Source organism: Chitinivibrio alkaliphilus ACht1 (assembly GCF_000474745.1).
In the GTDB taxonomy this organism is placed as follows: Bacteria; Fibrobacterota; Chitinivibrionia; order Chitinivibrionales; family Chitinivibrionaceae; genus Chitinivibrio; species Chitinivibrio alkaliphilus.
In genome coordinates, this window is the sequence record NZ_ASJR01000018.1 from 1 (window position 1) to 44,583 (window position 44,583).

44 protein-coding genes and 1 pseudogene are annotated in these 44,583 nt (G+C 46.7%); 22 read left to right on the forward strand and 23 right to left on the reverse strand.

The genetic code is table 11. The features are described 5' to 3' along the window. A partial coding sequence (locus tag CALK_RS08920) for an InlB B-repeat-containing protein (protein ID WP_034637627.1) occupies positions 1-759 on the forward strand: 759 nt, incomplete at its 5' end. Next, positions 669-1,178: a formylglycine-generating enzyme family protein gene (locus tag CALK_RS08925; RefSeq protein WP_162146726.1), complete on the forward strand. Its 510-nt coding sequence runs from the start codon at positions 669-671 to the stop codon at positions 1,176-1,178. The genes CALK_RS08920 and CALK_RS08925, both read left to right, overlap by 91 nt. 249 nt (positions 1,179-1,427) lie before the next feature. Here the strand turns inward: CALK_RS08925 and CALK_RS08930 are convergent, their stop codons facing one another. The 6 genes from CALK_RS08930 to CALK_RS08955 form a co-directional block, all read right to left on the reverse strand. After that, positions 1,428-2,405, reverse strand: a complete 978-nt coding sequence (locus tag CALK_RS08930) for a tRNA dihydrouridine synthase (RefSeq protein ID WP_052569231.1) — start codon at positions 2,403-2,405, stop codon at positions 1,428-1,430. 97 nt (positions 2,406-2,502) lie between these two features. Beyond that, the gene (locus tag CALK_RS08935) at positions 2,503-2,937 is read right to left on the reverse strand and encodes a hypothetical protein (protein ID WP_022637360.1); all 435 of its coding nucleotides are present in this window, start codon (positions 2,935-2,937) and stop codon (positions 2,503-2,505) included. 359 nt (positions 2,938-3,296) lie between these two features. Beyond that, complete coding sequence (locus CALK_RS08940) at positions 3,297-3,731, reverse strand: hypothetical protein (protein WP_022637361.1); 435 nt, start codon at positions 3,729-3,731, stop codon at positions 3,297-3,299. A 213-nt stretch (positions 3,732-3,944) separates the two neighbouring features. After that, positions 3,945-4,571 carry a ribonuclease HII gene (locus tag CALK_RS08945; protein ID WP_022637362.1) on the reverse strand — a complete coding sequence of 209 codons (627 nt, stop codon included), beginning with the start codon at positions 4,569-4,571 and terminating at the stop codon, positions 3,945-3,947. Beyond that, a complete protein-coding gene (gene purN / locus CALK_RS08950) occupies positions 4,564-5,181 on the reverse strand; it encodes a phosphoribosylglycinamide formyltransferase (protein WP_022637363.1) in 618 nt (205 codons plus the stop codon). Before purN ends, CALK_RS08945 begins: the two co-directional genes overlap by 8 nt. Continuing rightward, entirely contained in the window at positions 5,178-6,353 is a 1,176-nt protein-coding gene (locus CALK_RS08955; protein WP_022637364.1) for a glycosyltransferase family 2 protein, read from the reverse strand. The genes purN and CALK_RS08955 overlap by 4 nt, the downstream gene beginning before the upstream one ends. A gap of 158 nt (positions 6,354-6,511) precedes the next feature. On the opposite strand from CALK_RS08955, the gene CALK_RS08960 reads away from it, so the two are divergent. Together CALK_RS08960 and uvrC are read left to right on the forward strand one after the other, a co-directional pair. Then, positions 6,512-6,793: an HU family DNA-binding protein gene (locus CALK_RS08960; protein WP_022637365.1), complete on the forward strand. Its 282-nt coding sequence runs from the start codon at positions 6,512-6,514 to the stop codon at positions 6,791-6,793. Positions 6,794-6,853: 60 nt separating this feature from the next. Continuing rightward, entirely contained in the window at positions 6,854-8,650 is a 1,797-nt protein-coding gene (uvrC, locus tag CALK_RS08965) for an excinuclease ABC subunit UvrC (RefSeq protein WP_022637366.1), read from the forward strand. On the opposite strand, the gene CALK_RS08970 is transcribed toward uvrC, so the two are convergent. The 3 genes from CALK_RS08970 to CALK_RS08980 are packed head-to-tail and all read right to left on the reverse strand — an operon-like array spanning position 8,626 to position 14,153. Beyond that, entirely contained in the window at positions 8,626-10,161 is a 1,536-nt protein-coding gene (locus tag CALK_RS08970; RefSeq protein ID WP_022637367.1) for a B12-binding domain-containing radical SAM protein, read from the reverse strand. The two genes, uvrC and CALK_RS08970, sit on opposite strands and share 25 nt — an antisense overlap. Before the next feature lie 34 nt (positions 10,162-10,195). Continuing rightward, positions 10,196-12,541: an ATP-binding protein gene (locus tag CALK_RS08975; RefSeq protein ID WP_022637368.1), complete on the reverse strand. Its 2,346-nt coding sequence runs from the start codon at positions 12,539-12,541 to the stop codon at positions 10,196-10,198. A gap of 55 nt (positions 12,542-12,596) precedes the next feature. Beyond that, positions 12,597-14,153, reverse strand: a complete 1,557-nt coding sequence (locus tag CALK_RS08980; protein ID WP_155851843.1) for a CehA/McbA family metallohydrolase domain-containing protein — start codon at positions 14,151-14,153, stop codon at positions 12,597-12,599. 73 nt (positions 14,154-14,226) lie between these two features. Here CALK_RS08980 and queA point away from each other — a divergent pair, with 73 nt between their 5' ends. Then, positions 14,227-15,243: a tRNA preQ1(34) S-adenosylmethionine ribosyltransferase-isomerase QueA gene (queA, locus tag CALK_RS08985; protein WP_022637370.1), complete on the forward strand. Its 1,017-nt coding sequence runs from the start codon at positions 14,227-14,229 to the stop codon at positions 15,241-15,243. Positions 15,244-15,368: 125 nt separating this feature from the next. Beyond that, positions 15,369-15,995: a hypothetical protein gene (locus CALK_RS08990; RefSeq protein WP_022637371.1), complete on the forward strand. Its 627-nt coding sequence runs from the start codon at positions 15,369-15,371 to the stop codon at positions 15,993-15,995. A gap of 58 nt (positions 15,996-16,053) precedes the next feature. Here CALK_RS08990 and metE read toward each other — a convergent pair whose 3' ends face one another. Both metE and CALK_RS09000 read right to left on the reverse strand, forming a co-directional pair. After that, a complete protein-coding gene (gene metE, locus CALK_RS08995) occupies positions 16,054-18,171 on the reverse strand; it encodes a 5-methyltetrahydropteroyltriglutamate--homocysteine S-methyltransferase (protein ID WP_022637372.1) in 2,118 nt (705 codons plus the stop codon). A 95-nt stretch (positions 18,172-18,266) separates the two neighbouring features. Further along, positions 18,267-18,671, reverse strand: coding sequence for a bacteriohemerythrin (locus CALK_RS09000; RefSeq protein WP_022637373.1), 405 nt, complete (start codon positions 18,669-18,671; stop codon positions 18,267-18,269). 359 nt (positions 18,672-19,030) lie between these two features. Here CALK_RS09000 and rbr point away from each other — a divergent pair, with 359 nt between their 5' ends. Beyond that, complete coding sequence (gene rbr, locus CALK_RS09005; protein ID WP_022637374.1) at positions 19,031-19,606, forward strand: rubrerythrin; 576 nt, start codon at positions 19,031-19,033, stop codon at positions 19,604-19,606. Between the two features lie 24 nt (positions 19,607-19,630). Then, positions 19,631-19,792 carry a rubredoxin gene (rd, locus tag CALK_RS12595; RefSeq protein WP_022637375.1) on the forward strand — a complete coding sequence of 54 codons (162 nt, stop codon included), beginning with the start codon at positions 19,631-19,633 and terminating at the stop codon, positions 19,790-19,792. 145 nt (positions 19,793-19,937) lie between these two features. Here the strand turns inward: rd and rsgA are convergent, their stop codons facing one another. The 11 genes from rsgA to CALK_RS09060 all read right to left on the reverse strand — a co-directional run bounded on the left by rsgA (position 19,938) and on the right by CALK_RS09060 (position 28,262). Continuing rightward, complete coding sequence (rsgA, locus tag CALK_RS09010; RefSeq protein WP_022637376.1) at positions 19,938-20,852, reverse strand: ribosome small subunit-dependent GTPase A; 915 nt, start codon at positions 20,850-20,852, stop codon at positions 19,938-19,940. A gap of 1 nt (position 20,853) precedes the next feature. Next, a complete protein-coding gene (locus CALK_RS09015; RefSeq protein ID WP_022637377.1) occupies positions 20,854-21,465 on the reverse strand; it encodes a hypothetical protein in 612 nt (203 codons plus the stop codon). A 90-nt stretch (positions 21,466-21,555) separates the two neighbouring features. Beyond that, positions 21,556-22,818 (reverse strand): hypothetical protein, encoded by a 1,263-nt coding sequence (locus tag CALK_RS09020; protein WP_022637378.1) that lies wholly within the window; start codon positions 22,816-22,818, stop codon positions 21,556-21,558. Continuing rightward, positions 22,818-23,156: a hypothetical protein gene (locus CALK_RS09025; protein WP_022637379.1), complete on the reverse strand. Its 339-nt coding sequence runs from the start codon at positions 23,154-23,156 to the stop codon at positions 22,818-22,820. The genes CALK_RS09020 and CALK_RS09025 overlap by 1 nt, the downstream gene beginning before the upstream one ends. 68 nt (positions 23,157-23,224) lie before the next feature. Further along, positions 23,225-23,560, reverse strand: a complete 336-nt coding sequence (locus CALK_RS09030; protein ID WP_022637380.1) for a hypothetical protein — start codon at positions 23,558-23,560, stop codon at positions 23,225-23,227. Between the two features lie 10 nt (positions 23,561-23,570). Continuing rightward, complete coding sequence (locus CALK_RS09035; RefSeq protein WP_022637381.1) at positions 23,571-24,353, reverse strand: MlaE family ABC transporter permease; 783 nt, start codon at positions 24,351-24,353, stop codon at positions 23,571-23,573. Between the two features lie 87 nt (positions 24,354-24,440). Then, on the reverse strand, positions 24,441-24,905 hold the full coding sequence (locus tag CALK_RS09040) for a YpsA SLOG family protein (protein WP_022637382.1): 465 nt from the start codon (positions 24,903-24,905) through the stop codon (positions 24,441-24,443). Between the two features lie 87 nt (positions 24,906-24,992). Then, positions 24,993-25,556 carry a dTDP-4-dehydrorhamnose 3,5-epimerase gene (rfbC, locus tag CALK_RS09045; protein ID WP_022637383.1) on the reverse strand — a complete coding sequence of 188 codons (564 nt, stop codon included), beginning with the start codon at positions 25,554-25,556 and terminating at the stop codon, positions 24,993-24,995. Then, positions 25,543-26,544 (reverse strand): dTDP-glucose 4,6-dehydratase, encoded by a 1,002-nt coding sequence (locus tag CALK_RS09050; RefSeq protein ID WP_162146727.1) that lies wholly within the window; start codon positions 26,542-26,544, stop codon positions 25,543-25,545. Before CALK_RS09050 ends, rfbC begins: the two co-directional genes overlap by 14 nt. Position 26,545: 1 nt before the next feature. Further along, positions 26,546-27,766 (reverse strand): pyridoxal phosphate-dependent aminotransferase, encoded by a 1,221-nt coding sequence (locus CALK_RS09055; protein WP_022637385.1) that lies wholly within the window; start codon positions 27,764-27,766, stop codon positions 26,546-26,548. Positions 27,767-27,833: 67 nt separating this feature from the next. Continuing rightward, positions 27,834-28,262, reverse strand: coding sequence for a hypothetical protein (locus CALK_RS09060; RefSeq protein WP_022637386.1), 429 nt, complete (start codon positions 28,260-28,262; stop codon positions 27,834-27,836). Positions 28,263-28,369: 107 nt separating this feature from the next. Between CALK_RS09060 and thiE the strand changes: the two genes are divergently transcribed. From thiE to epsC, 7 genes are all read left to right on the forward strand, one after another. Then, positions 28,370-29,008: a thiamine phosphate synthase gene (thiE, locus tag CALK_RS09065; protein WP_022637387.1), complete on the forward strand. Its 639-nt coding sequence runs from the start codon at positions 28,370-28,372 to the stop codon at positions 29,006-29,008. A 7-nt stretch (positions 29,009-29,015) separates the two neighbouring features. Further along, positions 29,016-32,567 carry an ATP-binding protein gene (locus CALK_RS09070; RefSeq protein WP_022637388.1) on the forward strand — a complete coding sequence of 1,184 codons (3,552 nt, stop codon included), beginning with the start codon at positions 29,016-29,018 and terminating at the stop codon, positions 32,565-32,567. 76 nt (positions 32,568-32,643) lie between these two features. Next, the gene (gene accD, locus CALK_RS09075; RefSeq protein ID WP_022637389.1) at positions 32,644-33,468 is read left to right on the forward strand and encodes an acetyl-CoA carboxylase, carboxyltransferase subunit beta; all 825 of its coding nucleotides are present in this window, start codon (positions 32,644-32,646) and stop codon (positions 33,466-33,468) included. Positions 33,469-33,480: 12 nt separating this feature from the next. Continuing rightward, complete coding sequence (locus CALK_RS09080; protein WP_022637390.1) at positions 33,481-34,434, forward strand: acetyl-CoA carboxylase carboxyltransferase subunit alpha; 954 nt, start codon at positions 33,481-33,483, stop codon at positions 34,432-34,434. A gap of 11 nt (positions 34,435-34,445) precedes the next feature. Then, positions 34,446-36,404, forward strand: a complete 1,959-nt coding sequence (gene accB, locus CALK_RS09085; protein WP_022637391.1) for an acetyl-CoA carboxylase biotin carboxyl carrier protein — start codon at positions 34,446-34,448, stop codon at positions 36,402-36,404. Between the two features lie 62 nt (positions 36,405-36,466). Further along, positions 36,467-36,784 carry a thioredoxin gene (trxA, locus tag CALK_RS09090; protein WP_022637392.1) on the forward strand — a complete coding sequence of 106 codons (318 nt, stop codon included), beginning with the start codon at positions 36,467-36,469 and terminating at the stop codon, positions 36,782-36,784. A gap of 14 nt (positions 36,785-36,798) precedes the next feature. Beyond that, complete coding sequence (epsC, locus tag CALK_RS09095) at positions 36,799-37,716, forward strand: serine O-acetyltransferase EpsC (protein WP_022637393.1); 918 nt, start codon at positions 36,799-36,801, stop codon at positions 37,714-37,716. On the opposite strand, the gene dnaA is transcribed toward epsC, so the two are convergent. After that, positions 37,713-39,101 carry a chromosomal replication initiator protein DnaA gene (gene dnaA, locus CALK_RS09100; protein ID WP_022637394.1) on the reverse strand — a complete coding sequence of 463 codons (1,389 nt, stop codon included), beginning with the start codon at positions 39,099-39,101 and terminating at the stop codon, positions 37,713-37,715. The genes epsC and dnaA overlap by 4 nt on opposite strands. A gap of 153 nt (positions 39,102-39,254) precedes the next feature. Here dnaA and rpmH point away from each other — a divergent pair, with 153 nt between their 5' ends. From rpmH to CALK_RS09120, 7 genes and pseudogenes are all read left to right on the forward strand, one after another. Continuing rightward, complete coding sequence (gene rpmH / locus CALK_RS12600) at positions 39,255-39,392, forward strand: 50S ribosomal protein L34 (RefSeq protein ID WP_022637399.1); 138 nt, start codon at positions 39,255-39,257, stop codon at positions 39,390-39,392. Between the two features lie 34 nt (positions 39,393-39,426). Further along, positions 39,427-39,729: pseudogene (locus CALK_RS12315) on the forward strand (ribonuclease P protein component); the annotation flags it as partial. Further along, a complete protein-coding gene (gene yidD / locus CALK_RS09105) occupies positions 39,713-39,964 on the forward strand; it encodes a membrane protein insertion efficiency factor YidD (protein ID WP_022637396.1) in 252 nt (83 codons plus the stop codon). The pseudogene CALK_RS12315 and the gene yidD, both read left to right, overlap by 17 nt. Continuing rightward, a complete protein-coding gene (gene yidC / locus CALK_RS09110) occupies positions 39,957-41,678 on the forward strand; it encodes a membrane protein insertase YidC (RefSeq protein WP_022637397.1) in 1,722 nt (573 codons plus the stop codon). Before yidD ends, yidC begins: the two co-directional genes overlap by 8 nt. 127 nt (positions 41,679-41,805) lie before the next feature. Continuing rightward, the gene (locus tag CALK_RS09115) at positions 41,806-43,029 is read left to right on the forward strand and encodes an LL-diaminopimelate aminotransferase (RefSeq protein ID WP_022637398.1); all 1,224 of its coding nucleotides are present in this window, start codon (positions 41,806-41,808) and stop codon (positions 43,027-43,029) included. Positions 43,030-43,167: 138 nt separating this feature from the next. Continuing rightward, positions 43,168-43,308, forward strand: a complete 141-nt coding sequence (locus tag CALK_RS12910; RefSeq protein ID WP_155851844.1) for a hypothetical protein — start codon at positions 43,168-43,170, stop codon at positions 43,306-43,308. 145 nt (positions 43,309-43,453) lie between these two features. Next, on the forward strand, positions 43,454-44,583 hold a 1,130-nt coding region (locus tag CALK_RS09120), incomplete at its 3' end, for a phospholipase D-like domain-containing protein (RefSeq protein ID WP_034637635.1).

Below are 44,583 nucleotides of genomic sequence, written 5' to 3' on the forward strand. Positions count from 1 at the left end.
CCTGATAGTATGCCGTCAGAGGATTTGACCCTTACCGCTCAGTGGACGGTAAATCAATATTCCCTTACCCTCACCGCAGAAAACGGGAGAATTATAGCCGATCGCGAAGGACCTGAATATGAACACGGTACAAATGTGACCCTGACCGCAGAGCCGGAAGAGGGGTATGAGTTTGTGGAATGGAAAGTAGATGATGAATATGATACTGTATACCCTCTCACAATTACCATCACAGATGACATGGCAATAGAAGCGTTTTTTTCTAAAAAGACATATTCCCTTACCCTCAATGCAGAAAACGGGACCATCACCGCCGATCCTGATCAGGAAAAGTATGAACACGGTACAGATGTGATCCTGACTGCTGAGGGGTATCAGTTTGTGAAATGGAGTGGCGATACTTCGGGCAGTGACAATCCCCTTACCATTACAGTGAAAAGAGATATGGAGATTACAGCGTTGATATATAAAGAGATTACTCCTGAAATGATATCCATCTCCGGCGGTACATTTATGTATCAGGATAGTATATCAAAAATTGTGGGAGAATTTCAGATATCAAAATATCCCATCACACAGGCTGAATACCTTGATGTTATGGGCGCAAATCCATCTGAATTTACAGGCATAAAAACCGTCCCGTGGAACGAGTTACCTGGTTTGATGCGGTGCTCTATTGCAATGCCCTTTCAAGAAATGATGGCCTGGATACGGTGTATAGCTACAGCAGTATCGTTGGCCCTCCCGGAAGTGGAGTGACAAATCTTAAAGATCTTGAAATAGACCATACTGCAAACGGGTATTATCTCCCAACCAGTGTTCAGTGGGAATATGCCGTGCGTGGTGGAACGACCGACACCTGGTTCTGGGGTAATGACTCCACCGATGCAGATGCCTATGCCTGGTACTGGGATAACAGCGATATCGTGGACGGTCGTACAACCCATCCCGTAGGTCAAAAAAAGTCCAATGAATTTGGGCTCTATGATATGGCGGGGAATGTGTGGGAGTGGTGTGAGGCTGGCTCGAGGCAGAGCCTACGGATCATTCGGGGCGGTAGCTTTGACTTCAGTGTCGGAAACATGAAGTCTTCCTACCTCAACGAGGTCCTCCCAGTTAGTTGCAAAAACCGTTTCGGTTTTCGCGTTGTTAAGGGTGGCCGCCCTGAATCCCAGTGAAAACATTGGTCTTAGGGATTATTTTCCGGGCGAGTAAGGTTTTCGGAGATGGTGGCAGTGTGGGTGGAGTGAGTGAACCTTGATTGGAAGGATTATTTTGATTTCCTGATTACTATATTCAAGGTAATCAAGCGAATCATGGACCAAAACAAGGGAGTCACATGAAACACGAAAAGCTCACATACAACATAATCGGTGCATCCATGAAGGTTCACACGCATTTGGATACCGGTTTTCAGGAAGTTGTCTTTACCCCAACCACGCAGGATCAAAGGTCTCATCGGGGGGCGTAAAGGTATAGGCTGAAAAAAGAGCATCCACGCGCATGCGGTACGATTGTATATCCTGAGATTTCAGAATTTTCTTTATCCCGGACCGTCCATGGGGAAAGCTCCATTGCAGGTATGTCCATATCTCCTTCATTCGTCCCAGTACGGGGCGTGGGCCGTATAGTAGTTCCTCATAGGCCGTGCAGAGATGAGACAAAAAGGCGTGGAGCTGCTCCTGCGCATCGGGGGGCAGACAAGCCCCCGTAATTTGTGCCGGCAGAAAGGGATTTGTCAAAAGCCCTCGACCGATCATTATTCCCACTGGTGGGGGCGTGGCAGCACCTATGTTTTCTGCTTGTTTTGGGGAGAAAATATCACCATTATACACAACGGGAATGGAGGTGTTTTTTGCTAGGTCATGGACGACATCCCGCCGGGCATGGCCCGAATACATCTGTGTCCCCGTGCGTCCGTGAATGATAAGCTCCCGACAGCCGTATTTTTCAAAAAGAGGAAGCAGGTCTTTGGTTTCACCGGGGCTACTCCAGCCGGTTCGTGTTTTTACGGTGTAGGATATATCCTGCTGAGAAAGGAAGTGCAGCACCGGTTCAATTATTTCCGGGTGGGTGATAAGACCGCTTCCCTTTTTCTTTTTGGTCACCGTGGGAAAGGGACAGCCCAGATTCCAGTTCAGCTCTGTGTATCCTTCTCGGCATATCTCCTTGATAAAAACGGGAAATGCTTCGGGGGTGTTTGCAAGAATCTGGGGGGTGAGAGGATAGGCGTCACAATTATTTTCCCGCAAAATATCCGCAAAGACACTCCGTCTTATTTTACGATCTGTTCCCGGTGCTATAAAGGGGGACATTGCCGCATCTATTCCGTGGAAATAGTGCCGGTATATTTTTCGAAAGGTGTGGGTTGTTATACCCCGTAGAGGGGCCATGATACACTTCACAAAATCCTCTTTTTGTATGTAATATACAATGGTGAATGGATGATATAAAAAAAGGAAGCCTGGTATGCTTCCTTTTATGACAACTCCGAAAAATATTTCATTGTCGATGAAGCAGAATCGACTCTTTATCCGTTCCGGTTTTCAACGCTTTTTCAAATGATCTTTCAATGTTAACAGGGCGGGTGAGTTCAGCTTGCTGATCTGCAATATGAAGAGCCGTGACAGTGTTGTCATATCCATCTATGATTACCTTGTTAAAGGTATAGGTCCGTCCTTCCGTACGAGCAACCTTCGACTGCTCAATCCACCCTTCAATTCCCTGATGTTCTATAAAATAGTACCGTCCTTGGCTTTTTCGTACCAAAAGTCGATCGCTCTCATCAACTTGTTCAAGGGATCTTTCATTTCGCTCACGGACACTATTCTCATAGACCCCAGTACGTTGTATGGGACGAACGTAGAACAGTTCTGATGCAGAGGAAACTGTCACAATAATAAGCAGTCCCAAAATAACTTGTATGGAATTTTTCATATTCACACCTTTTTAAATGGATATAGTATTAGTATACACAGATGGATACGGTTTGCTCTGTATATTTTGTAATCAGCCCATGATATGAGTTCCCTCTTCGTGTTTCATGGAGTGTTGAATCTCTTGTAACAAGATGATATGTAGATTACTATACGAATTGTTGCCGTAGCGTTGGAATGAAGACCTTGGGATGGTCAGGAAAAGAGTGGTAGTACCTGCTTTTTTCCGCGGAGGGTAAGAACGGGGTGCGTCGGGTGTTTTTGGAAGTAAGTTGGTTCTATCGGACACGGAGCGGAAATAAGGCAAGCAAAAAAGAAAGCACATCGTGCTTTCTTTTTTGCTAGGATTGGAACCGTGTTTTAGTATCTTTGCCGCAAGACAGACTCTTTGTCAGTACCCTTTTTCAAAGCTTCTTCGAAGGATCTGTCAATGTCAACGGGGCTGGTTAAGTCTGCCCGTTGATCTGCAATATGCAAGGCCGTCGGGTTGTCCATGTACCCCTGCACGGTAATATTATCAAAGGTAAAGGCGCGACCCTCAGTACGGGCGACATTTGATTGCTCAACCCATCCTTCAATTCCTTGATATTCTACAAAGTAGTACCGTCCTTGGGTTTGCCGCACGAGGAGTCGATCGCTTTCATCAACCTGCTCAAGGGCTCTCTCGTTTACTTCACGCACTCTGTTTTCATAAATCCCGGTACTCCGCACGGGGCGTACATAAAAAACTTGCGATGCAGAAAGGGCAGTTGCTACAATGAGCATACCTGCAATGATTTTTATGGAGATACGCATACTCACACTCCTTATTTGAATGGGTATCATCTATAATATAATAGATATTACGGTTTTTGCCATGAATTTATTTCACCGTGTCTATTTCCTGAAGTAATGGATATGAGCAGCATAGGGGAATAGTGCTTTGATATTTTTTTGCTGGAAAAGTTCCATGGATATCTCTTTTGACGTGCACAGAGAAAATACTTCTGGATATAGAGGGCAGCCTTGTTATAGAAACGAGAGCTGTTGAGGATTTTTTTTGGGGATATCCATGGCGAAACTTTTGCGGTGAATCTGTACGGGGCCATACTGTCTCAAGAGCTCCTTATGACGTCGAGTGGGGTATCCCTTATGCGATGCAAATTCATATTGGGGCCATCGAGTATGGTATCCCCGCATAATTCTGTCTCGAATGACCTTGGCAACGATGGATGCTGCTGCAATACAGGCACTCCTGTCATCTCCCTTTACGAGCGGGTGTTGTTGTTCTGCACAGAGATCTGGTATGGGATGGATTCCATCGATAAGTACAATCTTGGGAGTCGGTGTTATTTTTGAAACAGCGCGCGCCATGGCTTGTAAAGATGCTTGCAGAATATTGATACGATCTATTTCAGCGGCACATACCGTTGCTATTCCAAAGGCGGTGGCTCGGGAACAGATTTGCGTGAACAAGACTTCACGTTTTTTTTCACGTAGCTTTTTTGAATCTCTCAGCTCATCTATGGGATCGTTCATATTCAGTTGCACAGCCGCAGCTACCACCGGCCCGGCAAGAGGGCCACGTCCTGCCTCGTCGGTACCAATGGGGGCTCCTCCGTGTTCATATGCGGCATCAAATTCGTATCTATTCATGGCGGTATACCCGTCCATTTTCTACCACAAGTTGCTCTTGAGCTACATCTTCAACGGCCTTCCAATATATGGCATGCTCCTTTGCGAGCACTCGTTGAGCCAAGCTCTGCACTGTATCCGTGTCTTCCACGAAAACAGGTTCTTGTCGTATTATGGGGCCTTCGTCGTAGTCGGAGGTGACAAAATGTATGGTGATGCCTGTAATCTTTACCCCGCGGGAAATAACCGCTTCATGAATTCTGCCTCCGTACATACCTTTGCCCCCAAATGAGGGCAGGAGCGAAGGATGTATGTTAAGGATACGCTGGGGATATGCTGCTATTACAGGCTCAGGAATGCGTTTCATGTAGCCGGCAAGGACAATGCACTCTATGCCGGTGTTTTCTAATTCCCGTAGTAAAGCGTGGGCGTAGGCTTCGGGGGTTGAATAATGGGATGGTGCTATGTGCAAGGTGGGAATCGCCTGATTTCGGGCAATCTCCATGGCACCGCATTGGCTGTTGTTTGACACAAGGAGTCTGGGAGTATAGGTGAGGTCTCTCCGCAGTTTTTCGGTTATGAGTGCGGCGAAATTAGATCCACCGCCAGAGGCAAACACAGCAATATTCATGAGGAAGCACCTTTCACGTCGGTTATTTTTTGTACAGTCCCTTTGCTATCCATCTGGTAGGCATAGCCACTCCAGCGAATGGTGTTAGAGGTACAGCTGTATAAGAGTGCCCACGTTACAGAAAAAAATGAGATTGGAGCGGTGGCAATAAAAAACCACGGGGAGCCTGATTTTCCGAGCGTAAAGAAGGGGAGTGCCACGATCATGGGGCCACCTGTAAGAAGCAGGGCAACTATGCCGGCCCAGCCATGGAATAGGTGGGGAGCAATAAGGAGGGTAGATACAGAGAGAATGATGCTCGCCTGATGGATCACTGCCATGGCAATAGCGCCGTACCAATCTCGTCGTTGATAGAATTTAAGATATTGCACTTGACGGATATACCAGGAAATACTTTTGGTATATGATCGTATTGTCTTGTCAGTTTCCGTCAGACAGGAGTAGGCAAGCACGCTTTTGCGCTTATGGCGACGTATGTGTTGGGACAAACTGAGATCATCAACACCGGTATGTGACCAAAGATCGTCTACTCCAAGCTCGTCGTAGTCCTGGCGGGAGATAGCTGTTGATCCTCCCCAGAGTCCTCCATTCCATAGGCGGGAGCTGAGAGAAAAGGCAATGAAAATACAGTAGTTCTGAAATGCATGGGCGCTGCTTCCCAAGGTGTTGGTCCGTGAGTACAGCCATCGAAATCCTGTAACAGCAGTTACGTCAGTAGTTGAGAGCGGGGCAATCATCGATTCTAACCAATGGGGAGATGGTTGGATATCAGCGTCAGCAAAGAGAAGTATATCCACGTCTTTTGCATGGGCAACACCTGCGCGGAGGTTATGATTCTTCTGACAGGATGTTTTTGTTCTTCCTGCCACAATCAAAGTTCCCTTTTGCGTGGTTGCACAGACCGTTCTTATTACTTCTGCTGCAGGATCATGGGCATCTTCTACTACAAAAAGAAGGGTGTAGTTAGGGTGGGAAAGATGGCAAAAGGCAGAGAGGTTTCTTTCTAAATCTTCGCTGAATCCTTTGCAGGGAATAATGACCGCACACGATGGGAGCGGGGTTTGTACAGGTGGGGCTGTGTAGTTTTTTTGAAATAGACGAGTAGAGAGAGCTGCCAGAAGCAGCAGTATATATATAAGGAAGAGAAGCAGGGCTGATATGGTGTAGATCATTCAATACCTTTCATGGGAGAGAGGGTAAAAATAAATTCAGCAGTTTTCTACAGGGTGTGAGAAAAAAATAAAAAACACTTTGTTCTTGCTATTTCATCCTATCCCTTTCTATATTGAAACTACGAGAAACTTTCAAGGATTTTTTTGGAGGAAGTTGTATGAACAAAACTCAGTTTATTGATGCCGTTGCAGATGATTGCGGTATTGCAAAGCGTGACGTTGAGAAGGTGATAAAATCATTCATGGATACGATCCAGGATACCCTTGCTAAAGATTCCAGCGAATCAATTCAGTTTATTGGTTTCGGAAGCTTTACTGTGGCAGAGCGAAAAGCACGCAAAGGGTTTAATCCTCAAACAAAAGAGGAAATTGAAATTCCTGCTTCAAAAACGGTTAAATTCAAACCGGGTGCGGCGCTCAAAGATGCTGTAAACAGCTAAGCCTTGCACTCCTAACTTTTGAGAGCGGCTTACCTTATGAAAAGGTAAGCTGTTTTTGTTATGATAGATTACGAATCATGTAAGCCAGACCTACCCCGTCTTCCCGGAGCGTATCTTTTTACACAAGGGGAGACAATTCTCTACATTGGTAAAGCCAATAGTATCGCTCAACGGGTGGCGTCATATTTTTCTGGTCGGCAGGAGCGACGGCATATTCCGGTGATGCTGCGTCGGGCAGATTCCATACGTTGGATTGTTACGGAAAACGAAACGGAGGCCTTGGTTCTTGAAGCGAACCTGGTAAAAAAACATTGTCCTCCCTATAATATTGAACTCAAAGATGATAAGCATTTTCCCTATATTAAAATAACCACGTATGAGCCCTTTCCCCGTATTTGTATTGTGCGATCTGTTACCAAAGATGGTGCAGTCTATTTTGGTCCCTTTACAGAGGTAACAAAATTACGACGTATTGTTTCATTGTTGCGTAAGAGCCTTCGTATCCGCACATGCAGGAGGACCATTTCGTATCATGATAATCAGCGCCCATGTCTGAATTATAGCATGGGCATATGTAGTGGGCCGTGTAACTCACATATTTCCCATGAAGAATATGCCAAGAGCATTGATCTGGTGCAGAGTTTTTTCTCTGGACGGCGGCGCGAAGTTATTGCCCGGTTAACGTCTCAGATGAAGGAGTGTTCGGAACGGCGGGACTATGAGAAAGCAGCGCTCTTACGTGATCGTCTGCAAGATATTCGGTCTCTCACACTTCGACAAGGGGTTGATTTAAAAAATCCCTCCCTCCATTGTGATGTCTTTGCCTCTTATGTTGGGGCCACCCATTCTGCTTTGACGGTGATGATGATCCGTGAAGGGGTGATTATTAACCAAAATAATCATATCTATGGGCGTGACCGATGGGACGGGGCTGATCTTGCCATGATTGTGTTAGATTATTATCAACGAAGTATGAGTCGTATTCCCGACGAAGTGCTTCTTGCTCCTGAATTTGAGCAAGATCTCCATGCCCTATCCCAGTGGGTAGAGACATATCAGGGCGGAGTGACGGTAAAACTTCCGCGACGGGGAGAGAAGTATCGCTTGGTACAGCGCTGTGCCAAGGCGGCTCGATTATATTTAAGCCAAAAGTATCTGAATGAGTATCCCGCCATTCACGAGGAGCTTGCCCATGTATGTCAACTTCCACGTACCCCTAAACGCATTGAAGCCTTCGATATTTCGAATTTAGGGAGCAGTTTTGCCGTGGCGGGTATGGTTCATTTTTTCAATGGAGAACCTGATAAACAGTATTATCGGCGGTATAAAATTAAGAGTATCTCCGGTCAAAATGATTTTGCCATGATGATGGAAGTGGTACATCGGCGCATGGCACGGCTGGCCAAGGCTCCCGCCGATGAGGTTCGACCTGATCTCTTCTTGATTGATGGAGGAAAGGGACAGTTACACTCTGCCATGGAGGCCCTTCGTGATGTTCCCGATCCCCCGATGATCATCTCTCTTGCAAAGAAAGAGGAGATTATTCATTCCCCCTATGCAGACAAGCCCATTGCCCTTTCCGACGGACATCCCGTACGACGTCTTGTTGAACGTATTCGTGATGAGGTGCATCGTTTTGCCATCACCTATCACCGTAAGTTGCGTGGTCGCAATGTGGGGCGGTCTTTGTTGGAAGAAGTGCGTGGTATTGGCCCCCAAAAGGCGCGTCTTTTATTGCGACAGTATCAATCCGTACAGCGTATCGCTGCCTGTTCCCCGGAAGAGTTGGCACAACAGCCGGGAATTACAGAAGCAAATGCCCGAGATATTCTTCAGGAGTTACGGGAATTTTTGTAAACCCCTGCAGGCACACCTCGTTTTCGCGCCCAGCGACGGATCTTCCAGGCGACGAAGGGAGATCCCATACGCATGGCTCCGCGTATGGTCTGGCGTATAGCCCACGGGGATGCATGACTGTAGAGATCCCAAATGACAGGGAGCCATCGTAAGTTATGCAGCCAGCATTTCTCAAGCAGCTCATAGTGGGATGGGGTGAGCTTATCCAGGGTCAGCGAGGTTGTTCCGGCAAGCTTCGATGTTTCCATTGAGGTGAATAAGAGAGGGACAATAATACTTCCATAGGGGGCTATTTTTTCAATAAGGTCAATGGTTGCCCGGATATCCTCTTCTTCTTCTCCGGGAAGACCGAGGATAAGAGTTGCGCTGGCAAATATAGAATGTTCATGAAGGATTTTCATTCCCTGCACAACAACCTCCGGCCACTCCTTGGGTGCATAGGGATAGACCTTCCCTTTCATATGTGTGCCGATAAGGCGGGGGCTTCCTGTTTCTATGCCAACTTGAAAATATCCCCCTGGGTGCTCTCGGGTACCCCACTTGAGGGCTTTCTGTATACCCGTAATAGTCTCTGGAGATTGTACCACTGACGAAAGAGAGGCGTGGCTCGCCCCACTCCAGGAGACCCCGGGAACCTTCATAATATTTTCAAAGAGGGAGACCACGGCAGGGCCATTTACCTTCAAGCCATCAGAGTTGTAGAGGAGTATATCCTCTCCGTGAAGCAGAACACCCGTATTCTCGCGAAGATTTACCTGGGTTTCTCGAAGGATTGACTCCATGGGGCGGGAGCGGACTCGCCGCACCGTGGGTACACAAAAATCACAACTGCGAGCGCACCCGCGGGTTACTTCAACTAACCCGGTGATTGCAGGATGTACAATATCTGGAATATCTTCATTCGGAACATATTCTCCTGCAACTACAGGCGGGGGTGACTGCGATGGTACGGAACGCAGGGATGCGACAAGATTCACCACGGAGTGTTCTCCTTCTCCCGTAATTACCGTATCAATACCCAGACGCTTTTGTTCTTCTGGGTAGACAGAGAACTGCCACGCCCCAGGACCTCCAAGGATAACTTTCGGCCTCTGTTTTTGTATACTCTTGGCGGTAAGAAGATGACGCAGTTTTTGTGCCATTCGTCCCTCTCCGCCCCAGAGTTCCGTAAAGGTGCTTGTGGCAGGTCCCATCCCTAAGGGATCATTGGAACTTACCAGAAGAACCTCTGTTTCCTTAGAAACAACCCTATTAATATGGGCCGGGTGAGCAACAATAATTTCCTCAGCGGGTATACCGGCTCGAATAAGGGCTGCTTCAATTTTACGGATGCCGTAGGGGGCACAAACGAGCCGTCCCTTTCTGTGTCGTGCTGAAGGACAAAAGAGGGGGTAGTAGAGTAGGTCAGGCAGCACCCCCGTTGGTAGACAGGCACTGAAGCCCAAAAAAAGAAGACCGTGGTATTCGCTTGCCATGGTTCTGTCACAGGTGATAACAATCGGATATCCCATAGGAAATGCCCTCCCGTTTTTATAGAAAGATATACTATGAAAGGGGGGGCTGCTGAGTTATGTCATGATTCAGCCATTTTTCCAGTATTTTTTCTATGCGGGAGATTGTTACCGGCTTGGGAAGGTAGTCATTCATCCCCAGGGAGTAGTACCGTGCCTCATCTCCCGAAAGAATATTAGCTGTTAAGGCAATAATAATAATATTCCTGTTTTGGGAGATTTCTGGAGAGTGACGGATCTTTTTCGTAAGCTCTATGCCGTCAATTCTCGGCATTTGAATATCGGCAAAAAGGATATGGTAATACTTTTCCTGTAGGTATTCAAGGGCTTCTTGTCCGTCCTTAGCGATGGTAATGGAGATACCGAGACTTTGAAAAATTTTGTCTATTACAATACTGTTTACGGGGTTGTCTTCTGCAACGAGTATAGACAGGTGGGAAAAGGGTGATTTCTTTTTCTCCGTGCGTGCCTTTTTTTGCGGAGCATACGGGAGATTCTCATCTATATGTTGCGACAGAGCATCTAGGAGACGCCGTCTGCTTACGGGAAAGGGGATGAACTCCCGTGCAGAGTATTTCTCTGAATCATAGGTGATAATACTACTCATGGGGCCAATTGCAAGGGGAATAAATTGTCTTTCTTCTTGTAACGATTCTATTTCCTCTTGTTGGGTTTCTACGGATGTTGGGGTATACAACAGCACGTGCGGTCTTGTTGTATGAGAAACCTGTATATAAATATCTTCGAAAGAGTGAAGGTTTCTACAAATAATTCCTGCATTTCGCAGGATGTACGATACTTCCCGTTTCTGCGCGTATGAGTCTATGGAGAGAAGCGCAATGGGCGTGCGCGAACCAAAGTCTCTTTTGGGCGGTGGTGCGACGGCTTTTACCGGAAGGGTGACACGGAATCGTGTTCCCTTTCCTTTACGGCTTCGCAGAGAAATCTCTCCATGAAGCAAGGAAATAATTCGTTTGGTAATGGCCAGCCCCAGGCCAGTACCACCGTATAGTCGTGTGGTTGACGTGTCTTCTTGAGTAAAGGCTGTGAAAATACGCTCTTTCTGTTGTGGGCTAATACCAATACCCGTATCACCTACAATAAAGACAAGGTTCTTTTCCTGTGGATACACGGAAAGCCATATTTTGCCCGAATGGGTGAATTTTAGAGCATTTCCCAAGAGGTTTATGAGGATCTGTTTGAGTTTTGTTGAATCTGTTTCTATGTACTCCGGAACCGCACGGTGAAGGTGGTATCCCATGGTAATACCTTTTTCTTCAGCACGTAAGGTAAAGAGATGTATGATTGAATCAAGAAGGGTGTCAAGGCAGACGCGCTGTATTTCTACTGTTGCTTTATCTGCTTCTATTTTTGTAAAATTGAGAATATTGTTGACAAGATCAAGGAGGGTCTGCCCGCTCTGTTTAATAATCGATATATACTCACCTTGACTTGGCTTGGTAGAACTCTGGCGAAGGAGAAAATCTGCAATACCAATGATGCCGTTTAAGGGGGTTCTAATATCGTGGGTCATATTTGCAAGGAATATGGACTTTGCTCGGTTTGCCTGCTCTGCTTCATCCTTGGCTTGACGGTAGGCACGGGTTTTTTGCTGTACCTCAAAGTCAAGATTTTGATTCATACGGTAAAAGCGATTTTTTAAGATGATGTGGTCATAGGTATATTTGTTGGTAATAGCAAGGATAATAAAGAGATATGATACTTCGAGAAGATATACTCCCGGAATAATATGGGCTGCCACCAGCAGATCGTTGACTGCAATTAAGCAAAAGAGGTAGAAGCTGCTGATAATGATTCGCTCATGAATGGTACGGTTGTGTTTAAAAAGTTGTTGAAGTTTCACTAAGGAGAGCAGAATTGTCAATAGAACGAACACATAAAAGAGGGTAACCGGGAGGGTGCTACTGTATTCAATAAAGGAGGTACCGAAGAACGAGTGCTCCACGGCGGTACGAATATCAAACAGCATGGTCTCTGTACCGGTTGCTACATAGCGGATGGCATCGTATGAAATATAGAGCAAAAATAGAAAATAGATGAGGGAGAATCGTTTTAAAATCTCCTGTCTATCCGAGGGAAGCCAGTTGCGAATGTACTGCACCAAAAAAATAGCAATAAGAGATATGCCGATATGGTTGAGGTGCATAAAGAAAATGGAGTGCTCCTCTGTTTGTCCCAGGTGGTAGAGGCCGGCACAGGATAATTGATAGAAAGAGACAGACAGGGACAGAAGAGAAATTGCTAAGCTATGTTTGTCTTTTACATCATAAAAGTAGAACAGAAGATGATATATGGCTACAAAGGCTGTGATTCCCGCAAGGATAAGTATGAGAAGAGTATATGGGGAAATTGAAATCATAGAAAAACCGTTTTTTTATTTCTATTGTACGATATCTTTTCGTAATTGGCAAGAACTATTTGAGATACACCGGGCTGGTAGCAGCCATGGTTTCAGCTCCTGCGGCACCTTTTTCGGTGTAAAGTTCTACCCGTATATAGAAGGAATCTTCCAGGAGCGCCGGGGGAATGAGGTGGGTTGCCGTATAAGTCTGTTTGTGGAGGGGGATACGGTGAGAAATTTCTTTGCGGGTTGTTTTATCTCCGCAAAACAGTCGAAGAGATTGGAGCGGACCAAACTCTTGAGAACTTTCTGCCACGATGGAGAGAGAAGACGGTGTGACAGGGGTTTTGCTGATACAGGGAATACCAGTACGGTGGATGGCAAGGTACGGCCCAGTGGTGACAAAGGTCTTTCCTGCACGAATTGCTGCACACATGTTTTGTGGATTATGCTCATATATGCCGGTTCGTGCAGATCCAAAATAGCGTGAATGATCTTCACCAACCCACAAAAAGGGCACACGAAGCATGCGGTACCGATTAAAATCACCGTGGGCGTCATTGCCTGCGATGACGGGGAGTTTTTTACCTTTCAGTAAGAGTCGGATCCAGAGTTTTCGTGCTCGCACCCATGATATGTCGGGGGGGCCATTGAGAAGTTGATAGGCATGAATATGCGGGGAGGAAAAGTCCTTCATTGTCCATGTCCCTCGGCGAAGAAACAGACGTTGCATATAGGGAACCGGTGCTCCGGGGTGTGCTGCATACAGCACGGCCGCATTGCCGTACTTCTTGAGTATTTGGGAAAGCGTAGGCTCTGCTTTTGCAGAATACCCCTTGCGTGCTCCATCACCACTTCCGGGAATAAAGGGTGTTGTACCAAGCACACCCAGATGCACTACGCCGCCCCGTTTTTTACGGGCAGAGACTTCTTCCGAAATAAAGAGCTTTCTGTATATTTTGCGTTGTTGTTGTTGATCCTTCCAATTGGACAGGGATGAATCCCGTAGGAGATAATTATCACGGTGACAAGCCAGGTCATAGGAGTGATCTACCACGGCGGCGGTAGAAAGCCCCGAAAGCTCGACGGCTCGATTGATACACCAGAGGGGAGCACCAAATTCAACGTGGCTACGTGAATGGACGGAGTGGCAGTGCAGGTCTGCGTACAGTGCCGGGCCGGGATAGGGTGCTTCTGCACCGTATGCCAGAAGGGGGGCTTTCCCCGTAGTACGGAAATTATCAACACTACAGGAGGCGTTTTTCCCCGTATTTGTATAGTGCAGGGTGGGGTATATCCGTAGGGTTTCTCCCCGGGGAGCTTCTGTATACAGGGTGAAGCGATACAGGGCTGTTTTTTCACTGCATAGATGGGGTATTTCATAGGAGGAGACGGGGGAAAACCGAATCTCTTCTTCATGGTTTTTTCTGCATATATGAACCGTAACTTCTCTGAGGGTAATCGGGAAACGGTCTGTATCGTTAATAATTAAAAAAAGTTCAACCGGTTTGTTTGGGGCAATACGTCGAGGCATATCAAAGAGTATTTCCGGCTCCCGTCGAAATAGAAGGGAGGGGCTCACACCTTTAAACCGGAAATGTATCTCTGGATAGAGTAGTAAAAACTGCATAATCGTGCTTTTTTTTAATGAGTCCACTGAGGGAAATATATTTTCCATAAAATACGTAATACTGAGGTGTTCTATGTTGAAAACAAGCGATTTTGACTATATCCTTCCCTCAACGCTTATTGCTACGCGGCCCTTGGAGGATCGTGCCTCGGCGCGTATGATGGTGTTGCCTCGAAGGAACAAGGAACAGATACATGCAACCTTTGCAGATCTTCCTCGATTTTTGCGTAAGGGGGATCGCCTTGTGTTTAACGATACCCGTGTTATTCCCGGTCGTGTTTTTGCTCATCGAAGCACCGGTGCTTCTGTGGAGATACTCTTTACAGAGCCCTGCGACAGCCATACCTGGAAAGCCCTTGTGCGGCCGGGCCGAAAGATGCGTGTAGGCGATGAGGTTTTGCTCGGTAATGCTCAGATTACTGTGCAGGAAATTCTGCCCGATGGGCTTCGTGTATTGAGAGCAACTCAGCCGATTAAGGAGCTAATGGATGTCCATGGAGAGATGCCTATTCCTCCCTACATGGAGCGTCATGCCGATGAAAAGGATAAACAGACCTATCAAACCGTATATGCAAAAAATGCGGGAGCTGTGGCCGCTCCCACGGCGGGACTCCATTTTACTACAGAGCTTCTTCAAGAACTCACCGATGCAGGCGTTGACAGTACTTATATCACGTTGCACGTGGGGGTGGGCACCTTTCGTCCCGTGAGTGAAGAAAACCCTCTCGATCATCCCATGCATTCAGAGTATTTCCATATTTCTCCCGAAGCAGTTGAGGAGATTGAGGAAACACGGCGTGCAGGGGGGCGTATTATTGCCGTGGGAACCACCGTTGTTCGTGCCTTGGAAGCAGCCTCACAGGGAGGGAGCTTAGAGAGCGGGGAGCGCTCCACCAACTTAATGATTATGCCCGGATATACCTATCAAATCGTGGATGGGTTGATTACCAACTTTCATTTACCCCGTTCTACCCTCCTCATGTTGGTATCTGCGTTTTATTCCCGGGAGGCTCTTCTTTCTGCCTATGAAGAAGCAATCCGCCATTCCTACCGATTTTATAGTTATGGTGATGGGATGTTGCTAATTTAACAATCCATATTGACAATCTCTTTGGGAAAAGGTATGTTACGAGGGATCTACTTTTTCTATATTCTATTTCGAGTTCGGGGTTTCCGGGCTCGTTGTTTTTATATTGGATATTCTCTGGAGGATATATGATTACGGGACAGCTGCATAAAACAGTTGGCAGTGTACGTTGGCAGGATTATCGCTGTAATGATACAGGGGTTGTAGTATATTATGAAAGTGACAAAGACTCAGAACTTCCCATACGAAAAGTATCGGTAAAAAATCCTACCGATGCTGTGTTTGATCCCAATTACGAAACACGAACGTACGGATTTTACGGGTGCGACAGCTCTTCACTGAGAAATAGCTTTGTAAAACAGCGCATGGGATATGTATTTTTTATGACCCGCTATAAGGGTACAATTCAGAAACTGAGTAATAAGCTCATGATTACCGGGTATTATAAAATTGGACAAAATTATGAGGTCCAGAATTTACATTTACGCTGTTTGGAAAAATACACCTGCTTTAATGGAAAACAGTGCCAGGCCCTGCTAGCAAAAGAGGCGGTTTTCCTTTCTCCTGAAGAGGCGTATCAGCTAACAGCTGCGTCTTTAAAGTCCTTGGGGTATGAAAAGAAGGTTACCCGTATGACCAAAATAGAACTGTCTCAAGAGCAAGTAAAAAAGGTGCTGAAAAAATTTGAAGGGAAGCATAATTGTATTACCGAATATAGTGATACTACGCAGGAGCTTCTCCAGGAAGTGTATTAACCTTTTCTTTTCCAAGACAATAGGGGGGGCGTGCATACGCCCCCCCTCTGTTATGGGGTTATCTCTGGTGGGAGTTCTGGGCGTCCTTGCGGCACCGATCTGCCAAAGCTGTCAGCCGTTGGAGGGGGAGTTTAATCTCTTCCTGTTTCCGTGTTTTTAGACCGCAATCAGGGTTTATCCAAATTTGTTCTACGGGAATATTCTCCTCTATGGCCGTAAGATTTTTCTCGAGAGCTTCTGCTTCTGGGGCTTCCTTGGAGTGGATATCCCACAAGCCGATACCAACTTCCCGTGTATAACCATAGGCGCGGAAGGCGTCAAGGATTTGAAAACCTGCACGAGTGGCTTCAACACTGATAACATCAGCATCGAGCGCATCTATCCACGGCATAATACCCACAAAGTCAGAGTAACACATATGCGTATGGATCTGAATCGTATCGGATACATCTGTTGCTCGTCGAAAGGCTTCCGTTGCCCAGAGATAATAAGCCTCTTCCTTTTCTTTGCGAAGCGGGGCTCCTTCTTTAAAGGCTGGTTCATCCACTTGGACAATTTGTATCCCCGCCTTTTTATAATCCTCAATCTCATCCTTAAGGGCTTGTCCAATCTCCATGGCTGCCGTTGCAGAGGAAATATGGGGAGACACAAAACTCCATGCAAGGATTGTTGCCGGTCCGGTGAGCATTCCCTTTACGGGTTTTTCCGTACAGCCTTGAGCATAGGATACTTCCGCAACGGTCATGGGGGCGTTGTTTTTCCGCTGTATTTTTCCCGCAATAAGGGGAGGGCGGTATCCGCGACTCCCGTAGGAAATAATCCATCCCTGTTTTGTTTGGAGAATACCCTCCATGTTTTCTGCAAAAAACTCAACCATGTCACTTCGTTCAAACTCTCCGTGAACCAGCACATCAAGCCCGATCTCTTCTTGAAACTGAATTGTATTCTCAATTTTTTGTGCAATAAAGTTCTTGTATTCTGCAGGGGAGAGTGTTCCCTTTCTGTACTGAGCTCGCATGCGACGTACTTCCCTGTCTTGGGGAAAACTGCCAATCGTCGTTGTGGGAAAGAGGGGGAGTTGTACCTGCTTCTTCTTTCGTTCGGTATATGGAGATCGGTTGCGTGGAGAAGAATGGAGTTCTTCCACGGTGTTCAGGGAGGTGTTTTTATGCTGGCCGGCGGATGTTTCAGCCTTGTTCCACAGTGTGGAAAGCTCGTCCATTTTTTCGCAGGCAAAGGCACACTCCTGAAGGATCACCGGATTGTCTTCACCACTCAGGGAGTAGGGCAGATGGAACAGGGGGGCCGCATTAGACAGAAGTATGGTTCCCGTATAGGAAGCGCGAATTCTCTGCATAAGCGAACCCTCTCTGTGAGTGTCGCTTTTCCAGACATGTAGTGAATCGCTCACACCTGCAATAAGGGTTGTTTCCTCTGGTATCTTTGAAAGGTGGGCCACGGCTTCATGCCCCCGAATAAAATCAATCCCTAAGGCCTTAAAGGGAAAGGTGTATACAATCTTGTTTGGGCGTTCATAATAGGTAATAAGGTGTAGCCGAGACAGAAAGGGAGTGAGCCGGGTATAGATACGGGAAAAGGCAACTTCCTCCTTCGGTGACATGTCGGTGCATAGCCCCGGTTCTTCTATATGAAAGGTTGCGTGGGGATAGGCCGTAAATATTTCTGCATAGGCATCTGCCACGGCTTCTGCATATGTTTCTATGGAGGCCTCTGTTTCACACAGAGAGAGAAAGGTATATGGCCCGGGCAGTGAGATAAGTGGCGAATCTTCAGCCTTAAAAAAGCGAATCTTATCCCAGGAAAAGGCAAATTCAGCCTTTTTCAGAGTGGGCTGCAGATAATGATAGTTTGTATTAAAATATTTTTTGAGGGGAAGTGCGTTCTTTCCGCGGCAGTGTTCGTAATAGGAGCGACAATCTTGAAAAGAGTATACTCCCAGCATGTAGGCCATGTCAAGGATCGGGTCAAAGAGTGTCATCTCGCCGCGGGGGAAGTGATCTACTCGAGCATATTGTTTGCATCGGTCTGCATCAATATCGAGTAGCTGAGAATAAAATTCCTCTGCTGTAATGGTGTCGTTCCAAAACGACTCCAGGGTGGTTTTGTATTCGCGATGTTTTCCAATACGGGGAAATCCATAAGCGTAGGTTTGCATACTACCTCCAAGAAGTTAAAAGGTATTTGCAAAATAGATGGACCTAAGTAGGTATCCTATGACGGAACGGGTGAAAAAAACGACCTCTGGGAGAGTTAGTATATTCCGCGGTTGTTAAGAAACTCTTTATACGCCATATCGGAAGACCGAATATGGTGATTCCACCACAATGTGAGGTAGGTACGAACTTCATTGGGGACACTTCCCTTGTGTACCATGGTTTTCATGCAAAACTGTACCGTCTTATGAATAAACTTTCGGTGCTCTTCTTTCTGCTCCTCAATTCCTGGGTAATTATTCTCCGCAAGTAGTCGTTCTTCATAGGAGAAATGTTCTTCCGCATAGCGTGTCATGGTATCTAAGGTATCAGAAATCTCCTCTGAACTTACGTCTACTGAGGAAGTAAGAAGGGTGTTAATTACGTTGATAATGCGTTGATGTTGTTGGTCCAGCACAGCTACCCCTACACTGTAAGTGCTATTCCACTCGATGGGATTCATGTAAACTCCTTTTTGGATAAAATACGTTCAAGAGTGGCGATGATGAAATTATTTCATAAAAAAGAAAGTCGACAAATTTCATGGTTGAAGTTCTACAGGTCTGGGGGCATTCTTGGGACTTCATGATAGAGGTGGCGGTGCCATGCAAGCTGTTTTTTTGGAGAGGGAAGAACCGTTTCCCCCTGGATACCAAAAGAAAGGGAGTGGTCTCCCCTGTGTGAGATATACCATGCACAGGAGAATAACTAAGCTCCATAGTAAAAGAGATCTATTCTCAGCATTCTTTTCGTTTTTTCCTCTGAAAAACATATATTCCTAGGGGCATAGCCCTTTTGTATTATTCACTATAAGGAGTGTTTATGGCTAGTTTGAAAGGTACACAAACAGAGAAGAATCTCTTGACCGCCTTTGCAGGCGAATCTCAGGCACGTAACCGATACACCTATTTTGCCAGTCAAGCAAAAAAAGAGGGGTATGTTCAAATTGCCGATATCTTCTCTGAGACAGCGGATCAAGAAAAAGAGCATGCAAAGCGCTTTTTTAAATTCCTTGAAGGGGGAGAGCTGGAAGTGCAGGCCTCTTTTCCTGCTGGCGTTGTTGGTACCACCCTTGAAAATTTGAAAGCTGCTGCAGCGGGAGAAAATGAAGAGTGGACTCATATGTACCCAGAGTTTGCCCGTGTTGCACGGGAAGAAGGGTTTACGGGAGTTGCTGCGGTATTTGATGCAGTTGTTGTGGCTGAGCGGCAGCATGAGAAGCGTTACCTTGATCTTGCCAAAAATATCGAGGAAGGAACCGTTTTTAAAAAGGGCGAAACAGTCATATGGCGCTGTCGCAACTGCGGATACCTCCATGAAGGTACGGACGCAGTAAAGGTATGTCCTGCCTGTGCGCATCCACAAGCTCATTTTGAATTACTTGGTGAAAATTATTAAACCATACAACGAGGAGAGATGTGTATGAGTAAGTATGAATGTACAGTATGCGGGTATATCTATGACCCCGCCGTGGGAGATCCCGACAGTGGTATTGAGCCGGGAACACCCTTTTCCGATATCCCTGATGATTGGGTATGCCCCGAGTGTGGTGTCGGTAAAGAAGATTTCGAAGAAGTTGCATAAGATATGGGGGGAGTAAGTACTCCCCCTTTTTTGTTCTGAAAACGACTACAAAGAACATTACAGTAGCACATTTATGGCACAGTCACGGTTCTGTTTTTCCTGTGAGTATTCACTTCACCGCTAGTTTTCGCATAGCCCTCTTTTTTTACAGGGGCGTTTTTTTCCGTTTCTCCATGGGTGTCTCTTCAAGAGTACGTAGTATATCGAGATAGTTTTCATACCTGATGGGAGCAATACCACCTTCTTCCAGGGCTTTCTTTACCGCGCAGTGCGGTTCATCCCGATGAAGACAGTTGCGAAATCGGCAGTGTTGAGATGCTTGAAATATCTCTGGAAAATGTCGTCCCACTTCTGCTGGGGGAATCCATGGTACTTGTGTATAGGAAAAACCTGGGGTATCAACCACAAAGCTTTCCGGGGTGAGTGCAAGAAGAGTGGTATGGGTTGTTGTGTTCTTACCACGTTGAATCCCCGTGGAGAGGGGACGTGTCTTAAAATGATGGTCCGGAAAAAGAAGCTGCATGAGGGTTGATTTTCCGACTCCTGAGGGGCCTGCAAAGGCTGTTGTCTTGTTTTTACAGAGATCATATAGTAGGTCTTGCGGCGACTCTCTTGCGCTGAGGGAGTATGTCTCATAGCCAATGCGTCTATGATACGCCATAAACCCATCCAGGTCTTCTCGCTCCTCTGTCGAAAGAAGATCGTTCTTGTTAAACAGGAGTACCACCGAGAGCGAGAGGGTCGAGGCGGTAAAGAGAAACTTATCTATGAACCAGGGTTCAAAGGCCGGTTCTTTATAGGAGGTGACCAAAAAGATTTGGTCGATATTTGCCACATTTGGTTTTTGTAACTTTGTTTTTCGCGGGAGAAGCTTTTTTATTACGCCTTCATGTTTATGGGAGTTTTCGAATATCTCAATGGTTACAAAGTCTCCAACCGAGAGACGGGAGAGGCTCTTTCGCAGGCGCCCCTTTAACACAGAAGGATAGGTTTTCCCATCCTTCGTGTGTACCAGGTAATAATTCTTTCGTTCTTCTATAATTCTTCCGGTCTGCTCCATCTTATTCCCCGGCTGCATCGAGGGCAGCTTGGTGTGCTTTTTGAGCTCCTTCACGACTGTAGGAAAACCCAATAACAGGGTTTAACGGTGGTTGTGGAACTAAGCGGTTATCGCTTTCATCCATTTTGAAGGTTCGTGCCTGCATGCCCTGTGGTTGGACAATATTGTCATCCGATTCGATGCGGAGAAATACTTCGTGCTGTGTACCATCCTGTAGTACAACCTGTGTTCCCCCCATGTATAGATACTTAATATCTTCAAGTTCTATACGGTGATACTCCCCATGCTCATCTTCATACACAAAGTGTGGGCGTACCCGCATATCTCCGCGGTCGCCATAGCCGGGGCCGTCGATATATCCGCTTGAAACAAGGGCGATACTCGATTCTCCTGAAACAGGTACGTGTCCCTCCCCGGGAAACTCTCGTTCTACGGTATAGGTATATCTTCCAAAGCCAAGACTCCAGAAATCAGCGGGAGTAATGGTGCCATCGGGGGAGACAAAATAGGCACTTTCTTTTAAGAGCGATCGTCGGCGAAACTCGCTGGTTCGAGCAAAACCACTGCTCAGACACATTACAACAAGTACACTACTCAGAATAAGCTGTTTCATTACACATCCTTTAGAAAAAAATTGTTTGTAGTAATATAATACAAAAAAACCGGTTTTACCTGTTTTCCCCGTAAGAAAATCTCTGCTACATTATTGTGAGAAGGGGTAGCCATGGCGGCCATACTCTTTTTGGTGGATAGCCAGGTATATTCCGCAGTACATTCCCTCAAGAGCAGGAGGAGCGGCGGGAGGCATGGTAAGATAGTTTTCCATGGCTGCTTCAAGGCGAGACTGTTCTGCACAAGTAAGAGGTGCCTGTAGCTGTTTCAAGATAACCCGTGTATTCTGGGGGGCATACCAAATGGTATGGACAGCACTGTCCTGAGGGATGATGATGAGGTGCGGGGTTGTTGTTTCTGACGGGTGGTCTGGCCGGCGAGAAAAGAGTTCTGGGAGAGCATATTTTCGTCGCAGTCGTATGGCCAGAAGTCGCGCTTCAAGCTCCGAGGAACAGGGGTGAATATGACAGCCCTGAGATCTCTGTTGCAGATCATGTTCTTGGGGAGTGAGAAGATGTTTGGCTTGAAAGAAGCGTGAAAGGCCATGTTTCAGCTGAGCCGCTGCTTCAATATGAATAGGGCGGTTCTGGGCATCTTGCAGGGCAAATACTCCCGGAGTGTCGGGGGTGGCGGTGTGTACATGCCACATTTCTTCCGGTATTGTTTCGCACCAGAGAGACTCCTGTGCTGTGCACGCAGTATTGATCTCTTTCAATGACTCATGTCCCTCTTCAATCAGCCGTTGCAGAAGCGTGCGTACCGTTTCGGCCATGTCTTGATTTTCATGGGATGTTGGAATGCCCATAGTACTCTGGGACAGCATGGTTTCTGCTCTCTGGTGAGAAAGAGTGCTTATGGCGATCAGCTCGTCAAGGAGAATCACATGGTGTATGTCATGCAGCGCATATTGATAGATATGGGTCTTCAGCCAGTCACGGGCAGCCGGGGTCGTGGCAATCAGCGGTCGTGTGCCAAGGCTGTCACGCAGGTGAGTAAGTTCAGAAAAAAGAGACGGGGGTGACTCCTTTGAAACCTCTTTGTGGAGAATAAGGACCGTTTCTATGGAGAATTCACGCAGGTCATAGGCCGCCATGGAGAGTTTGTTATCATAATTCTTGAGATGAAAAAGGAGACATCCCTGCGTGAGGAGTGTGGTTCGTGTTTTTCCAGAGGTAAACCAGCGATTTTCTCGGTACACAAACCGAGGGTCTCCCCCTAAGAGGGTGTGTATTATGCGTTGGGCCGTTGTGGATCCCCGTGTTTGGAGAAATGTTATGGCCAGTTTTTCTTCTGAGATCCCTTGAGGCGTTTTTTCAAGCAGTGTATATATTTTATCGAGGGTGGTTTTCTGCATTAGCGAATACCCTGTACAATGGACGTTACAAAAAAGAGGTAGTGGTAGAGATACAGAGTGCAGAATAGAAGAAACAGGGCAAGGCTTATGGTTCGTCGATTGCGAAGGTAGTAGTGCGGTAGATTGCGCCCCGTAAACAGGTGAATTGCCATGGCAATAAGAACGTAGAGATGGGTGTAGAGAAACCAATACATGCCATCTTGTCCAGACATTTGCCACAGAAAAATGTGAGCAGAGAGGGTGAAGAAAAGTGCCGCGTAGAGAAGGTACACAGCATGTTTGCAGGTTGTACAAAGCACACGGGTGATCTCAGCTTGTTCGGTGAGAAAGGTTTTCATGGTGTGGTGTTGTTTTTTCGGTAGACTGAGGTGCGTTGCCAGTTTCTGGGCTTCCGGGGTGATGGCTGCTACAGCATATGACGTATTTGGCCCGTAGATTCGAATGACCGGTAAAAAAAGAGTTTGTAGGTGAGGGTTAGGGAGATATCTTCGAGGGGAATTGTTGTCTTGTGTATATATAAATTCGTTGCATCTGCCTCAATATTCTTATACAGCGTTCGTGAAAGGGTGTGTCGGAGTAGAAGTGCCACGAGAAAGGAGCCCCCGATAATAGACAAAAGAGGGACGGTGTGCGTATGGGAAAAAGGGGCTGAGTGGGTCAATAGCACCACCACAGCTATACAGAAGGTGGCAATGAGCCGATTTTGCAACCACATTTCCGGTATGTTTTGTGGGGTATACATGGTGAACCTTTCAGTAAAAAAGTGAGAAAATCTGACTAACAATTACGTTGGCAAAAAGGATCAGCACTGCTGCAGAGACAACGGCATTCCGCGTAGATCTTCCAACGCCCATTGCCCCGCCGCGCGTATAGTAGCCAAAATAAGCTCCGGTTACTGTTGTAATGGTGCCAAAGACAAGGCTCTTAGTAAGTCCCATGTATAGATCTCCCATTTCAAACATTGGCTTCATGGAGTTGTAGAACACCCCGGGATGAAGTCCTAAGGCGAGGGTTGCCAAAAGTTGAGAGCTCACAATGGCTGCAACAGAACCGTAGATAAAAAGAACGGGTGTCATAATAATGCCTGAAATAATACGCGGGGTAACGATGTATTTAATTGGATTAAGGGAAAGGCAGATCATGGCATCAACCTGTTCGGTAATACGCATGGTACCCACCTCAGCAGCCACTTTTGCTCCGATACGGCCGGCAAGAACAAGGCCGATAAGGGTGGGCCCTAGTTCTGTGAGGACTGCCTTGAGAACAAGCATGCCTAAGTAGTTGAGCCCTGCAATATCTCCTGCAAGATATTGTACTTGCCACGTAGTGATAAAACCGGTAAATATTGATGCCAAAATAACGATAAAGAGTGAGTTAATGCCCATTTGAACCATGTGTGATATGACAAAGCTGTATTTCGGTTTTATGCGTAGCGCTGCAAAGAAAAAGAGGCTCATTCCACCAAGATGGGCGATGCCAGAGTGGAAAAAACGTCCCGTCTCACGGGCAAGATTGTCGATAAAAGAAATCGCCATATTGAACTGTCCAGGTCGTAGGTAGTAGCGCCAGAGCTTGTACGTGTATAAATATACATTTCTTGTGATACAAAAGGGGACTCTCCTTCAGAAGAGAAATGGACGGGAGCCCTGCATGGAATCTACCAGATTTTTGTCAATCACCTCTCCCATAACAGAGTATACGAAAGGGTAGGTTTCGGGGGATTCACTTTGTTGGGCTCCTGAGACATGGAGGTGTTCTATCTTGTGTTTTAGGATAAGGGTTCTAATTTCATTTACGGCAAACCGAAGATTTACCCGCCCGACAGGAAGAATCGTATGGGGGCGACCATGTATTTTACAGAGCTCTATGGGTCGTCTTGTTCGTTCAGAGAGGGGGAGATGTATAAAAAAAATGGTTCCGTCACTGTGGCGGATATGCAATTCTCGTTTCTTCTCGTAGGGGAGAGCGAGCTTTTCTGAGTCGTGGGGTGCTATGGTGGTACAGGGAAGGGTGCAATCACGTGCGGCATCGAGAGCAGCTTGTTCTGCTCCGCTTTTGCCTGCATTCATGATTAACTGTAACATCATGGAACACACTCCCGTTTCCCATGTCTCTGCGATATCTTATTCTATATCAGTAGTATGGCATACGAGGAGGGAAGATACAAGAAAAAGTTACCACGGGGAGATAAAATCTGCAAAGGCACGTCCGTGTGAATCCTTGGATGAAAGAATTGGGGGAAAGGAGCTTGGCCATGGTATGGCAAGATCGGGGTCGTTCCATGCAAGGGTTATCTCCCTATCCGGTGCGTAATAATTGGAACACTTGTAGAGAACATGGGTCTGTTCTTTTAGTACTGAAAACCCGTGGGCAAAGCCCCGTGGCAGGTAGAGGATGTGGTGATTGGTATCACTGAGGATGCATGATTCCCATTGTCCGTAGGAAGGTGATTCTTTCCGTACATCTACAAAGACATCAAATATTTTTCCCCGGGTTACTTGTACCAGCTTTGCTTGTCCCGCAGGGGGCGCTTGGAGATGGAGACCACGGATTACTCCTTTTTGAACAGAGAATGAACTGTTTTCCTGCACCCATTCTTCACAAATGCCCATATCGGTAAAGGTTGTTGCTCGGTACGATTCAAAGAAGTATCCCCGTGAATCCGTAAAAACTCGCGGACTAATCAGGCAGGGGGACGGAGCGGGGGAGTGAGCAAAGAATTTTTTATGCAATTTCATAGGAGGAATCCCACCAGGATCTATGTGTTGTATACCATTGAATACACCGGGAAAGACCGTGTTCAATAGATATCTGAGGAGACCAACCGAGATCCCTCAGCTTTGCCGTTGAAAGAGCTCGCCGTTGGTGATGCGCGAGGAGATCCTCTTTGAGGGTGATGGCCTCTGAGAGCGGTTTGTTGAGTTGTTGACAAATCTCCCCTACAATGTCGTGGTGCGAGTACTCATGATGACCACCGATATTATAGATTTCCCCTGATTTGCCATTGCGGCTTACGGTATAGACTCCACGACAAAAATCTTCTACCCAAAGCCATTGTCGTAGGGTCTCGGGGGCTTCATGCAGGGTAATTGGTGTGCTTTGTAGGCCATGTCGTATTACGCGGGGTATAAAATGTGCTCCTCCTTGGGCGGGGCCGTATACGGTGGAGGGGCGAACAATACGGGTGGGGAAGCCAAATGCCCGGTGGTACGATTGTGCCATGAGCTCAGCCGACGCTTTACTCGCAGCATAGGGGCATGATGGAAGAAGGCGGTCTGTTTCAGAGAACGGTGGGGCTCCATGGTGAAGTTCACCATAGACCTGTTCTGTTGATACATATATAAATTGGGCATCTGCATATCTTCCAAACCACTGATTTGCAGCCACTTCAAGAATTGTTTGTGTGCCCTGGATATTCGTGTCAATAAAGCTCTCGGGGTTGTCCCCCACGGTGTGAATTCTTCGTTTGTTGGCAAAATGAATTACCTGATCAAAGCAGTGTCGTGCAAAGAGAGCGTAGAGGAGAGACTTATCTCGTATATCCCCGCGAGTGATCGTGCAGCGGGGGAGGGATGCTATTTGTTCTGCACGTTGTTGCGAATCCCTCGTGGTAAGTGTATCAATAAGGAAAATATGCGCATCGGTCATGATATTCCTCAGAAATGCCGCATAGGCATTTCCGAGGAATCCACCCCCGCCGGTGATGAGAATTCTAGGGTGCGCCACCTTAGACCTGTCGATAGGTTGAGAGGAAGCTTCGTAGTCGTTCTATGGCATCAAGGAGTTCTGATTCTTTTGGAAGAACCACGATTCTGAAATGATCGGGCTGGGGCCAGTTGAACCCAGTACCGTTTACAATAAGCACCTTTTTCTCACGAAGGAAATCAAGCACAAATTGTTCATCATCATGAATACCGAATTTTTCCGTATCAATTTTTGGAAAGAGGTAAAGAGCTCCTTCAGCTTTAACACAACTGATACCATCAATGCTATTAAGTGCTTCCCATGCCTTTGTATGTTGGCGATGCAGGCGTCCCTCCGGGTGCACAAATTCTTTCATTTGGGTGTCAAATTCCAGGGCAGCTTTGCACGCATACTGTGCTGCAACATTGGAACAGAGGCGCATAGAGGCCAAGGTTGCAAGACCCTGTTTGTAGTTTTGTAGCTCATCCGTATTGCCACTAAGCACAAGCCATCCCCCACGAAATCCGCAGGCAAGATGTGTTTTGGATATTCCATTAAAGGTGAGGCAGGGGTGGTCACCCGCCAGGGCAGCTAAGGGAATATGCCGTGCTCCGTCAAAGAGAATTCTGTCATATATCTCGTCAGCAAGTAAGAGCAGGTTGTGTTTTTTTGCCAGGGCAACAATGCCTTTCAGGGTTTCTTCAGAGTATACCCCCCCAGTAGGATTATTGGGGTTTATGATAACAATGGCACGGGTTTTGGAACTGATCTTTGATGCCATATCTGTAAGATCAGGGTTCCATCCATCAGATTCATTACAAAGATAATGTATGGGGGTACCGTCGGCTAAGTTCACCGAAGCGGTCCAAAGTGGATAGTCTGGAGCTGGAATAAGTACTTCGTCACCGGGGTTTAAGAGTGCCTGCAAACTCATGGATATGAGCTCACTCGCTCCGTTACCGATAAAAACATCATCAATATCAATGCCAGAAACGCCCCGTTCTGTATGGTATGACACAATGGCTTCACGGGCTGAGGTAATGCCCTGTGAATGTGAATAGGATTGAGCCCCATCGCTTCCCAGCAGGTTTTCCTGCATGGCCGAAAGCAAAGATGGATCTGCGTCAAACCCAAACACTCCGGGATTACCAATGTTGAGTTTGAGAATTTTTTCACCGCGTTTTTCCATTTCGTATGCCGCCTCGAGCACCGGGCCGCGAATGGCATATTTTACCTGTCGTAAGCGTTCAGACTGTTCTAACATCGTCCATCCTGTTCTGTGTTTTATTGATTAAAATACATTTTTGTTTCCCATACTGCAACGCAGGGGATTACCGTACCTCAAAGAGCCCAGCAAGTTTCTCTTCCATACGCTGGATAAATCGAGATTCTTGTATATTATATCCGTCAATGCGGGCCGTATTAAGAAATCCTTCGGCATTTTTCTCAAATATAATACGTACTTGCCAAAAGCCTTTTTCTTGAGCCTGTTCTATATGGGTTACGGCTTCATCAAGATGCTCTTCGCTTGTCCATGAGTCGTAGGCTGGGTTGCGTAGAATGTCACGAATAATAGGGCCAATGGCACGGGCCATTTTTTCTTTCATATCAAACATATCAAAGAACCGCTGGCTTTTTGCCGCATAGTAGGGAGTTTGTGCAAACTCGCGGCGCGAAACTAATTTATCGGCCTTTGCGACGCCCACATACAAATGGGCCTCAGCCGTAAGGATGTGGGTAAGATCTTCCTGTTTATTCATGGAGCCTCCTCATACGCTGTGATCATAATATATGGTATGGATATTTTCTTAGGATATTTTTTGTACCAAAACTATATTGTAGTGTTTGGGCGTTTTGTGAGGGATACATGAAAAAAATATCCGATGGGTTTGGCCTCTACCTTGTCTTAACCGAGCCGCATCGAGGCTATGAGTATCTCACAAGTCTTGCCGTGGAGCTGGACATTTCCTATGTGCAATTACGCGCTAAGGGCCGCTCTGCTTTTGAGACCTTAAAGATTGCCGAAGCGATGCGTCGGGAGACGGAACAGGGAGCAACTCGACTTATTATTAATGATGATGTGCGTATTGCCCGGGACTGTGATGCCTTCGGGGTGCATGTGGGACAGGATGATACTCCCGTAGAGGAGCTTACACCTATTGTAGGAGAGCATATGGCCTGTGGACTTTCAACCCATACCCTGGAGCAGCTGGAACAGGTCCCTGCATCAGTTTCGTATGTCGGGTTTGGTCCCGTTTTTCCAACGCAGACAAAGCAACTGGCGGATCCCTGTACCGGTAGTTCAATGGCCGGTGAGGCGGCTGTGCAATCGATGGTGCCCCTTGTTGCTATTGGCGGTATTACCGCAGAGACTCTTCCAGAGGTGCTCCGCTCGGGGGTGCGAAACTATGCGGTTTCGTCACCTGTATGTAACACAACTGCGCCCAAAGAGGCCATGGTGAAGCTTCTGCGTGTACAGCGGGAGCATTCTTTAGAAGAAAATTAGGTCTATCATGTTGGAAAAAACAAAAGGGATGATCCGACGTTTTTTTCCACACTACTATGCTTTTTTTTCCGTCGGGCTTCTCTTTTGTGCCCTGTTTTATTTGCTCTATGTTGCCGCATTGTATCAAGCGGCCTTTGCAGGGGGAATCCTTCTTGTACTTCTTATGTTCTATGTACACATTCCCGATATCGATTCTCAGCATGGAGTACAGCCTTTTTTGTTGAGTACCCCGGCTGTGGTAATTGGTTTGCTTGTCTATTCGTTCCTTGGAGTACAGCCGGGGCTTACCCCCTTCTTTCTCCTTCATACACCCCTGACCCTTCTTCTGGTTGTGATTTACTTTTTGTTTTACGAGAAGTATATCTGTGCTTTGGCCCTGTCTCTCTCGCCCCTTGTTATGCTCCCGATTCATATCGGGGCAGGAATAGATCTTTCCCTCTATGGCGGTCTTGGCCTGCTTATTATTGCCTGCAGCGGTATTGCCTTTGGGTTTAAAGAGCATTTGCAGGAACATTCCCGTAGTAGAGGCAAGGCGTTTATTCACTCCTTTTTCGACCACCTGTGGACGCGATACTCACACATTCCCTATCTTCAGGGAAGAAAAATACCGGGACTTGCTTTTTTTAGCCGTGATGGAGGGTTGTTATACTGTAATGAAGAATATGCGGCTGTGCTTCACGGTGGGCAGGATCGAAGCTCCTTGTACGGGAAATATAATCTCTTCGATGATCCCAATTTTACCGAGTATCCCATGGCTTCTTTCTTTTCCGGGGCCCCTCTTTCCATACGCGGTATGTACGATACTCGAAAAAGCACAGCCTCCGTCATGTCTCCACATCGTATCTACCTTGAGTCTGATTTTTCCAGTGTGGAGATTTCCGGATATGGGGATTGCCTCATGCAAGTGGTGGTTACGGGGACGGAACTGGCGGACCCACTCTTTTTGGATGATCAGGAGGTTTCCCGACGAGTGCAGCTGCTGTTGCATAATAATTTTAGCCAGCTCTGGTATTTGTCTGATCCGGGCACCATTGGGTTTGCCAATTATGCCTTTGCTGAGTTTTATAATCTTTCTCTCAGAGATGTGGTTGATATGCCGGTTCGGCAGGTTTTCTCAGAGAAAGATAGTCCTGAAGAGCGTCGGGAGAATCAAGAGGTGTTTTCCCTGCGACGCCAGATTTTACGAGAGGTACGGCGAAAAGATGCCTGTGGTAATGAGGTCGTCTTGCGGGTGATAAAAACGCCGAAACTGGATATTAATGGGGTGGTGGAGTCGGTTATGTGTGAAGCCACAGATATTACCGATCTCTACGATGAAAAGTTGAATCTCAGCAGAGAAAATAGTTCCTTGGCACGAGAGACAGAACGCGCACGTGCCCTGAGTACCGCCAAGAGCCATTTTGTTGCGAATATGAGTCACGAACTTCGCACTCCTCTTAATGGGGTTATTGGAATGTCGGAGTTACTCCTTGATACCCCTCTTTCTCCCGAACAGCAACAGTTTTCCCGTATAATTTATAAAAGTTCGAAGCATCTTCTCACCGTAATTAACGATGTCCTTGACTTTTCACGCATAGAAGAAGGGAAGATGAAAATTGTTCCGGTACATACCGACCCCTGTGAGTGTATATATGCTGCTCTTGAAGTGATTGAACATCGTCTGTATGAAAAGGGACTCTCTCTTTTTGTACACGAATCATCTCTCTGGGGATGTCAGCTCATATTGGATGACCTTCGATGTAAGCAGGTAATAATTAATCTGCTTGATAATGCTATAAAATTCACACGGGAAGGTGCAGTGTGGCTCTCTGTTTCCGTGGAAACCTGTCAAACCGGTGGCACCGTCTTATCGGTGTCCGTGCGGGATACGGGGGTTGGAATTGCCCCTGAACAACAGGAGAGTCTTCTTGATGCCTTTACGCAGGGTGATGATTCCGTGACGCGTAAATTTGGCGGCACCGGGTTGGGGTTGGCTATTTGTCGTCGCCTCATAGAACTTATGGGGGGAGAGCTTCAGTTTTCCAGTGAAGAGCATGTCGGCACGGAGTTCTATTTTTCCATTCCTGTGAAAGTTGTCGATCCGCCGGTTGTCTTTCCTCAGATGAAAGGGGCTTTTGTGTATTTGGGTGACGATTCGTATCGCTCAGCCTTTTTTCAAGACTGCTGTGCCACCCTGCACCTCCCTTATCATATGTGTCGATCTCTTGATGAGCTATACGATCTCCGAGAGAAACATACCGCGGTTTGTTTTTATGACCCTGGGAAAGCCTCTCTCATAGATAAGCTGAAACAGCGGTATGCCTGCGAGGCGGAAGAGTCTCTACCTTTTGTTCCCTGTACCTCCCTCATTACCTTCGATGCGGTTTATAGCTCAATACAGAAGCAAGTCTCTGGAACATTCTCTCCTGCCGAGAGTACCTCTTCTGTCACCGAGCCTGTACGCCCACCTTCTCTTTTATGGCGGGTGTTGCTTATTGAGGATAATGGGGTGAATCAAAAAGTACTTGTTTCGCTTTTGGATAAGTGTGGTGTGCAGGATGTGACCAGCGCAGAGACAGGAGAGGCGGCGCGCACGCTTCTGTTTCAAGAGAGGTATGACCTAGTTTTTGTAGATTGGATCCTCCCCGATATTAGCGGTATTGCCGTGGTCCGCCATCTTCGCTCACAGCCGGGAGAAAATACAGATGTCCCTGTGGTCGCCTTAACAGCCCGGAGTGAAACAGCGCATAAAGAGACTGCCTTTGCTGCAGGGGTGGACCGCTATATTACCAAGCCGGTGCAGTATGCAGATATTGTTGCGGTTATTGAATGGGCCATGACGGCCACGAAAAAGAACGCCCCTTCTCTGCAGGAGTGTTCCATATATAATGAGGCGCTTCTTCTTGAAAATTTACAGGGAGATCGCGAAGTGTTGCATACCTTACTTACCGAATGTGTTCGTCGAATGCCTGCGGCGTGTCGGCGTATGCAAGAATGCCTTGCTGATACGGCATACGAAACAATTGGCGAGATTGCGCATTCCCTGCGAGGTATGGCCATGAATATCTCAGCAGATCGCTTTGCTGCTCACGCAAAAGCTGTGGAAGAGAGTGTGAATCGTCAGCAGTACCCTGCTGTAAAAGACCTGTGTGAGCGTTTATTTGCTTCTGAAAAAGAATTACGCGCAGCCCTTACCTGCGCCATAGATTCCCCTTCACCCCCTTCTCAGGAGGATTTTATGCAGTCAGATATATTAAATGTGGATGATATTCTTGATAACCTTATGAATGATTATGATATCTTGCGTGATATCTTAGAAGAATTTCTAAACTCCATCCCGGGCTTGGTAACCGCCTTGGAAGAGGGGGTCCGTGCCGGTAATATGCAGGTTGTTGATGACATGGCACACTCAATAAAGGGTGCAGCCAGAAATATCGGGGCGGAGCGCTTGGGCGATGTGTCTTATGAATTGGAAAAATGTGGTAAAAACGGGTGTGGTGCTAAGATAGAGGGGTTGTTTGCTACATTACGCGAGGAGTACGCCCTTCTTGAGAAAGAAATTCATAAAATCATCGGGTAGTTTTGTATTGCCCGTGAAAAAAAATTATCTTTTAAGGAACTGCTCTGTTTAAACATCACCGGAAGGCAGGATTTGTATGGGTTGGTTAGAAGGGTTTACCAAAGGTCATAAAATAGATGAAACGATATGGATGGAGTGCAAAGCCTGCAATAAGCATATCCTGCGAGAAGAGTGGGAAAAGGGCTATCATGTATGTCCGAAATGTACCCATCATGCGCGTATTGACTCTCGATATCGATTAGAAATAACTGTAGATCCCGATACCTTTGAAGAGATGGATGCCTCTATTCATCCGGCAGATCCGCTCTCGTTCCATGATAAAAAAGGAAGCTATGCTGATAAGGCAGAGGCTGCACGGGAGAAGTCGGGCCTCAACGAATCCATTGTGACGGGGCGCGCGAAGATTATGGAGCATCCCGTAGTTGTGGGTGTCATGGATTTTCGCTTTCTCGGCGGAAGCCTCTCATCGGGAACAGGGGAAAAAATCGTCCGTGCTGCCCATGTTGCACTGGATGAACGAAAACCCCTCATCCTCTTTTCTGCGTCAGGGGGAGCCCGCATGCATGAAGGGATTTTGTCCCTCATGCAGATGGCAAAAACCTGTGGCGCTATTGCTCAGCTTGATGAAGAGAATATTTCCTATATTTCAGTTCTTACGGATCCCACCACCGGAGGGGTTTCTGCTTCTTATGCAATGGTGGGAGATATTAATATTGCTGAGCCGGGAGCGTTGATCGGTTTTGCAGGCAAACGGGTCATCAAGGAAACCTTAAAACAGAAGCTTCCTGAGGACTTCCAAACGTCCGAATATTACCGTGACCACGGATTTCTTGATCGTGTGGTGCATCGTAAGGATATGCGTACAACCCTGGGCGATATATTGTCGTTCTACAACCGATAACTGGGTGGACACATGACGAATAAAAAAGATTATCAATCATCAATTGCAGATATGGAGAAAGCTTTGCAGGAAACACGCGAGATGGCCGAAAAGCATGGCGGTGTGTTTCATCAGCAAGCCGAAGATATTGCAGCGGAGCTCCAGCGTGAGAAGGAGGCGTGGGCGAATGAATTTACCGCGTGGGATATTGTGCAGGTATCTCGTAACCCCAAACGGCCCAATTTCCATGAGTACGCAACGGAGGTCTTCACTGACTTCTTAGAGCTGAAAGGAGATCGGGTGTTCTCGGATGATCAGGCTATTGCTGGCGGGTTTGCTCGATTACAGGGAAAGCCGGTGATGCTTATTGGGCATAATAAGGGACGAACCATCACGGAGAATGTGGAGCGTAACTTTGGGAGTGCCTATCCAGACGGATATCGAAAGGCGCTTCGTCTTATGAAGCTGGCTGATAAGTTTAATGTCCCTATTATTACCTTGATTGACACAGCGGGAGCCTACCCCGGTGTAGAGGCGGAAGAGCGGGGGCAGGCAGAGGCAATTGCGCGCAATTTAGTAGAGATGATGGAGTTGCGTGTTCCTGTTATTTCTGTTGTGACCGGCGAGGGAGGAAGCGGTGGTGCACTTGGTATTGGCGTGGGAAACCGTGTCCTCATGCTTTCGAAGGCAACATACTCTGTCATTTCTCCGGAAGGATGCGCCGGTATTTTATGGCGTGATGGTGCATATGCGGATACTGCTGCCGAGGCACTCTGTCTTACTGCGCCGCATCTTTTGAAATTTAAAGTGATTGATGCTATTATCGATGAACCCCTCATGGGTGCGCATACAGATCCGCAACAAACAATGAAAAATGTCGGTGAAACCCTCGTGAGGGAATTGGATGCACTCTCGGGAAAAGATGGTGAGACTCTGAAAAAAGAGCGGATTGAACGGTTTTCTCAGATAGGATTTTTTAAAGAATAAAGGTGTATACCATGACAACTTTTAGTAACTTACAAGAAGATGCGTTGCATAAAATTCCCTTGCGTATAACAGATACGACGCTTCGGGATGCGCATCAGTCTTTGTGGGCAACACGGATGAGAACAGAGGATATCCTCAATATAATTGATGTAATTGACAATGTCGGCTACTACTCCCTTGAAATGTGGGGAGGGGCAACCTTTGATGTCTGTATGCGCTTTCTCCGGGAAAACCCTTGGGAACGCCTCCGTGCGATAAAAAAACGGGCGCAAAATACCCCATTGCAGATGCTTCTGCGCGGGCAGAATCTTGTAGGGTATAAAAATTATTCCGATGATGTAGTAGACAAATTTGTTAATCTTGCCGTGAAAAACGGTATTGATATTTTTAGGTGTTTTGATGCGCTCAATGATACGCGAAATCTTGAAGCTTCTATAAAAGCAGTAAAAAAATATGGGGCGCATGCCCAAGGTACCCTCGCCTATACAATTTCACCGGCTCATACGGAAGAGCTCTATGTTGCTGCGGCAAAAGAGCAGGTTCAGTTGGGGGTGGATTCTCTGTGTATCAAAGATATGGCGGGTATTCTTTCACCCTTACGTGCAGAGCGCCTTGTCTCTGCTCTTATTAAAGAAATTGATGTGCCAATTCAGATACACTCTCATGCCACAAGCGGCATGGCAACTCCGGCCTATGTAGAAGGGGTTCGTGCGGGGGCCGGCGCTATTGACTGCGCTATTTCTCCCATGGCTGGGTTTACGGCACAGCCGCCTGTGGAAACTCTCGTGGCTATCTTTTCTGAAACGAACTACTCCACTGGTCTCGATCTGGATGCCCTAGCAGAGGTTGCTGGATATTTTAATACATTACGCGATCAGCGCGAGGTTGAAGCGGGGGCACGAAAATCAATTATTGATCCGAATATCCTAATTCATCAAATTCCTGGTGGGATGATTTCGAACTTTCGATCGCAGCTTTCGAAACAGGGCGCCTTGGATAAACTTGATGATGCCCTTGAGGAAGTAACCCGTGTTCGGAAAGATTTGGGGTATCCTCCCTTAGTAACGCCCACAAGCCAGATTGTTGGAACCCAGGCTGTAATGAATGTCATTGCCGGAGAACGCTATGCCGTTGTCCCCAACGAAGTAAAAGAGTATGTCCGGGGCAAGTATGGACGTCCACCGGCGCCAATGAGCCCTGAGTTTATTGCACAAATTTTGGGTGATGGAACGCCCATCGATCATCGTCCAGCCGATGATATCGAGCCCATGCTTCCCACGGTGACGGATGAGCTAGATCCTTCGTATGTACGGGATGACGAAGATATCCTTTCGTACACAATTTTTCCGGAAGTTGCTCTGGAGTACTTTTCGTGGCGAAGCCTACCTGAGGCAGAACGTCCGCCCATTCCTGCTGACTTGGAGTACGCTGAGGCCACTAAGGCAAATCAATCAGATGCAGCGCAGGAAACAGTCGCCCCGCAGGAAGGGGGTATCTCTCCTGCACAACAGGTTCATGAGAATGATTATCAGGGGATTGGGTATATCGTAAGTCAAAGCTCAGGGCTTCAACTGGATGAACTGACCATTACCAAGGGAGATTTCTCTCTTTCTCTACGAGCAAAGGGGGCACAGCCTGCAGCAGCAACGCCTCAGGTGGCTTCGGTTCAGCCAAAGCAGGCAGATGCACCTGCAGAACCATCTGCTCCTTCGCCAACATCCTCAGTAGAGGCCTATGAAGATCCTGTGCGGTCTCCTTTGACAGGCACCTTTTATACTTCATCCGCTCCTGATAAACCTGATTTTGTACAGGTTGGTGATGTTGTACAGGAGGGAGATGTGGTATGTATTGTAGAAGCAATGAAGCTCTTTAATGAAATAACTGCTCCCAAATCCGGGACAGTTCAGGCAATTTTTGTCTCCAATGGTGATGCCGTTGAAAAAGATGCCCCCCTGTTGGCAATAGAGTAATAACAACGTGTCCTCTTATAGATTGTGGGGGGACATATTTTTTGAAAAATGAGGAGAGTAGTATGGCACAAGAAATACGTGATTCTGAATTTACGGAGTTGGTAAAAAATGCAACAACTCCCGTACTGGTAGATTTCTGGGCTCCCTGGTGTGGGCCGTGCAGAATGTTAGGTCCCATTCTGGAGGAGATTGCGGAAGAGGTCGGTGAGGAAGCTGCCGTATATAAGATGAATGTTGACGAGAATCAGGAAACCGCTGGAACCTTTGGAATTACCAGTATTCCCACGGTGATTATTTTTGATAAGGGTGAAGTGAAAGAGAAACTGATTGGGGTACAGCCGAAAAAACAGTATCTCCATGCTTTGGGTCTTTCATCCTAAGGAGAGTCGCGCCCATGATCCCCTGGATAAATAGTGATGTTCCTCAAATCAGTAAGGCTGTTCTCCATGAGATAGGCCGTGGCCAGCATATTGATGTGAGTGACGGCCTTAACATGGCGGGCCGGAAGGATATTTATGATATTCACGACGGCTTGCTGTCTATTTTTTTTCCCGGGGTCTGGAGCCGTGAGTGCATTGAGAAAGGAGATGTAGATTTCTATATCACATGCTCATTGCGCCGTATTTCTCATAAGTTGGTGCATATTGTTCGGGATATGCTATTGCACCATTCCCGATGTAATGAAGGGCAGGAAGAAGAGGCTGATAGATGTTATGAACGTGCCTCACAGCTGTGTCGCCAGTTTATTGCAGCTTTACCACAGATTCGTCGGGTCTTGGTCTCGGATATCGAAACAGCCTATAGCGGAGACCCGGCTGCGGTATCTCGTGACGAAATATTGCTGAGCTATCCCTTCGTTGAAGCCGTCGCGACCTATCGTCTTGCCCATGAGTTGTATGAGCTTAAAATTCCCATTGTGCCACGAATATTAAGTGAACGTGCCCATAGTAATACGGGTATTGATATTCATCCCGGCGCGCAAATCGGGGATGGTTTCTTCATAGACCACGGAACCGGCGTTGTTATTGGAGAGACCTGTCGTATTGGAAAGAATGTTAAAATTTACCAGGGGGTAACCCTGGGAGCGACTTCTCCCTTTGATGAATCAGGCACACCACGGCGTGGTGTGAAGCGCCATCCTGATGTTGGAGACAATGTTATTATCTATGCCAATGCAGTTATCCTCGGGGGAGACACGGTCATTGGGGAAAATTCAATCATCGGTGGTAATGCTTGGGTAACAGAACCGGTGCCGCCGAATTCAGTTGTTTTTGAACGTAATAAAACAGAGATGCGCCAGCGACGGTATTAAGCTTGTCGTGCTCGTCTAATAATGGTATCTACCCGCTGGGCAAAGGGTGTATCCTGTTCCATTTTTGCACCAACCGTTTTCACCGCGTGAACAACCGTGCTGTGATCACGTCCTCCGAATTCAGTTCCGATAGCTTTCAGGGATAAGTCCGTGTGTTCTTTGCAGAGAAACATTCCGATTTGTCGGGCCTGAGCAACTTCTTTACTCCGGCTTTTGCTGGTGAGAAGCTGTCGCGAAATACCAAATTCATCCGTAATTGCGGTAATAATATCAATGGCCCGTATTTTTCCTGGAGTAATACCGTCATTATAGAGAATCTCCGCAGCGGTGGTGCTGTTAATGGGTTTGTTTCCTAGAGAGTAGTGTGCTGCAACCCGGACGGAAATTCCTTCCAGATCGCCAATACTGCGGGGGCCTTTTTGCGCAAGATAGTGAATTGCTTCATGGGAAATTTGCACTGACTCATTTTCAAGCAGGGTTCGAAGAATTGCACTTCGAGTTTCCAATTGGGGTGCATCGATATGTACGGAAAGCCCCCACTGTAGCCGTGTAAGAAGGCGATCGGCGATTCCCGAAAGTGCTTCGGGAGGGCACGGTGCTGCAAAAACCATTTGCCGGTTTTGGGTGTGAAGATCATTGAAAATCTTAAATACCTCTGTTTGACTCGACTCTTTTCCCGACAGGGTGTGAATATCATCCATAAACAGAACATCACAGGTTGTATAATGCTTTTTGAACTCATCCATGGTTTTTTCGTTTAAGGAGGAGAAAAAATCATGATAAAATTCCTTGGCTGAGGTAAATACAATGCGGAGATTTGGTCGTTCCTGTTGAATGGTATTTGCCATGGCATGCAACAGATGTGTCTTTCCCACCCCACATTCACCATAAATAAAGAGCGGGTTGAACCGGCGTGCACCGGGATTTTCCGCAACGGCTTTTGCAGAGTGATAGGCGAGGTCCGTCTCCTCTGCCTCAATAAAGGAGGCAAAGGTTAATTTTGTATTGATAGGGAGGCCCTTTTTATTCCACTCTTTTTTCTTTCTATCTTTCTTGCTGTGCTTTTTCTGAGAATCGACTCTGTTTGTTGCAGCATGGTCCGGTTGAAGTTCTTCGGCACGTGGAGGGGCCGCGTTCTCTTCAATGGTAAAACCAAGGGCTTCAATATTCGGATCTATCTGTTGCGCATGGTGAAGGACTATCTTGCGGTATTGCGTGTTGAGTACTTCTAAACCAAAGGGGTTATCTGTCTTTAACAGGAGTACTCCCTGCGCATATGAAAGGGGGTGTAATGGCTCAAGCCAGTTCGTATAACTAATCTCCCGAACAGATAAATCTTCTTTTAGCCTTGCAAGTGTTTTTGTCCAGAGTATATTTTTGTCCACCTTAAGGTACCATCCTTGCTGTCGTAAGTCGTACTCGTCTTCTTTAGAATATGTATTATTTGAAAGATGATTGACAAAGGGTTGGGGAAATAATCATTTTTAGGTGCCTTTGATGAACAGTGAAAATGTACTTGAATAGTTCAGGAGATAGACATGAAAAGAACGTTTCAGCCTTCCAATCGGAAGAAGATTAATAAACACGGTTTTAGATCACGCATGGCTACTAAAAACGGGCGTAAAGTATTAAAACGGCGACGTGCCAAGGGGCGGAAGCGTTTATCCGTTTCTTAGTGGACGTGAATTCCCTTAAAAAAAATTTGTTCTTAAAAAGCAGAGAGATATCACAGCTATTTTGTCTCAGGGAGATAGATGGCGTTGTGATATCTTTGCGCTTATATATCGGGAAAATAGAATTGGCGTAAATCGCCATGCCGTCCTGGTGTCACGTAAGAATGGCCCCGCTGTTGAACGGGTTCGTATTAAACGGATATATCGTGAAGTGTATAAAAATAGCTCCCTTATTCCATCTGCGGGAATTGATATATTGATTCGTCCATTCTACGGAGTACATCACGAGTATGCGCGTGCCCTTCGACGATTTGAGGCATGGTGTGAGACAGTGGGGTAAAGATATTCTTGCGGCAGTGCTCTATGCAGTAATTCAAGCAGGAAAAACAATCTTCTTGCTTGATCGAGGGGTATGTCGATTTACTCCCAGCTGCAGTGTCTACGCGCGTGACGCCGTGAAAACCCTTCCCCTGCATCGTGCAATGCTACAGATTATACAACGGCTTATCCGGTGTCGTCCCGGCGGAGGATTCGGGTATGATCCGGTTCAAACGAATGAGGTTGAAAATGAATAGACAGACTCTTTTTGGTGTTCTTTTAGTTGTGGGAGCACTCTCCTTTCTCAATTCCCCCATGTGGTACAATCTGTTGGGATACAAGCATCCCAGCCAAGTGACGTCTGAAGAGAGTACTTCTTCGGTGGTGCAGGAAATGCCTGTAGAATCTTCGGAGACAGTCGTGGAACAATCATCAGAAAAAGAGCCTGAAGAGGAAATCTCTTCCCTGGCCCAGGCTGAGGAAAAGATAGCCTCTCCCGAAGAGCGGGATCCGGACACAATTGCTATATCCAATGGGGTATTGGATCTTGCCTTCAGTGAGAAGGGCGCACGTATTATTTCTGCCCATGCTCTGGAGTATGAGTATCGTGATGATATGCCTTCTTCCGGTGTGGTCAGTCTTATAGACACAGCGCGAGGCGGCATTGGGGCTCTCCGCATCGGGGGGGCGGATACGGACAGCCTTCTGTTTTCCTATGATACTGCGGCCAGTACAGAAACGCACGCGGTGTTTCGTGCTCCCTATGAGGATTCAGAGTTGGTGAAAACGTACCATATTCCCGAAAACTCCTATTATATAGAATTGTCCGTAGAGTCTCGGGCCCTTGCGGGCAATAATGTGGCTCTTCGCTTTGACTCCGGCATGAATGAGCCGGAAGATCCTGATAATATGAGTACTCGGTTGGTGCCACGGGAGTATTTTCTTTCGGATAGTCGCGGGAATATTTCTGTTGAAAAAGAGCGACGGGAGACACAACAGGAATTTTCCGGTATGTATCGCTGGGTTGGAACAAAATCGAAGTATTTTGCGGCAGCGGTAATATATCCTGAAGAAAAAAATCTCATTGTTACGGCCCAGTCCTATGCGGTGGACCCTTCCTTGGCAGTTGATGGAAATAATATCAACTACTCCCTTACTGTTGAGTCGGGCATTGACGATATCTCCCATGAGTACACACTCTTTTTAGGACCGGCTCAGGTTGATCTATTGCGCGAAGCCGGTGTTGGTTTGGATCGTATGGTCTTTCGTGGGTGGTCTTTCCTCTGGTTGGATACCATATTTCCGGCCCTGTGTAATTTTGTCTTAGCGGTGATGACAGCAGTATACTCAGTACTTGGTGATTATGGCTTGGGGATTCTTGCCATAACTATTTTGATGAAACTCATCACCTTTCCTCTCACGCAGAGCAGCTTAAAGTCTATGAAGCAAATGAAGGAGATTCAGCCGAAGATCCGGGAAATACAGAAAAAGTACAAAAAGGATCCGCAGGTAATGCAGGCTAAAATGATGGAGTTTTATCAAAAAGAAGGGGTGAGTCCCCTGGCTGGTCTTGGGGGATGTCTTCCCATGTTTATTCAGATGCCTATTATGCTCTCGTTGTTTGTGGTGCCCCGGAAGGCCATTGAGCTGCGGGGTGAGCAGACGCTTCTTGTTCCATGGGCAGCAGATTTATCTCAGCCGGAAGTGCTCTTTTCTCTGCCCATGACGCTTCCGCTCTATGGCGGGCACGTTTCCCTCCTGCCTATTCTGGCAGCCTTGCTCATGTTTTTTCAAAACAAAGATACCATCACTGATCCACAGCAAAAGTCGATGATGTATATCATGCCTTTCTTTATGGCGGTGATGTTTAATAATTTTCCCGCCGGCTTAACCCTCTACTTCCTATTCTCAACCATATTTCAGCTTCTTCAGCAGAAACTTGTAAACAGAAGTGCTGCGCCGACAGCGTAGGGGACACTGAAATATTTATACAGCGGGAGGTGCAGGAATGCACCTCCCTTTTTTTTGAAATCCACCGTCTTGTTTCTATGCACCATAACATATCTTATACACAACTAACATAACAAAGGATTTCGTAATGGTTCGTATTAACGAAAACTACAACAAACTACAGGCCTCCTATCTCTTTGCGGATATTGCCCGAAAAGTAGAGGAGTTTCAAAAGGCCAATCCCGATACGGATGTTATCAAACTTGGTATCGGCGATGTGACACGTCCCCTTCCAGCACGTATTGTCAAAGCCATGCATGATGCAGTGGATGATATGGCTTCCAGCGAAGGTTTTCATGGCTATGGCCCCGAGCAGGGGTATGCCTTTCTCCGTGAAGCCGTGGCAAAAAATGACTATCAGGACAAGGGCTGTGATATCTCTGCCGATGAGATCTTTATCTCCGATGGATCAAAATGTGACAGCGGAAATATTCAGGAGATTTTCTCTGCCGATGCAAAAATGGCAATCCCTGATCCCGTCTACCCCGTCTATCTTGATACCAATGTTATGGCCGGTCGCACCGGTGAGGTTGTTGACGGTCGCTATGAGGGCATTGTCTATCTTGACGGAAACATGGAAAACGGCTTTGTACCGGAACTTCCCACGGAAAAAGTGGATGTGATCTACCTCTGTTATCCCAACAATCCCACGGGGGCAACGGCCACAAAGGATCAGCTGAAAACGTGGGTTGACTATGCCCGCGAAAATGACGCGGTGATACTCTTTGATGCAGCCTATGAGGCCTTTATTACGGATGATACCCTTCCCCGTTCAATCTATGAGATACCGGGCGCACGGGAAGTGGCCATTGAGTTTCGCAGCTTTTCAAAAACCGCCGGATTTACGGGGACACGCTGTGCCTTTACGGTGGTACCCAAGGAGTGCCGGGCCTTTAATGCAGCGGGAGAAAAGCAGATGCTTCATCCCCTGTGGAATCGCCGCCATAATACAAAGTTTAACGGGGTTTCCTATGTGATTCAAAAGGGCGCAGAGGCGGTCTATTCTCCCGAGGGAAAAAAGGAAGTTCAGGAGCTTATTGCCTATTATCTGCGCAATGCCCGCATGATTCGTGATACCATGAATGAGATCGGTCTTGCCTGTGTGGGTGGAGAAAATTCTCCCTATATCTGGATAGAAACCGAAGGGAGTTCCTGGGATCTTTTCGACAAACTGCTGAATGAAGCCGGTGTGGTGACTACGCCCGGTGCGGGGTTTGGAAAATGCGGTGAAGGGTTTATCCGTATTTCCGCCTTTAATGATTATGAAAAGGTTGAAGAGGCTTTAAAACGGATTAAAAAAGCCTTTCAGTAAGTAGAGTGTATCTGCTGTTGTATAGGGCCGGATCTTCCGGCCCTTTTTTTGTGTTGTCATCACTATCCGCGAGTTAGTGTCATATTATGACAACACCATACTGTATCTTGAGGTTTTCTGGTAATCTGGAGTGTCAAAATGTATTATGAACTGACGGTATTATGTGATGGCGTTGCTCTGGTTCGAACGATTTCAGAGATTCCGCCGTGGAATACGGAATTGGTCTTTACACGAATGCAGGATCTTTTGGATCATCTGCGGCAGTACGTAGAGCTGTAAACTTGTTTGGAGGAGATTGCTGAAATAATTTCCCGAACTGGAATGTATGATTGCGTTGAGTTCAAGTGAGAATTATATATTTTGAATCAAAGGATACCGCATGTGATGTCCTCATGGGCTGGTATAGGATTGACAAGGGAGAACTATGGCCACAACAGGCATCTATGAAGAGTTGATAACTCAGCTTATTGAACAGAAACTTGAAGAGTATGAGACACAGGAATATTTCTTTGTGGATAGGGAACACCTTGAGCCAGCAGATGCAGCCCTGTATCTTTCACGATTTTTGCAACATGTATTGCACATAGTTCTGGAATCATATCCAAAGGGAAAAGACAAGGTAGTCCAACAGGTGGAGCTCTCAAATGCTCTCATATATTGGCTTCGTGATTATCTAAAAAACGAGGATATAACCGAGAATCTCCTTGAGGCAAAGGGTACTCTTCTCAAAGCGTTGTATGCCACCCAAAACCCCGTTGCTGCTGATCTTAAAGCGCATGTTTCAAAGATAACCCCCCTGACGGGATTGTCCCAGAGTGAACTCTTTACGGGATCAAATGTGGGTCTCTCCCTTGAATCAGAACTGAAGCGCGAAATACTCTCTTCAGATGAGATATGGTGGTTAGTCTCGTTTATTAAGTGGACGGGAATTCGTATTTTTGCAGATGAATTGAAGGCCTTTACTGAGCGTGGAGGAAAACTAAAGATTATTACCACATCCTATATGGGGGCGACGGACCAAAAAGCGGTGAATTTTCTTGGCTCACTTCCAAATACCGATGTTCGTTTGAGTTATAATACCTCGCAGGAACGGCTTCATGCAAAATCGTATATGTTTATTCGGTATTCTGGGTTTGATACCGGATATATTGGTTCTTCCAATATATCTCGTTCAGCACTTACCAATGGACTTGAATGGAATTTAAAAGTAACCACCCAAGAGATACCCCATATTCTCGAAAAATTCAAGTCAACCTTTGATACATATTGGGAGTCTCCAGAGTTTGAGCAGTATCATCCCAGGGATAAGACAGCACAAGCTCGTTTAAAAAAATCATTGGCCCACGCACGTGGGACACATATTTCTGAAGACAGACTTTTTTTTGATCTTGAACCTCATGTATATCAAAAGGAGATCCTTGAACAGCTCCATGTTGAGCGTGTTGTACATAATCGATGGAGAAATATCGTAGTTGCCGCTACGGGTACCGGAAAAACAATTATTTCTGCATTTGATTACCGGCGCCTTAAAAAAGAACTGTACTGGTTCAGCGG

Coding starts and splice junctions, on each gene's coding strand:
- yidC (WP_022637397.1), top strand. CDS start 39,957: ATGAATAGACAGACTCTTTTTGGTGTTCTTTTAGTTGTGGGAGCACTC.
- CALK_RS08955 (WP_022637364.1), bottom strand. CDS start 6,353: ATGATCTACACCATATCAGCCCTGCTTCTCTTCCTTATATATATACTG.
- rbr (WP_022637374.1), top strand. CDS start 19,031: ATGGCTAGTTTGAAAGGTACACAAACAGAGAAGAATCTCTTGACCGCC.
- CALK_RS08980 (WP_155851843.1), bottom strand. CDS start 14,153: ATGCAGTTTTTACTACTCTATCCAGAGATACATTTCCGGTTTAAAGGT.
- queA (WP_022637370.1), top strand. CDS start 14,227: ATGTTGAAAACAAGCGATTTTGACTATATCCTTCCCTCAACGCTTATT.
- CALK_RS08935 (WP_022637360.1), bottom strand. CDS start 2,937: ATGAAAAATTCCATACAAGTTATTTTGGGACTGCTTATTATTGTGACA.
- CALK_RS09025 (WP_022637379.1), bottom strand. CDS start 23,156: ATGAAAACCTTTCTCACCGAACAAGCTGAGATCACCCGTGTGCTTTGT.
- CALK_RS08960 (WP_022637365.1), top strand. CDS start 6,512: ATGAACAAAACTCAGTTTATTGATGCCGTTGCAGATGATTGCGGTATT.
- CALK_RS09055 (WP_022637385.1), bottom strand. CDS start 27,766: ATGTTAGAACAGTCTGAACGCTTACGACAGGTAAAATATGCCATTCGC.
- CALK_RS09070 (WP_022637388.1), top strand. CDS start 29,016: ATGTTGGAAAAAACAAAAGGGATGATCCGACGTTTTTTTCCACACTAC.
- uvrC (WP_022637366.1), top strand. CDS start 6,854: ATGATAGATTACGAATCATGTAAGCCAGACCTACCCCGTCTTCCCGGA.
- rd (WP_022637375.1), top strand. CDS start 19,631: ATGAGTAAGTATGAATGTACAGTATGCGGGTATATCTATGACCCCGCC.
- accB (WP_022637391.1), top strand. CDS start 34,446: ATGACAACTTTTAGTAACTTACAAGAAGATGCGTTGCATAAAATTCCC.
- metE (WP_022637372.1), bottom strand. CDS start 18,171: ATGCAAACCTACGCTTATGGATTTCCCCGTATTGGAAAACATCGCGAA.
- trxA (WP_022637392.1), top strand. CDS start 36,467: ATGGCACAAGAAATACGTGATTCTGAATTTACGGAGTTGGTAAAAAAT.
- CALK_RS08990 (WP_022637371.1), top strand. CDS start 15,369: ATGATTACGGGACAGCTGCATAAAACAGTTGGCAGTGTACGTTGGCAG.
- CALK_RS09020 (WP_022637378.1), bottom strand. CDS start 22,818: ATGCAGAAAACCACCCTCGATAAAATATATACACTGCTTGAAAAAACG.
- CALK_RS08970 (WP_022637367.1), bottom strand. CDS start 10,161: ATGGGATATCCGATTGTTATCACCTGTGACAGAACCATGGCAAGCGAA.
- CALK_RS09000 (WP_022637373.1), bottom strand. CDS start 18,671: ATGAATCCCATCGAGTGGAATAGCACTTACAGTGTAGGGGTAGCTGTG.
- accD (WP_022637389.1), top strand. CDS start 32,644: ATGGGTTGGTTAGAAGGGTTTACCAAAGGTCATAAAATAGATGAAACG.
- CALK_RS09080 (WP_022637390.1), top strand. CDS start 33,481: ATGACGAATAAAAAAGATTATCAATCATCAATTGCAGATATGGAGAAA.
- CALK_RS09115 (WP_022637398.1), top strand. CDS start 41,806: ATGGTTCGTATTAACGAAAACTACAACAAACTACAGGCCTCCTATCTC.
- rpmH (WP_022637399.1), top strand. CDS start 39,255: ATGAAAAGAACGTTTCAGCCTTCCAATCGGAAGAAGATTAATAAACAC.
- CALK_RS09060 (WP_022637386.1), bottom strand. CDS start 28,262: ATGAATAAACAGGAAGATCTTACCCACATCCTTACGGCTGAGGCCCAT.
- thiE (WP_022637387.1), top strand. CDS start 28,370: ATGAAAAAAATATCCGATGGGTTTGGCCTCTACCTTGTCTTAACCGAG.
- CALK_RS08975 (WP_022637368.1), bottom strand. CDS start 12,541: ATGATTTCAATTTCCCCATATACTCTTCTCATACTTATCCTTGCGGGA.
- rsgA (WP_022637376.1), bottom strand. CDS start 20,852: ATGGAGCAGACCGGAAGAATTATAGAAGAACGAAAGAATTATTACCTG.
- CALK_RS08945 (WP_022637362.1), bottom strand. CDS start 4,571: ATGAATAGATACGAATTTGATGCCGCATATGAACACGGAGGAGCCCCC.
- CALK_RS12910 (WP_155851844.1), top strand. CDS start 43,168: ATGTATTATGAACTGACGGTATTATGTGATGGCGTTGCTCTGGTTCGA.
- CALK_RS09040 (WP_022637382.1), bottom strand. CDS start 24,905: ATGATGTTACAGTTAATCATGAATGCAGGCAAAAGCGGAGCAGAACAA.
- CALK_RS09030 (WP_022637380.1), bottom strand. CDS start 23,560: ATGTATACCCCACAAAACATACCGGAAATGTGGTTGCAAAATCGGCTC.
- purN (WP_022637363.1), bottom strand. CDS start 5,181: ATGAATATTGCTGTGTTTGCCTCTGGCGGTGGATCTAATTTCGCCGCA.
- epsC (WP_022637393.1), top strand. CDS start 36,799: ATGATCCCCTGGATAAATAGTGATGTTCCTCAAATCAGTAAGGCTGTT.
- CALK_RS09035 (WP_022637381.1), bottom strand. CDS start 24,353: ATGGCGATTTCTTTTATCGACAATCTTGCCCGTGAGACGGGACGTTTT.
- rfbC (WP_022637383.1), bottom strand. CDS start 25,556: ATGAAATTGCATAAAAAATTCTTTGCTCACTCCCCCGCTCCGTCCCCC.
- CALK_RS09015 (WP_022637377.1), bottom strand. CDS start 21,465: ATGAAACAGCTTATTCTGAGTAGTGTACTTGTTGTAATGTGTCTGAGC.
- CALK_RS08940 (WP_022637361.1), bottom strand. CDS start 3,731: ATGCGTATCTCCATAAAAATCATTGCAGGTATGCTCATTGTAGCAACT.